The sequence below is a fragment of the Leptolyngbya sp. FACHB-8 genome (assembly GCF_014695575.1).
Lineage (GTDB): Bacteria > Cyanobacteriota > Cyanobacteriia > Elainellales > Elainellaceae > Vacuolonema.
This window is the reverse complement of sequence record NZ_JACJOO010000006.1, coordinates 230,686-274,031: the sequence shown is the minus strand read 5'-3', so window position 1 is coordinate 274,031 and position 43,346 is coordinate 230,686. Positions and strand designations below refer to the sequence as shown.

32 protein-coding genes and 3 pseudogenes are annotated in these 43,346 nt (G+C 47.1%); 22 read left to right on the top strand and 13 right to left on the bottom strand.

The genetic code is table 11. The features are described 5' to 3' along the window. From H6F91_RS01185 to H6F91_RS01175, 3 genes and pseudogenes are all read right to left on the bottom strand, one after another. A pseudogene (locus H6F91_RS01185) lies at positions 1-122 on the bottom strand (photosystem II q(b) protein); the annotation flags it as partial. 405 nt (positions 123-527) lie between these two features. Then, the gene (locus H6F91_RS01180) at positions 528-986 is read right to left on the bottom strand and encodes a hypothetical protein (protein WP_190775274.1); all 459 of its coding nucleotides are present in this window, start codon (positions 984-986) and stop codon (positions 528-530) included. A gap of 578 nt (positions 987-1,564) precedes the next feature. Then, positions 1,565-2,092, bottom strand: a complete 528-nt coding sequence (locus H6F91_RS01175) for a DoxX family protein (protein WP_242035575.1) — start codon at positions 2,090-2,092, stop codon at positions 1,565-1,567. A gap of 1,588 nt (positions 2,093-3,680) precedes the next feature. On the opposite strand from H6F91_RS01175, the gene H6F91_RS01165 reads away from it, so the two are divergent. The 5 genes and pseudogenes from H6F91_RS01165 to H6F91_RS01145 all read left to right on the top strand — a co-directional run bounded on the left by H6F91_RS01165 (position 3,681) and on the right by H6F91_RS01145 (position 6,630). After that, positions 3,681-4,217: a hypothetical protein gene (locus H6F91_RS01165; RefSeq protein WP_190775276.1), complete on the top strand. Its 537-nt coding sequence runs from the start codon at positions 3,681-3,683 to the stop codon at positions 4,215-4,217. A 203-nt stretch (positions 4,218-4,420) separates the two neighbouring features. Next, a pseudogene (locus H6F91_RS28475) lies at positions 4,421-4,522 on the top strand (DUF1634 domain-containing protein); the annotation flags it as partial. Positions 4,523-4,630: 108 nt separating this feature from the next. Further along, positions 4,631-5,011, top strand: coding sequence for a hypothetical protein (locus H6F91_RS01155; protein WP_190775277.1), 381 nt, complete (start codon positions 4,631-4,633; stop codon positions 5,009-5,011). A 176-nt stretch (positions 5,012-5,187) separates the two neighbouring features. Continuing rightward, entirely contained in the window at positions 5,188-5,550 is a 363-nt protein-coding gene (locus H6F91_RS01150) for a hypothetical protein (RefSeq protein ID WP_190775278.1), read from the top strand. A gap of 120 nt (positions 5,551-5,670) precedes the next feature. After that, complete coding sequence (locus tag H6F91_RS01145) at positions 5,671-6,630, top strand: hypothetical protein (RefSeq protein WP_190775279.1); 960 nt, start codon at positions 5,671-5,673, stop codon at positions 6,628-6,630. Positions 6,631-6,856: 226 nt separating this feature from the next. Here the strand turns inward: H6F91_RS01145 and H6F91_RS01140 are convergent, their stop codons facing one another. The 3 genes from H6F91_RS01140 to nudK all read right to left on the bottom strand — a co-directional run bounded on the left by H6F91_RS01140 (position 6,857) and on the right by nudK (position 10,776). Further along, positions 6,857-8,668, bottom strand: coding sequence for an ABC transporter ATP-binding protein (locus H6F91_RS01140; protein WP_242035574.1), 1,812 nt, complete (start codon positions 8,666-8,668; stop codon positions 6,857-6,859). A 484-nt stretch (positions 8,669-9,152) separates the two neighbouring features. Further along, positions 9,153-9,653, bottom strand: coding sequence for a crossover junction endodeoxyribonuclease RuvC (locus H6F91_RS01135; protein WP_190775281.1), 501 nt, complete (start codon positions 9,651-9,653; stop codon positions 9,153-9,155). Between the two features lie 541 nt (positions 9,654-10,194). Then, positions 10,195-10,776, bottom strand: coding sequence for a GDP-mannose pyrophosphatase NudK (gene nudK, locus H6F91_RS01130; RefSeq protein ID WP_190775282.1), 582 nt, complete (start codon positions 10,774-10,776; stop codon positions 10,195-10,197). 177 nt (positions 10,777-10,953) lie between these two features. Here nudK and H6F91_RS28470 point away from each other — a divergent pair, with 177 nt between their 5' ends. The 9 genes from H6F91_RS28470 (at position 10,954) to H6F91_RS01085 (ending at position 28,566) form a co-directional block, all read left to right on the top strand. Continuing rightward, positions 10,954-11,295 (top strand): flavin reductase, encoded by a 342-nt coding sequence (locus tag H6F91_RS28470; RefSeq protein ID WP_347279995.1) that lies wholly within the window; start codon positions 10,954-10,956, stop codon positions 11,293-11,295. Positions 11,296-11,777: 482 nt separating this feature from the next. Continuing rightward, positions 11,778-12,614, top strand: a complete 837-nt coding sequence (locus tag H6F91_RS01120) for an ABC transporter permease subunit (protein ID WP_190775284.1) — start codon at positions 11,778-11,780, stop codon at positions 12,612-12,614. A 171-nt stretch (positions 12,615-12,785) separates the two neighbouring features. Then, positions 12,786-13,841: an ABC transporter substrate-binding protein gene (locus H6F91_RS01115; protein ID WP_190775285.1), complete on the top strand. Its 1,056-nt coding sequence runs from the start codon at positions 12,786-12,788 to the stop codon at positions 13,839-13,841. Then, complete coding sequence (locus H6F91_RS01110) at positions 13,831-14,649, top strand: ABC transporter ATP-binding protein (protein ID WP_190789186.1); 819 nt, start codon at positions 13,831-13,833, stop codon at positions 14,647-14,649. Before H6F91_RS01115 ends, H6F91_RS01110 begins: the two co-directional genes overlap by 11 nt. 451 nt (positions 14,650-15,100) lie before the next feature. Next, entirely contained in the window at positions 15,101-16,411 is a 1,311-nt protein-coding gene (locus tag H6F91_RS01105; RefSeq protein WP_190775287.1) for a response regulator, read from the top strand. 467 nt (positions 16,412-16,878) lie between these two features. Then, positions 16,879-23,136, top strand: coding sequence for a non-ribosomal peptide synthetase (locus tag H6F91_RS01100; protein ID WP_199307569.1), 6,258 nt, complete (start codon positions 16,879-16,881; stop codon positions 23,134-23,136). Positions 23,137-23,494: 358 nt separating this feature from the next. Then, positions 23,495-26,287: a hybrid sensor histidine kinase/response regulator gene (locus H6F91_RS01095; protein ID WP_199307568.1), complete on the top strand. Its 2,793-nt coding sequence runs from the start codon at positions 23,495-23,497 to the stop codon at positions 26,285-26,287. 281 nt (positions 26,288-26,568) lie between these two features. Continuing rightward, complete coding sequence (locus H6F91_RS01090) at positions 26,569-26,871, top strand: hypothetical protein (protein ID WP_190775288.1); 303 nt, start codon at positions 26,569-26,571, stop codon at positions 26,869-26,871. Between the two features lie 291 nt (positions 26,872-27,162). Further along, on the top strand, positions 27,163-28,566 hold the full coding sequence (locus H6F91_RS01085) for a cytochrome P450 (protein WP_190775289.1): 1,404 nt from the start codon (positions 27,163-27,165) through the stop codon (positions 28,564-28,566). On the opposite strand, the gene H6F91_RS01080 is transcribed toward H6F91_RS01085, so the two are convergent. Then, positions 28,567-28,962 (bottom strand): barstar family protein, encoded by a 396-nt coding sequence (locus H6F91_RS01080; RefSeq protein ID WP_190775290.1) that lies wholly within the window; start codon positions 28,960-28,962, stop codon positions 28,567-28,569. It abuts the gene before it with no gap. 162 nt (positions 28,963-29,124) lie between these two features. On the opposite strand from H6F91_RS01080, the gene nudC reads away from it, so the two are divergent. Then, complete coding sequence (gene nudC / locus H6F91_RS01075; protein WP_190775291.1) at positions 29,125-29,940, top strand: NAD(+) diphosphatase; 816 nt, start codon at positions 29,125-29,127, stop codon at positions 29,938-29,940. 180 nt (positions 29,941-30,120) lie between these two features. Continuing rightward, positions 30,121-31,353, top strand: a complete 1,233-nt coding sequence (locus H6F91_RS01070; protein ID WP_190775292.1) for an aminotransferase class V-fold PLP-dependent enzyme — start codon at positions 30,121-30,123, stop codon at positions 31,351-31,353. Positions 31,354-31,981: 628 nt separating this feature from the next. Here the strand turns inward: H6F91_RS01070 and H6F91_RS27750 are convergent. After that, entirely contained in the window at positions 31,982-32,041 is a 60-nt protein-coding gene (locus tag H6F91_RS27750) for a hypothetical protein (RefSeq protein ID WP_347279994.1), read from the bottom strand. Between the two features lie 15 nt (positions 32,042-32,056). On the opposite strand from H6F91_RS27750, the pseudogene H6F91_RS01060 reads away from it, so the two are divergent. The 5 genes and pseudogenes from H6F91_RS01060 to H6F91_RS28465 form a co-directional block, all read left to right on the top strand. Then, a pseudogene (locus H6F91_RS01060) lies at positions 32,057-32,239 on the top strand (biotin/lipoyl-binding protein); the annotation flags it as partial. Between the two features lie 767 nt (positions 32,240-33,006). After that, complete coding sequence (locus H6F91_RS01055; protein ID WP_242035572.1) at positions 33,007-34,140, top strand: sulfate ABC transporter substrate-binding protein; 1,134 nt, start codon at positions 33,007-33,009, stop codon at positions 34,138-34,140. Positions 34,141-34,144: 4 nt separating this feature from the next. Continuing rightward, the gene (cysT, locus tag H6F91_RS01050; RefSeq protein WP_347279993.1) at positions 34,145-35,011 is read left to right on the top strand and encodes a sulfate ABC transporter permease subunit CysT; all 867 of its coding nucleotides are present in this window, start codon (positions 34,145-34,147) and stop codon (positions 35,009-35,011) included. Beyond that, complete coding sequence (gene cysW / locus H6F91_RS01045; RefSeq protein ID WP_190775293.1) at positions 35,001-35,867, top strand: sulfate ABC transporter permease subunit CysW; 867 nt, start codon at positions 35,001-35,003, stop codon at positions 35,865-35,867. Before cysT ends, cysW begins: the two co-directional genes overlap by 11 nt. 21 nt (positions 35,868-35,888) lie before the next feature. Continuing rightward, complete coding sequence (locus H6F91_RS28465) at positions 35,889-38,261, top strand: DUF3604 domain-containing protein (protein ID WP_190775294.1); 2,373 nt, start codon at positions 35,889-35,891, stop codon at positions 38,259-38,261. 126 nt (positions 38,262-38,387) lie between these two features. Here H6F91_RS28465 and H6F91_RS01035 read toward each other — a convergent pair whose 3' ends face one another. From H6F91_RS01035 to H6F91_RS01025, 3 genes are read right to left on the bottom strand one after another with little or no spacing between them, the layout of a single operon-like run. Next, positions 38,388-38,531 carry a hypothetical protein gene (locus H6F91_RS01035; protein ID WP_190775295.1) on the bottom strand — a complete coding sequence of 48 codons (144 nt, stop codon included), beginning with the start codon at positions 38,529-38,531 and terminating at the stop codon, positions 38,388-38,390. Positions 38,532-38,551: 20 nt separating this feature from the next. Beyond that, positions 38,552-38,773: a hypothetical protein gene (locus H6F91_RS01030; RefSeq protein WP_190775296.1), complete on the bottom strand. Its 222-nt coding sequence runs from the start codon at positions 38,771-38,773 to the stop codon at positions 38,552-38,554. 50 nt (positions 38,774-38,823) lie between these two features. Then, a complete protein-coding gene (locus H6F91_RS01025) occupies positions 38,824-40,149 on the bottom strand; it encodes an NAD(P)/FAD-dependent oxidoreductase (RefSeq protein ID WP_190775297.1) in 1,326 nt (441 codons plus the stop codon). Between the two features lie 465 nt (positions 40,150-40,614). On the opposite strand from H6F91_RS01025, the gene H6F91_RS27740 reads away from it, so the two are divergent. Further along, positions 40,615-40,899, top strand: a complete 285-nt coding sequence (locus H6F91_RS27740; protein WP_190775298.1) for an HNH endonuclease — start codon at positions 40,615-40,617, stop codon at positions 40,897-40,899. Positions 40,900-41,138: 239 nt separating this feature from the next. On the opposite strand, the gene H6F91_RS01015 is transcribed toward H6F91_RS27740, so the two are convergent. Both H6F91_RS01015 and H6F91_RS01010 read right to left on the bottom strand, forming a co-directional pair. Next, a complete protein-coding gene (locus H6F91_RS01015) occupies positions 41,139-42,119 on the bottom strand; it encodes an aldo/keto reductase (RefSeq protein WP_190775299.1) in 981 nt (326 codons plus the stop codon). Positions 42,120-42,436: 317 nt separating this feature from the next. Continuing rightward, positions 42,437-43,339 (bottom strand): protein-glutamate O-methyltransferase CheR, encoded by a 903-nt coding sequence (locus H6F91_RS01010; protein ID WP_190775300.1) that lies wholly within the window; start codon positions 43,337-43,339, stop codon positions 42,437-42,439. Between the last annotated feature and the right edge of the window lie 7 nt (positions 43,340-43,346).

Here is a 43,346-nt window from a genome sequence, read left to right as displayed (position 1 = left end):
AGGGTAGGGATCATCAGAACGCCGAACCAGCCTACATAGAGGCGGTTGTTGGTGCTGGTGACCCAGTTACAGAACTGCTCCCACACATTGGCGCTCTCGCGCCGTTGAAGGGTTGTTGTCATGATGAATTAGTGCAAGTAAAGGACGAATTGTCTTGGGTATGTATGCTTATACGGTAACCCGAACTTTAAGTTTTGTAAAGCATTTTTAACAAGTTCTTAGAAAATTTGCTTTTTGGCTCCATCTTGCGCCAGACAAGCCTATAAGTCATTGCTTCTATAAGACCACTCGCCTCAACAGGCCACATCACGAAAGTTTTTGGCGATCGAAGGATCCAGCTATCCCTGTCTCTGCCTCCGGTACAAGACAAAAAATTAAAATTCCTACAAAGAAGAGATGTCTCGATAGCAACGGCTCGGTTGCGGCACCCGAGATATCTCTTCCTTGTAGGGTCTGCTCTGTACCAGGATATGTAGAATACGGCTCGGATTGGTGGAAGTAGGAGAACTTTGCTGAAGAAACCCCGCTTAAGCGGCTGTTGGCAGCGCAAACGATACAGGGGTATTGAGCAGAAATACTTGATAGTGGCTAATCTCGGGGATTGATTTGAGAGCAGCCGGATTCTCGTATAGGCAGCACGTCTTACCCAGCGATCGCAAGTAAGCTTTTGCAGTTTCGGGCGATACAGATCCTTTAAACCACAGCAATACGTGAGTTACGCCTGGAAGATTCTGGAGTAGGCGATCGTAGGGATATTTATTGTTAGTCAGGGCAACTTCTTCCCCGGTTGGCAATGTTGTGCAAGATTGGTTTATTTCTGTATAAATATTTTGGATCGCTGCTTCTTTCGAGACTGTGTTGCGCTCACTCTCGTAAAGTTGCGTCAGTTCTACGCTACGTTTGTATTCAACAGAAAGCTCATTTAGAACACCAGCATCAACAATCTGTTTTAGTTCTTGCCAAGTCGTGGGAGATTGAAAATCCATAAAGCTCTCCTCTTGGGAATTTATAAGAACTTATCGTGAACTCCTCTTTTCTCCTACTAGTTAATCCTGGCTGGCTGTCCAATCACTCCGTGCCTCCACAGATTTTATGAACAACAGCATTTCTAGAACGGCACAACTACAGAGAAGGGAACACGTCAGGATACTTGTAAAGATCTACGAGTAATTCTCATAAATCTGTTAGTTGTGTCGCAAAAACAACGAATGGTCGTGTAAGCAACCTCAAGCTTTTCTCTCTGCTTTCCGATGTCTATTTCTAACTTTATCCACAAAGGAAATAGAGTCATGACTAACAGCCATCGTCTCCTTTGTTTAAAAGCAGAGTGATGTTTTTTGCGATCGCCTCTGTTTATATCCCTAAATCAAAGTAAGGGCATCCAGCATAGCCCTCAGTAAGCAGGTGATTACAATTAAACATATAGCGCTTTGCGCTTGAACCAACCATGGTTTTTGTGAGAGCCTCCGCACGACTCTCACAAAAACGAGAATTACAGCGCTTTTCAAGCGCTGTAATTCTCGTTTTTCATCCCATGCTACTCTTATCGTTTGTCAAAGCACGATTAATTGTCCTGCCTAAACGAAGCAGATGATTTTGACCTTGTTCTTCTGAGTGACGTGTCTGTGCTCCAGACACCTGAACCGTGAGCAGCAATATAAAGAAATAGAAAACAGTAGAGAACGGCTAATTCACCCCCGTTGACAATCGGGAGCAATCCTTTTGAAGCGTGCATCATAAAGTAGGCGACTGCCATTTCACCACTAGCAATAAAGGCGGCATAGCTCGTAAATAAACCAACCGCAATTAGCAAACCACAAATCAACTCAAGCAAACCACCAAATCCCAGAAATGAGGTGATGGGAAGTGGCGGTTTACCCCCAGGAATACCCAGTAGTTTCTGAGTACCATGCAAAGCAAAGGACAATCCTACAATAATTCGCAGAATGGCGTAGATATATGGGGAATAGTTGCCAAGAAGCGGGTTCATGATTTTTCCAGCCCATAGGTTGTTTAGTTCTATGATAGAAGCTGCCGACCGTGAACCATTGGGTTCTGAAATACGCACCAAAATTGGATAATCAGATTTCATCGAATTTGAAACTAACGATCCGTGGCAGGTAGAGAAAACGTACATCAAGATTACGGGTGTGATGTATTCTCTCAAATCATCGGTTCAATTCCAGAAAGCGCGATCACACTTTTAGTGGACCAATGGTGTTTAAGGAGATTTCCAGATAAGAACTTCCCCATTATTTGGAAAAAAGGCGCGGCTTCGCCGCGCCTTTTTTCCAAATAATGGGGATATTGTTTCCCAGAAATCTCCTAAGGTAGAAGGCGATCGCCAAATCAGATAACGAACAGTTGACACCAGTAGAACGTTAGTGGCTGTATTGCAGTAGAGATGGGGGAGAAGGGGCGATCGCTCCTTAACTCATAGGGATAAATGCTGGATTTTGCGGTCATAAGCTGAAAGATAAGCCATAAAAAGCGATCGGGATTCATCCAACCCATCTTTGGGGTGAAAACGTTGGTTTGGCACACTGCAAAACTGGAGAGTCCAAGAACCCCGGCATCTCGTCTTGTAATACAGGGTGTTCACCCAGATAAATGCGATCGCGTTGGGAAAAAGCTACTGGGCATTCCTAAACTTGCTAATACCGGTTCACTCCGATGAGATTGAAGGGTCTGAGGGCCCATAAAAAAACCGCTCTGAATGCCAGAGCGGGTTAACAGGAGAGAATCATGTTTCCATGAAATCGGTTGAGGTGAAGGTACCGCAGGGGCCATGCCACATCTGCAGAATGGGTACCAAGCCTCTAAATGCGTTTTACCAGGACAGTGCTGGTGGAATTGTGGCGGTCAAGAAGAACAAGGGGAGAATGAGGGCAAGACTGCGTCAGGGAAGACGAAAGAATACTCGGAGTAAGGCTCCATACATATTCGGCCAGGGGAAGAGACTTGCAGTTCATGGTCTTACTCGGTTGCCTTTCGCTCATAATACTCCCATCACATTCCTCTATCCTCTACAGCAGAATTACCAGAGAAAATAGCTGCGATCGCTAGATGAGATCAGGGAGGCTGCGGAGAAGCGATCGCAACAAGAACCTTTCCCTGACCTTGGGCCCAAGTCCCAACTCCTTCATGCAGAACATATTGTGTTACCTTCCCTTCTAGCTAGGCAGATACTGTTTCACCCGTCAAACTTTGGCCTGGTGGTCAACCTGTTGTCTACCCTGCAGCTTCAGTGAGTTGAGATAATCTCACTTTCTACCCGATCGTACCCAAGCAGTGATTATTGAAATTAAGCGTGGGTTTATGAGTTTGTGAGCTGTACTCAGGTTTGAGTTTGGGCTCAACTTGAGTTGCATCCAAACTTCAATGTTGAGATGGAATGAGCAACCGATCCTATTATGGTGCAAAAGTTCCAACTCTGAGTGGACGAAAAACAAGAGACAATTGCGTATATTGGGCTCATGCTAATAAGGGTAGCAAAGCGGCCCAATTGCAAGGCAATGTTTATTTAACGCAGTTTTTAGAGGAGTAGGCGTTGATTGCAAGCAGCGTACTTTTCCTCGGAGGCATCAGCGAGCAATGATCATGACGACGGCTCATGATCTCACCGGCAATGCCACCTGTTAAGCCAGGCGAAACCAATAAGAAAAACTGAGGTGAAAACAATGATTCAGACTCCACATGCTCAACTTGCTTCCATTACTTCAATGGATGTATATCGCCAACAGAACAGTGCAGAACAACCACAGTCCTATCTCTCATCCGCAAAGCGTAGCCGTAACCGAGGGGTAATTCTGTCGCATCAGGGATGGCAAAAGCTGATGCAAGCTGGAGCATTATGCAACGGATTTGGTGAGCGATACACCTATGAGCAGTTAGGTGAGCGATCGCATTTGGATGAGCGTACTGTCAGTCGGTTGTTAAGCTGTGAAGTCAAAGTTGATAAGAGTACGCTGAAAACGTTTTTCTATGCGTTCAACTTATCATTAGAAGCAAGTGACTATGTTTTATCCAACAGCAATAAAATGATCAAGGTAACGCCTGAAGCGTCAGGTCATCTAGACTCAACAAGAAAATCAATTCAAGTTGAACAACTCCTTGAAGAGTTAATCCAATTGAAGCAGTGCATGAGAGAGTACGAACGTCTATTTCACCGATTGGGACTGGACGAAAATCATTTTTCTCAGCATTTGAGAGCATAGAACGCTCAATAAAACCGTGAATAATCTAAAATTCGCTGCAATCACTTGCATAATACTATCGTGAATGACTGTTTCTATTTGGTAGTCATGGCCATGAGCACAGCTCTGGCACTATCAAAGATGAGGTTCAACATGTTTTTAGCGGGTTTGCTGTAATGCTGTCGCAGGGAAGCTCTCTAGCTTAATCGGCATCGGTTCTCCATGAAGTATTAGCGCTACGAGGGCGGAGCATTATTCAACTCGGTGTTCTGCTGCTAATTTTGACTCCGGTTGCACGAGTTGCATTTTTAGTATTTGCGTTTTAGTAACAGCACGATCGACTCAACATCGTCACATTAATTGTGTTGGCGATTTTAGTTTACGGTTTTCTAACAACAGAGTGATTTGAAAGGATTTCAGAAGCAGAGAAACCTATGAAACCATTACTGAAACAATCCACGGTGCTGCTGGGTTTAACGACTTGTGTTTTAGCTCATCTTGCCTTACCCGCTTCGGCAGACTCCACGGCTGGTTTATTGTTCACCTTGAGATGCCAAAGTGCCTACACTGTGAATGTTTGGAGACGTTATGGCTCAGGTGAACTGCTTTACCGAGGTACAGGGCCCTTAGGAGATTTGAGTTTGGACGGAGGAACCATGGAAAATACAGGAGCCGCTCAAGTATATGAATTTAGGAGTAGCGGCTATGTATATCAGGTACTTAGCGGGCAGGGAGACCACCAGCAGCAGGGAACATTAGAGGTGTTTAAAAACGGACGTTCGTTGCTGAGCCAAGCTTGTACACAGGACGGATAAAATCTATTGACTTTTTAGTTCACGCTCAAGCGGAAATTCCAATACATTGCCCGGTCTGAAAACTAGATTTTACTAAACGCAGGCCATAAGGCCAATTAACTTGTTGTTTAGCTCAACGATAGCACAGTATCTATCACAAATCTTCATCACTAAAGTTAATGAATTAGGAGAGTAGTATGAGTCAACCGAACAATAATGACAATTTAAATTCTGGATACGATCGTGGAATCACTCCTGCCGAAGTAGCTGCTCGGAAGCAACGGGAAGGTCAGAATTTCAAACGCTCCTCTCATCAATCTAAGCAGACTGATTCTGCAGCAATTCAGACATCGAATGGTTATACAGTAGACCGAGAAGGTTTATTAAATAACTATGCTATAGAGCTTGAGATGTATATCAACAAACCCGGAGATTTACAGCAACAAACCGAAGCAGAAGCGTTTCAACGGAGACATGAACTGGAAGAATTACAGGAAGACGGAACAGGAAAACTAACAGCAGAACACGACCTACGCTATAAAGGACCAGGACTGATTTAGCCGTTGAAGAGTGATTTGCTCCAGCATTAAATTGGAATGTGCGAGATTTTAAACAAGAAATCTCTCACGTTTGTCCAAAGACCCTAATTTCAAACTCCGGTTTAACCCGATCCTTCTGTCATGCCACCTCAGAAAGCACGATCATTTCAAACTCCTGAAACCCTGCCGAAACTTCAACGCCTAATTCAACTGAGCAATGTGCCTCTGGTGCGGATCGCTGCTGTGGCTTTAGTTCGCTATCAGCTATGGATTATGGGAAGTTTGTTTACAGGGACACTGATCTTTAACATCCTGCATCCTGCTCCGTGGCTGACAGTTAATCGAATAGCGGCGATCGAGTTCCTCTCTGCTGTCTCACAATCCTTAGCGGCATTATTAGGGGTTTTGATTGTTTTTTTAACCGTCAGCAGCCAGTTAATTTCCCAACGACGCCTGGATGAATATCGTGCTCTGCAAACGCAAATTGAACAACTGATCCATTTGACTCAAACACTTCCATCCGAATTAAATGCGTTTGACGAAATGTTGATGGAGGTGATTAATTATCTCGTTCCTCTGCAAATGCAGGATTTTCCTATTGAATCATCCCTTGCGAAGGATGAAAAAACTGTAATTTTGGAAAACCTATTAACAGAATTTAGACAGGTATGGGCTGAAAAACAGAAGCAGCTTCCCTTAGCTGCCCGTCTACACCTGCAACAAATTCTGCTGGTTCTTAACAATACGAACGAAATTCTTGAGGAATTTTTGATGCTCTATCACCGTATTTTGGAGGTGGGACGATTTATTCTGGCAATCGTTCGATTGTCTTTTCTTCTCGGAGTTTCGCTTCTCTTTTTGTTACTTTTTGGCATCATCGAATTACAAAACAGTTTCCCTGACCTTAGCCTGCCGATCATGGTCACGTTAACGGTTTGGGTATTGATTGCTCTGCTGGAATTGGTAGGCAATACCTGGTTTGTTTATAAGAACTTTCATGGGCCCTGGAGTCGTTCGATCTATCATCGGCATTATCAATCCCGCTTAGGTTCACCGAGGCGGAAGAAATCAATAGAAAAACTTGGAGAACAAACTGGCTGAACTATCAAGATCTCATTTATTACTGCCATCCATTTAGCATATTGCTGTAAATCTTCGAGTAGATGGATGGACCTTTTGTGTACAAGTCTTTTTAGCCAATATCTCAGGTTTAATTCTAGCTTTTGTAATGGTTGATCATTACTCAGATTCTTTTCTCATTTCAGCCAAACTTAGAATTTTATAGAAACCATACAAGAACGATGCATTTAACATCACTCAACCATTTTTAATGGTAACTGCTGGCTTGCCGGGTAAACATCTCATAGTAGCGATCGCCATTGGCCATCAGTTGTGCATGGGTTCCAGTTTCGAGAATTTTGCCCTGTTCTAACACAACAATACGATCGGCGAGTTTGGCGAGGGCGAGGCGATGACTAACAACAATTGTCATTCTGCCTTGGGCAATCGTGCGAAAGATTTGATAAATCTGGTGTTCATTTTTGGGATCTAGGGCTGCTGTTGGTTCGTCAAAGATGAGTAGTTCTGCCCGAGAGCGCAGCAGCGATCGGGCGATCGATACCCGTTGCCACTGCCCACCGGAGAGATCCACGCCATCCTCCAACTGTTTGCCCAGGGGCGTATCAAGACCATGAGGCAGCTTGTGGGGCAGGTAGGAAATTCCGGCTTCCTCCAGTACGGATTGAATGGCGCGATCGCAATCCATTTGGGAATTGCCCCAGCCCACATTTTCGCGTAGTGTTGCCGGGAAACGGGCATAATCCTGCATCACTACTGCAATTTTCGATCGCAATTCGTCCAGATTTAGATCGCGGTAGTTGCGATCGCCCCAGAAGATAGTGCCCTGCGTGGGATCGTAGAGACGGCAAAGTAGCTTGGCTAGAGTCGTTTTTCCGGCTCCGTTTTCACCTACCAGGGCAACCATTTCTCCGGGGGCGACTGTCAGGTTGATGTCCTGTAGCGTGGGCTTGTCACTGCCAGGATAGGTAAAACTCAGATTCTGGGTGTGAATTCCGCTGGAGGGAGATGACAGGCGATTGGATGTAGGGACAGGAGCAGTACCGCTGAGAATTTGGGGTCGCAGATCGAGCAATTCAAAAAAGGGGCGCGCCCCAATCGATGCATCATAAGTTCCCGAAAACGCATACACCAGAAGAAAGACACTCTGGCGCATTTCCAGGATTAATCCGGTAAATAGAGCCAGATCACCAAAGGTATAGCGCCGCTCCAGCACCTTCAGAATAATAAATACGTAGGGAATCGCTGCGGCAATACCGCTAACCAAAGACCAGACCATCGTTTGAATGGCTCCCGATCGCCGCACCCCTTGCATCTTGGCAAACGTTTCCTCAAATAAATTGCGCCACCGCTGAAGCAAAACGGATTGCAACGAAAACAATCTCAGTTCTTTAGCATAGATGTCTTCCGTCAAAACCTTGGCATGAATCTGCATCTGCCGAGAAAGGTTGGCCTGGGTTTCTTCAACACTCCAACTTTGTTGGTGATGTTTGATATCAAAGTACATCGTGGGGATGAACCCTACAATCAGCATCAGAGGAATCCACCAGGCGATCGCCGCAGACAGCAGCACCGACGGCACAAATCGCATGATTCCCGTGACAACTTCTACCAGCTTAAAAGTAATTTCCTGTAGTTTGAACAGGCTCTTTTCCTCAGTCAGCGTGATGAGATTCAGCCACTCTGAGTTCTCAAACAGCGCAATATCGTTGAACGTGGCTACCTTCTCAATCATTTGACTCTGAGCATAACCTTTAACGCGATCCCGGAGGGCGGTAAACACGCTGGTCTGAATCGGCTGAAGGGAGTCTATAAGGATGTTGAGAAGAATAGTGATAGCAATTGCCGTCAGCAGCAGCTGATTGTTCAGCAAAATATTGATGGAGTTCCCGGCACTGTTGGCCCCTAGTAAACGGATCACTTCATCAATGACGACTTTGCCAAAATAGAGGGCGATTGAAGGCCCTATACCTAACACCAGGTTGAGCAGCAGTAGGTTAATGATCTCTCGCGGGGCGGCCTGCAACACTAGACTGGCACTACGCCGCAGGACCTGGCTCATGCTGATTGCAGACGTTTTTTCTGCGGTGTTTACTTGCATAGCGGGAACTTTTACAGAAATCGGGGTAATTTGCTCTGCGATTCAGTTCTAGTGGACGGAAATTGGATTACAAAGCTTTTGGGACTGAGGAAATGCTAACGCAGATGTTATTTATCGAGATAACACAATTGAACAGCATCATGCTCTGTATCAACTGGAAATAAGGCACCTTCTAGATAGCTCGTTTAGCCACCCCCCAGCGAGACAAAGGCATATTATCAAGCTACTCCTGCGAGAGGTTCCTCTTAATTTCTCCTACACGCTTTATGTCCGCATCTATCTGGTTACCGATCACCCAGCCGCTTGGGTTCATCAGGCAGCAGATTGTTTTATCTATGGGTGAAGCTGCGGCATGTTGAGCAACCACTCGCAGGAGGCCCTAACGTAGAACTGCAGAATGGACAGACAGCGATGACGAAGGCAGCCAAAACTAAAAGATACATTTTTATTTGACATTCGCCCTTAAGCCACACTGAGCTGCATATGCGATCGCCAATCCGTCCGCACTATCATCAGGTGAGGGGGGAGCAGGGAGGTTAAAAATATGCATCACTGCTGACTTGATATCCGCCTTAGAAGCCCCATATTGGGCAACACTAGACTTTACCTGGGATTGGTGCAAAAAAATTAGGTCTATCAATCCGTAGTCGCCTAGAGCCAGTTCAATCACACCTAATGCTCGTAACACCTTGCTTGCATTAGTGTTCTCACGACCAAAGAAAGGCATCTCAATAGCAGCAACCTCCGGCTGAAAGATAGTGCATAGCTCCTGAACATCCGTTCGTATTTGGCACAACCGATCATACATAGAACTGCTAGCAGGAGTAGTAATAACTCCATAATCGATCGCCTGTTCTCCCCGAATAACCCCAAACCCAATGCTGGCAATTGCGGGGTCAATGCCAAGAATGACAGATGTAGACAGATCAGATGGAATAGTTTTCATGCTTTGCACAAGCTAAGCCAAGAATCCTAATTAAAGTACGCTTGATCTTGTATCATACTGCAACCATTCACTATACTGGCATCGCAGGTGCCCAGCAAACATGCGCCAAAACTTACGATTCACCATGTTTGAAGCCTTATTGAGTATGTACATGATTTTCTTCCCCGAATTCTTGATCTCAAACAGCTAATCTTAAAAACAGTTGAACTGAAACCAAGGGTTTCAGTTCAACTGTTTTTAAACGAATAATCTAGTGATCTGTCAATGTTCAAGTGCGGGGTAACCCCATACTTGAACATTGAGTTTAAAGAGTTTTTGAGGGATCATAAATCCCTCAAAAACTCCTTGACAGAGTACTAGACTAAACGCAATTACACATCGGTTAAGACTGAAAGTTCTTTTACATTCCTTACTTCAATTATTGACTTATACAAAACCATAAATACATGAAAGAATTCTTACGTAATTCTTTTTGCTTCGGCCGGCGTAGGAACCGTCGTCAGTTCCAGAACAGTGTGGATCCACAATTAAAATTATGGGTTTATCCCTGTTCTAGAAGATTGTGAATCTTAGCGTATTGGAGGAGCATGATCGTCTTTCCGTCTTTAATCTCACCCTGCTCAATCATGGCCAAGGCGTCTTCGAATTGAATCTCCATCACTTCGATATCTTCTTCCTCAATCCCACCACCCACATTTATTTTTTGGTCTGCAGAATACTCGGCTACAAAGAAATAAAGAAGTTCGGTAACAGAACCTGGAGACATGTAAGCTTCAAAGATTTTCCTAACGAAGTGAATTCGGTATCCTGTTTCTTCTTCGACTTCTCGCTTGATACAAGCCTCTGCGTGGTCTTGATCCAACAATCCTGCACAAGCTTCGATTAACATACCAGATGCGTTACCATTGACATAGGTGGGGAGCCGAAATTGTCTAGTCAGAATAACGCTCGCCTGATGCTTGTTATAAAGCAGTATTGTTGCACCATTACCCCGATCGTATACCTCACGGCTCTGGTTTAGCCAGGTTCCATCTTTCTTTTGAAAGTCGAAGGTGAGTTTACGAAGTGTGTACCAATTTGCCGAAAGAATTTCAGTCTTGATGTTTTTAATGTTGGTATTCATTAGACTTAGGACACTCAATTAGAGCCAACAGTATACCCTCACGATAGGCACGAAGTACGTTTTTAGCAAGAACTTACGTTACCTCTAATATTCGGCGGCTTAGATACGACTGTATTTGGAGATAGGGGAGTCTCTATCTCTAAACACAACTTGATTTACACTACTTAGTGTTAGTTTATCAACCCATACTTCTCCGAGGCACAACCGAAATTTCTATGGGTTAGTGAATTTGAGAAGGCTCAGTTAGAAACCCTACCATCCATGGATGTAAAACCTCTACGCCTCGCTCATGCACCTGTTGCAATGGAATGCAAAGTCACTCAAATTGTCCCCGTTGAGGGTACAACTAATGTAATGGTTTTAGGACGCGTCCTCAGATTTCATATTCGCGAAGATCTTTATCGATCAGAGTTAGGATTGGTAGATACTGTGGAAATGAAACCTGTCACGCGTTTAGGCGGGCCTGTAGAGTACACTAAGGTTGGTGAGCTCTTCTTCCCTGGTAGTGCATATTCTTAGAGGAAACCAATCTATGTTTGGTGGTGTGGAGTGCAAAGCATTTCACACCACCAAACATAGGCGAACTTAGGACACCGAATAGTAGAGCCTGTTTTAAGGATTGTTTTTCGTGCGCTTCTCACACGAAAAACAATCCTTCTAGTAGGGATAAGGTGTGAGCTTTTTGACCTTATTCCCTTCGTATTTAACCAATAGATTTTCTGCAGCAATCGTTTTTGGAGGGTACCAATCGTTGCATGGCTTCGCTATGCAACGATCGACGCAGAATATCTAATTCATACAGGGCTGTAAAGTTAAGAACTTTGAAGGAAGTAACTGAGTTAACAGGGGAGCTGAATTGGTGGTGCTAGCGTCTTCTAACGGTGTTTGTGGGCAAGAGGGTAGTCAGCAGAGAATTAGGCGGCGATCGCACCCTTTCAAGCAGCTTGTTACCTCTCTATTTCACTGACATTTGCTGGTTCTAATAAGCCTATTTCCCCATTATGACGATTCAAGCCAAGCCAAATTTTAAGCCGGGCGATCGCTCGGTTGTTACACCACAAAACCACCGAATAGCAACCGAAAAATTGATAGCATTAGCCTCGGTTGTTACTGGGTTACTGATCTGGTGGCTGGTCACGTCGTTGCGTTGGGTTGATCCCCTATTTCTCCCATCTCCTACTTCTGTTTGGGCAGCATTTTTAGAGATTCTGCGAGATGGGTACAAGGGTAGCTCTCTGCTGTTTCACATTTACGCCAGCATGTACCGCTTAGGCATAGCATTAGCGTTAGCACTCATTACAGCAATTCCTTTAGGCATGATCTGTGGTTTATCAGACTATGCTCGTGCCGCACTTGATCCCTGGATTGAGTTTTATCGTCCTCTGCCACCACTAGCCTATTACACACTGCTCGTCATCTGGCTTGGCATTGAGGATGGTTCTAAGATCGCATTACTGTATCTAGCCGCGTTTGCTCCTTTGTTTATTTCTATTGTCTCAGGAGTGCAACGAATTCCTCAAGATCGGATGAACGGAGCGCGATCTCTGGGTGCATCAGGATGGCAGATATTGTTTTACGTCGTTCTTCCATCCATTCTTCCAGAACTATTTACTGGGTTAAGAACAGCGATCGGTGTTGCCTATTCAACATTGGTAGCTGCTGAAATGGTAGCTGCTATTTCAGGGGTGGGTTGGATGGTGTTGGATGCTAGTAAGTTTTTACGAAGTGATGTCATCTTCGTCGGCATCATCATCATGGGAATCATCGCTGTTCTTATTGACGCATCAATTCGCTGGATCCAGAAAATACAAGTTCCCTGGATTGGGCACGAATCTTAGAACGTATTTGGAAGATTCAGTTTTGTTGGTGGAGTTCGCAAAGAATGAACTTTGGATTGCGGATGAATAGTTTGTGAATACATCGTCTCCCTTGTTCGACTGACTAAGAGACCTATCCCACAAAGATTGCTACCAGCTCTCAGTAACGTATGTTCAAAAAGGAAAAAAGAAATGCGATTAAAACGACGTGATGTAATGTTAGGGTTGGTCGGCATGAGCCTGCCGCTGATAGCCTCTAGCTGTTCCTCCAAACCATCTGAAACAGCTTCCGGTTCTTCAACCGCATCCACAGCATCGCCTGCAAGCAATGGGCAACAGCCTGAAAGAATCCGATTTGGATATCAAGTGTATGCCTGCTCCGATTTATTAGCCAAAGCGCTCAAGTTGACTGACCAGGCTTTCCCTGGTGTCAAAGTTGAGTATTTGCGGTGTGATTCAGGGCGAGATGTAAACACAGCTATGGCAGCAGGTGGTATTGACTTTGGTATCCTGGGTTCTGTGGCAGCAGCGGTAGGGTTATCCCGTAGCATTCCTTACAACATTTTTTATCTAACGGATTTGATTGGTACGGGCGAGGCTTTAGTTGTCAAAAATGACATCAAAACCATCGCTGATATACGGGGTAAGAAAATTGCTACTCCCTTTAGTTCGACTAGTCACTATTCGCTGCTGTCATTACTCAAACTAGAGGGCATCGATCAAAATGAATTAACTGTATTAGACATGCAAGCTCCCGATATGCTGGCAGCCTGGCAGCGGGGCGACATCGATGGCGGGTATGTCTGGGAACCTAGCCTCAGCAAAATTCAAAAAGATGGTGGAACAGTTCTGGCAACATCCGCCGATTTGGCAAAACGTGGAGCCGCAACCTTTGATGTCTCAATTGTGCGCCAGGAGTTTGTCCAGCAGTACCCAGATGTGGTGAAGCAATATACCGAGATCTTGGATGAGGCAGTTCAAGTTTATCGCCAGGATCCCGATGGGGCCGCTAAGGCGATCGCTCCCGAACTCGGCGTTACTCCTGAAGAAGCTAAGGTTCAAATGAGCCAGTTTATCTGGCTGAATTCCAAAGAAAAGGAGGATGCTCAATACTTTGGAACAACTGACAAACCCGGTGATTTGGCTAAGCTGCTGAAAGCTTCCGCAGACTTCATGGTGTCTCAAAAAGCCATTCCCTCTGCCCCAGACCAGGAAACCTATCAAAAGCAAATTCTCTATGTCAAATAGCCTTCATGTGCCGGATCAGGCGATCGCTCAACTGGTCAACATTGGTCTCACCTTTAATACTGGGGGTCAACCGACAGAGGTGCTGCACAAGGTCAACCTGGATTTGCAAACAGGGGATTTTGTCTGTGTCCTGGGTTCCTCCGGGTGTGGTAAGACTTCATTGCTGCGAATTTTAGCCGGGTATCAACGTCCTACCAGTGGGTCTGTGTTAATTGCAGGACACCCTCATACGCAGCCGGATGCAGATGTGGGTGTCGTGTTTCAACGGCCTAACTTATTCCCCTGGGCCACGATCGCCAAAAATGTAGAATTTGGCCCTAAGATGCGTGGCGTTTCTAGATTGGAACGCAAACAGCGAGTTTCCTACTTTCTGGACATGGTAGGGTTGACCCATGCAGGTCATCGCTTGCCTCATCAACTTTCGGGGGGAATGATGCAACGGGCAGCGATTGCCCGCACCCTGGCTGCTGACCCAACGTTAATTTTGATGGACGAACCGTTTGGAGCCTTGGATGCCCTGACCCGTGAGTCCATGCAACTACAGGTTAAAACCATTTGGGAACGCACGCAAAAGACAATCTTTTTCATCACTCACGATGTAGAAGAAGCGTTACTGCTGGCAACTCATATTGTTGTTATGCATGCAAACCCGGGGCGTATTGTAAAGGCGATCGCTAATCCCTTCGTAGGGCAATTTGACAAAGAGCTAACATCTAATCTGCGTTCCTCTAGAGAATTTGTTCGCATGCGTGAACATCTGGTTGCCAGCATTCGAGATTCTGACCTCGCAGCCCTTGAGGTTGCTTAAGCCGCTAAGAATCTGCTTGAGGCATTTTTTCGTGCACGAGGTGCACGAAAAAATGCCTTTTCCAATTTGATTGGGACATACAGCAATGCAATCCGAACATCTCTCCACAGGTGAAAGAAGTTGCTGTATTACAGGTGCCAAGCAGCTTTCACACAGCTTTTATTTTTCATGTAGTATCTTTTCAATTTTTATTCAAGGCTCACGCATTGATGTAGAACATAGCAGGTTCTACATCCACGCCTTACATTGACGCTCCGCATCTAGCAAACTTGTGTAAGTCCTGCTGTTACGAAGAAGCCGGTTCCGAAGATTTACCCTGAACCGCAAAAAACTAGACGTGAGATTTGAGATTTTCTGGGAATTATAAAATGTGTAAGGTAGTGCCCACAACGAGGAGATGTTCCAGGTTGTCCAAACTACCTCTTCCTGTTGAAGACTGATTAGGTTCGAAATGCCGCATTCCCAGCAAAACTCTATTCTAATCGTTGATGATATTCCTACCAATATTAAAGTGTTGGTAGATTATTTAGATAAAGCTGGTTTCAAAATTTCAGTTGCAAAAAGTGGTGAAAGTGCCTTGGAAAAGGTGCATAAGGTTTCCCCTGACTTAATTCTCCTGGATGTGATGATGCCAGGAATTGATGGATTTGAAACCTGTCAACGCCTTAAGGAGAATCCAGTAAGCCAAAAAATCCCAATTATCTTTATGACGGCGCTATCAGATGTAGCGGACAGGGTAAAAGGATTACAACTTGGCGCAGTGGACTATATAACAAAGCCTATTCAGCTTGAAGAGACATTAGCCCGGATCAATGTTCATCTTGCCTTAAGAAATACTGAAGTTCAATTGATGAATGAAATTTCTGAACGCAAACAAGCGGAGGAAACCCTACAAGAAACTTTACAAGAGCTACAAAGAACTCAAACTCAGCTTGTTCAGAATGAAAAGATGTCTAGCTTAGGGCAAATGGTCGCAGGAATTGCCCACGAAATTAATAACCCCATCAATTTTATTCATGGCAATATTGGTCCTGCCCATCAATATGCTAAAGATTTGCTGCGATTGGTGCAGCTTTATCAGGAATTCTGCCCGCATCCTTCAGTAGAGGTTGAGCAAGAAATTGATGCTATAGATTTAGAGTTTCTTAAAACTGACTTATTTAAAATCTTTCAATCAATGCACATGGGGACTGCCCGGATTTGCGAGATTGTTCAATCCCTCAGAATCTTTTCTAGATTTGATGAAGCCGAGATTAAAGCAGTTGATATTCATGAAGGAATTGATAGCACGCTGACGATCCTCCAACATCGCTTAAAAGCAAAAGCAGATTGTAAGGCAATTGAAGTAGTTCGAGACTACAGTGCACTTCCTCGAGTGGAATGCTATCCAGGGCAGCTCAATCAAGTGTTTATGAATATCCTTAGTAATGCAATTGATGCACTAGAAGAAGCAAGAGACATAAAAAATGAACAGGTTTCTCCCTGCATTAAGATTCAAACAGACATAACTCAGGATGGGAAGATTAACATCCACATCTCTGATAATGGGATGGGCATTGATGAAGCAGCTCACCCCAGGCTCTTTGATCCCTTCTTTACCACCAAACCTGTTGGCAAGGGAACAGGGCTAGGTTTGGCAATTAGTTATCAGGTCATTACCGAAAAACATTCTGGAAAACTGACTTGCTACTCCGAAAAAGGAAAGGGTGCAGAATTTATTATTTCTATCCCTAAAAATGTTTCATCCTTTTCAATCCAGTGAGGTATTAGAGAGGAGTGTAGGACGAAGTCTCATGCTCCTCTCTAATACCTCACTGGACTAGAAAATACCGTAATTTCATATAACCCAAACTCCTAAATTCGTATTTTTTAGGATTACACACCTCTTTCCATTTGACCACTTTTCTCGAAGTAGACTGACCCATATTCAGTACTACCCAGAAATCCGTGGTTCCACGGTTATTGTTGGCAGCAATTCTAAAGTTTAATCCATAGGAATTAGAAAAAAATCAGCTTAGGCTGTCGTTTTTACGTCGTATTGGCGGTCTAAGTTGAGATGAGTCCATTAATTAAATTTGCTTAGAAAAGTAGATAGTTGAGCCAAGTTCCAAGCTCTTTTGCAAGCTTTTTCATTTGAATATCTTGTTTCTGGGTTTTATTTAAGCTGCTAAAACCCTGAGGCTACTTTGCTTAAATTTGCGTTTGTGTTGAAGAAAGGAGAATTCTACCGTGAAAATACATCCGTTTAGTCTTGAAATTACCTCTGTTCATCAACGTTTTGAAGTACAGGCAATGCGATCGCCCCAAGCAATTGCCTTAGAGTTTTCAGGACAATCATTGACCTATCAAGCCTTAGATGAGCAGGCCAATCAGTTAGCCCACTATTTGCAGGGATTAGGCGTAGGGCCTGACGTTTTGGTGGGAGTTTGTTTTGAGCGATCGCTCGAAATGATCATTGCAATTCTCGGTGTTTTGAAGGCCGGGGGTGCCTACGTCCCTCTCGATCCAGCATATCCAACAGAGCGGTTGGCTTTTATGCTGGGCAACGCAGGTGTTTCTGTGCTGCTGACGCAAAGCCACTTGTTGGGTTGCTTCCCTGCTCCAAAAGCGGTAGTCGTTTGCTTAGAAGAAAATGCGGCAATCGCGCGTCAAAGCACTACAAAACCACATACTCCTGTCACGCCAGAACATCTGGCCTATGTGATTTATACTTCAGGCTCAACAGGCAAGCCCAAAGGGGTCGCAATGCCCCATCGGCCTCTGCTGAACTTAATTTCCTGGCAAGCTGAGCATTCTATTGTCACCACTGGAAAAACCTTACAGTTCTCACCGATTAGCTTTGATGTTTCCTTTCAAGAGATCTTTTCGACGCTGGCTGTAGGCGGCACCCTCGTTCTCGTTACAGAAGAGATGCGACGAGATCCGCTGAACCTGTTGCGATCGCTTGAACAGATGAAAATTGAACGACTATTTCTGCCTTTTGTTGCTCTTCAACAACTAGCCGAAGTGGCTCAAGGTGTGGGTATCGCACCTAGCTCTCTACGAGAAGTGATTACGGCAGGTGAACAATTGCGGATTACCCCTGCGATTGCCCACTGGTTCGGGCAACTTCCCCACTGTTCCCTTCATAACCACTACGGTCCCTCCGAAAGCCATGTCGTTACGGCTTTCCACCTCACGGGGTCACCTTCAGATTGGGCACTTTTACCCCCCATCGGCAAACCCATCTCAAATACTCAAATTCATTTACTGGATGCCCAACACCAACCTGTAGCTGTGGGTGAGCCAGGAGAAATTTATATCGGCGGGATGTGCTTGGCACACGGCTATTTACACCGCTCCGATGTCACAGCAGAACGTTTCATTACCTCAACGGTATTGAAGGAGCGTCTCTACAAAACAGGAGACTTGGCGCGATATCTGCCAGACGGCAACCTTGAGTATCTAGGGCGGTTGGATCAGCAGGTTAAAATTCGTGGCTATCGCATTGAGCCAGGTGAAATTGAAGCCGTTTTAGAACAACATCCAGCGGTACGGGCGGCTGTGGTGGGAGTTTATGTGGACGCTACAGGCGACCAGCAGTTGGTGGGTTATGTCGTGCCACAGGAGACGGTCGTACAATCCCAACTGGTCAGGGAGTTACGTCAATTCTTACAGGCCCAACTTCCTGCTTACATGGTGCCGGGGGCGATCGCCTGCCTCGACCACCTGCCCCTCACCCCTAGCGGAAAGGTTGATCGTCAACGTCTACCCATTCCTGACCTGACAGCAGACTTAACCGTTGCAGCGCCAGAAACCCCCATGCAAGCCCTACTGGCTGAGATTTGGGAAGAAGTTTTAGGGCTCAAACAGGTTGGTATTCACCATTCATTTTTGGATTTGGGAGGTCACTCCCTACGGGCAATTCAGGTCGTTTCACGGATTCGCGATCGCCTCCATATCGAGCTACCCCTGCGCTGTCTGTTCGAATCTCCAACCATTGCCCAGTTGGCTGAGCAACTTGAAACAGCTCAGGATCTAACAGGGAAAGCACTTATACCCATCCAACCCATTTCCAGAGACAGCCAGTTGCCACTCTCCTCTATGCAGGAGTCACTATGGTTTCTGGATCAGTTGATGCCGAACCACCCCTTCTATAACGTTCCTGAAGCATTTTGCTTGCAGGGATGCCTGAATGTAGCAGCAATGCAGGCTAGTTTTCAGGCGATCGTGGAACGACACGAATCTGTTCGCACGGTTTTCAGAAGTGTGGCCGGAAAACCTGTGCAGGTCATTCAGCCAGCCCCAGCGTTTCCCTTGCCCGTGGTGAATTTGACGTTGCTGAACTCATCGGATGTCGAACAGGAGTTGCAAGCCTTCCTGTTGAAGGAAGCCCAAATCCCCTTCAATCTGGCTGAGGATCTGCTGTTACGGGCAACGCTGTTTCAAATCGGTGAAACGGAGCATGTTCTACTGGTTAATCTGCACCACATTGTGACGGATGGTTGGTCGATCGCCGTTTTGCTGGAAGAATTGGCAACGTTCTACCAAGCTTTTACGTTGCAGCAGGAACCCGCCCTTTCAGCCTTACCCATTCAATATGCAGACTTCGCGGTCTGGCAGCGCCAGGGGTTACAGCGTGAAAGACAGGCGGATCAGCTCGCCTATTGGCAGCAACAGTTAAAGGATCTGCCATTATTGCAATTACCCGGCGATCGCCCCCGCCCCGCGACCCCAACTTATCAGGGTGCACGGCAATTTTTTACCCTATCGCAATCCCTGACCCAACAACTCAAAGACCTCAGCCGCCAATCCGGTGTCACGCTATTCGTCACCTTACTCTCAGCCTTTCAAACACTACTGTTGCATTACACGGGGCAAGAAGATTTACCGGTTGGATCACTCGTTGCAAATCGCTCTTACTCAGAATTAGAGAAGCTCATCGGTTTCTTTGTAAACACCCTGGTGTTACGTACGGATGTATCCGGTGCACCCAGCTTCCGCGAGCTCATGCAGCGGGTTCGAGCAGTCACTCTGGATGCTTACGCCCATCAAGAATTTCCCTTCGAGCAGTTGGTGCAAGCGCTGCATCCTGATCGTGATTTAAATCAAAACCCTCTGGTACAGGTTCTATTCAATTTACAGAACACACCTACCACCGTTTGGGACGTTCCCGCTCTCACGCTGTCGCATCTGCCACTCGATAACCAAACAGCCAAATTTGATCTACTGCTGGAGCTGACGGAAACTCCTACAGGGCTCACAGGCTTCTTTGAATACAGTACCGATCTATTTAACGGGGCCACGATCGCCCGTATCCTGGCAAACTTCCAAATGTTGCTGGAAACGATTGTGGCGAACCCGGACCAATCGATCGTTGAGATGGCATTGTTAACCGACGCGGAACAACGGCAGATTAATACCTGGAACGATACCCGCGCCAATTACCCAAACGTTTGCTTGCACCAGCTTATTGAAGCGCAGGCCGAACGGAACCCCGATGCGATCGCCATCCAAACATCTGCGAACACCGCTGAGCTTCATGATCAGGTGCTCACCTACCGCATGCTTAATCAGCGGGCAAATCAACTGGCCCATCATCTGCAAAGCCTGGGAGTGCAGCCCAATGTGCTGGTGGGTGTTTGTATGGAGCGATCGCTGGATCTCATCGTTGGGCTACTTGCGATTCTCAAAGCAGGCGGTGCTTATGTACCGCTTGATCCAGCTTATCCTCAGGAACGGATTGCGTTCATGCTGGAGGATGCTCAGGTCAAAGTGCTGTTGACGCAGCAATCTCTACTCGAGAAACTACCTGACCATTCTGCTAAGACGGTTTGTGTAGATAGTGATTGGGAAGCGATCGCCACAGCCAGCCCAGAGAATCCTCTCAGCTCCGTACAGCCCGACAATTTAGCTTACGTCCTCTACACCTCAGGCTCCACAGGCAAACCCAAAGGTGTTCAGATTGAGCATCACTCCATCGTGAATTTACTGACATTTATGCGCCAGGAGCCGGGATTGACCGAGCATGATGTGCTGCTGGCAGTCACAACCGTCTCGTTTGATATTGCGGCAGTAGAACTCTATCTGCCGCTAGTGGTGGGAGCACGCAGCGTCATGGTGAGCCGTTGTGTGGCCTCGGATGCGGCACAACTGGTCAAAGCTCTGGAGCGATCGCAGGCTACCTTTATGCAGGCCACTCCGGCTACTTGGCGGCTGTTATTAGCAGCAGGATGGCAAGGTAGCCCGAACCTGAGAATTGTCTGTTGTGGAGAAGCTCTTAGCCGTGACCTGGCAAAGTGCCTGTTAGATCGCTGCCATACGCTATGGAATATGTATGGGCCGACTGAAACCACAATTTATTCAACCTTGCATCGAGTTAAGGATGAAGGGACCTTGGTTCCAATTGGGCGGCCTGTTGCCAACACGCAAATTCATCTCCTGGCACAGCGGGGAGAAAAATGGATTCCAGTACCCGTGGGAGTTCCAGGAGAACTGTACATCGGTGGGGACGGCCTGGCCCGAGCCTACTGGAATCGTCCAGACCTGACAGCGGAACGGTTTGTGGAGATACAGGTGGGCGATGCCTGTTGGGATGCCAAAGCCAAACGCCCAATCCGTCTTTACAAAACGGGGGATCTAGCCCGTTATTTACCAGACGGCACGATCGAGTATCTGGGACGACTGGATCATCAAGTCAAGATTCGGGGTTTCCGGATTGAACTGGGTGAGATTGAAACGGCTCTGAGCCAGCACCCCAACGTGCGTGAAAATATTGTAATTGCACGGGAGGATCAGGAGAACCAACGCCTGGTCGCCTATGTTGTGTCGCGTCACCTGAAAGGCACAACACACCTCGTCCCAGAGTTGCGGGCCTTTCTCAAACGCAAACTCCCGGAATTCATGGTTCCCAGCGCCTTTGTGATGATGGATGCTCTGCCCATCACACCCAATGGCAAGGCCGATCGCCGCGCTCTACCGACCCCCACTTGCGATCGCCCAGATCTACATGAAGCCTTTGTGGCCCCCCGCACTGCTACAGAACACCAACTGGCCGCAATCTGGAGGCAAACTCTGGGCATCCAACAGGTCGGTGTTCATGACAGCTTCTTTGAATTGGGAGGCCATTCCCTACTGGCTGCTCAAATCCTCTTCCAGATCCATCAAACCTTTGGTGTGGAGTTAGCCCTCCGGACGATTTTCCTGGCTCCTACCATTGCTGAACTGGCTCTCGTGATAGCGGATTTACAAGCAGGTGTAGGGGAAGGGGAGAGAGCGATCGCCCTCCCACTCAATCTTCATGCCGAATCGGTGCTGGACTCCAGCATTGACCCAACGGGTCTACCAATCGCCCATCACCTGGAACCCCGAAACGTATTGTTAACAGGTGCGACAGGCTTTTTAGGGGCTTATTTGCTGCATGAGATTTTGGAGCAAACTCAGGCGACGGTTTACTGCTTAATGCGGGCCGATCAGGCAACGGATGCCGCGCAACGACTACAACGGAGTTTGGAATTCTATTCGCTCTGGAAGGGTGAACGGAGCACTCGCATCATTCCTGTTGTTGGGGACCTATCATTACCTCGCTTTGGGTTATCGGAGCAGCAGTTTTCAGATCTGGCTGCGTCCATTGATGTGATTTATCACAATGCAAGCTGGGTGAATTTTGTCTATCCCTATTCCGTTCTCAAAACAGCCAATGTTGAGGGCACCAAGGAAATGCTGCGCTTCGCCAGCCAGACTCAAGTGAAGGCCGTACACTTCCTGTCGTCTCTCGGCGTTTATGCCCCTGCTGCCTATGCAGACGGGTGGATTCAGGAACAGGATTTACCCGATCGCACTGCGGGTCTTTACGGTTACACTCAAACCAAGTGGGTTTCTGAAAACCTAATTCGGGCGGCCCAGGCACGTGGCATTCCTGCTGCTATTTATCGTCCCGCCTGGATTGAGGGCCACACTCAGACAGGGGTTTGCAACCATAGCGATTTTCTTCGCAGCATGATCAAAGGCTGCTTACAGTTGGGCATTGCGCCAGACTGGAACATGCCCGTTGACATTGTGCCCGTTGATTTTGTGAGTCAGACGATCGTCCATCTCTCGAAACAAGCATGTACCGTTGTTGGCAATGCCTTTAATCTGTCAAATCCTTCGACAATTTCGTGGCAGCACTTAATGAATTGGCTACGGGAACGGGGATACCCGCTGCGATTGCTACCTTATGCAGAATGGATTGTGGAGGCGATCGCTCGCATTCGCTCAACCCCAGATAATGCCCTGTATCCTTACCTCACATTCCTATCAGAGCAGGCCGATCAGGGGATGACGGTTCCCGAACTCTACTTCCAAACGAATAGCCTTCTGTTCAATTGCCAGAATGTGATGAATGGATTAGCGAATTCGGAAATTTTTTACCCCCAAATTGATGAGAAGCTGTTGACAACTTACTTCTCCTATTTCATCAACAGCGGTTTCCTCCCCTCCCCTCAAGACTTCAGCCCTCAGTCATAGTTGTTCTAAAGTTCGTTTTTTCGTGCATTCTACCCATGAAAAACGAACTTTAGGATCATGCATTGAATAACCTGCGGTTCTTTTTGTAGAAGTGACAGCTTTGCTGCGCCTTCCACAAAAAGAACCGCAGGTTGTTTATTTGTGAATCCTTAGTACTTGATAACTTCAGTTGAGCAGGGGGATGCAGCCCCTCTCCAGCTCGCGGAAGGGTAATTTTTCTGTTGCAGAGTGACGAAAAATTACCCTTCTGGGTTTTGGTTCTAGAAAGGTGAAAGATCCAAGTAGAGCTATACACCCCCTTTTCTTGCGGAATGCAAAGAGGTTGTGAATGGGCTCCTAAATCTGGGAAATCTAAACAATGACCCGATCTCCCTGTGTGTCCCTGCAAGTCAAAACTATGGCAACTCCTGCTGCAAAAGCTTCTAAGAAATTACCGCTCTACCTCGTTCTAGTTGTACCGTTTCTGCTCCAAATTTTTGCAGCAGTAGGCTTAACAGGGTGGCTCTCCTTTAGAAATGGCCAGAAGGCCGTCAATCAGCTTGCTGGGCAACTCATTGACAAGAACTCACGATTGGTTGAACAGCACCTCGACGAATTTCTAACCACTCCTCAACAGGTTCTCAAAACGGATCTGGATGCTATTGAGTTGGGCCAGATGAGTCTACAAGACCACGCTAGAGCAGGGCACTATTTCTGGAAGCAGGCCACGACATTTGATGATATTAGCTATATTGGCTACGCCCTCTCAACGGGTGAGTTTGCTGGGGCCGGTGCATTCCTGAAAGACCAGGGAATTACGATCGATGAGATTTCTGCTAAAACGGGTGGTAGAAATTTGACTTATGCCACCGACAATTTAGGAAATCGCTCCGAAGTCGTTAAAGTTTACGATAACTGGAATCCCCGAGAAGAAATATGGTACAAGCAACCTGTCGCAGCAGGGAAAGCAGTCTGGGGAGACGCTTATATCTGGGCCAATGACCCTGTAGTTGCCGTGGCTTTAAGCCAACCAATTTATGACACTTCCAAGAAACTCAAAGGTGTTTTTCTCATTGAGCTTTTCCTGGATAAAGTGAGCGACTTTTTGAGTACCTTGAAGGTTAGCCCATCGGGGAAAGTTTTTATTATCGAACGGGATGGGACATTAATTGCTCACTCTATTGAGCAAGACCCCTTCACGATGAAGGAGGGTAAAGCGCAACCGCTCAATGTTCTAGATAGTACAGATCCGTTAATTCAGGCAACCGCTCAACACTTGCAGGAGAAGTTTGGCAATTTCTCCAACATCCAGGACAGCCAGGAGATACAGTTTGACTTTGGCAAGAACAAGGAGTTTATTAAAGTAACGCCTTTGCAGAATGAACTGGGGTTGGATTGGCTGGTGATTGTCACCGTTCCAGAGGCTGACTTCATGGAACAAATTAATGCAAACAATCACACGACCATCTTCCTCTGCTTCGTAGCGCTAGGTGTCGCTAGCGCTATGGGGATGTTAACGGCACGTTGGATTACTCGCCCTATTGCACGGTTGAATAGAGCGAGCCGGGCGATCGCCTCTGGAAACATGCAACAGGTGACTGAAGCCAGCCAGATTCAAGAGCTCGACGAGCTGTCCCAATCCTTTAACCAGATGGCAGGGCAGTTACAACAGTCCTTCACCGCGTTGGAGAAGACGAACGAAGAACTGGAACATCGGGTTGAAGAGCGTACTGCTGAACTAAGAGAAGCCAAGGAAGCGGCTGATACGGCGAACCATGCTAAGAGTGAATTTTTAGCCAATATCAGTCATGAATTAAGAACGCCTTTGAACGGTATTTTGGGCTATGCCCAAATTCTTCAGTGTTCACAAAATGTTGTAGAGAAGGATCGCCATAATGTTCAAATCATTTATCAGTGTGGTTCCCACCTATTAACACTGATTAATGATGTGTTGGACATTTCAAAAATTGAAGCCAGAAAACTAGAGCTGATTCCGGTTTCTATTCATTTACCTGCCTTTTTACAGGGCGTTGTTGAAATCTGCCGAATTAAGGCAGAACAAAAGAAACTGAAGTTTATCTATCAACCTTCAGAGAACTTGCCCCTTGGCATTAAAACCGACGAGAAGCGATTGCGGCAAGTTTTGATTAATCTACTCGGTAACGCGATTAAGTTTACCTCAAGGGGGAGCGTTACGTTTGCGGTTGAAGCCGTCTCCAATTTTACCGATCCGACCACTGTAAAACTTCATTTCATAGTACAGGATACCGGCACTGGCATTGCCTCTGAACATTTGGAGCGGATTTTTCTACCCTTTGAGCAAACGGAAAAAGCAAAGCTACAAACTGAGGGAACTGGCTTAGGACTGGCTATCAGCCAAACCATTGTAGAACTGATGAATAGCCGCATTCAGGTACAGAGTAAACTGAATGCCGGAAGCGTATTTGAATTTGAGATCATTTGCCCATTGGCAGAGGATTGGATCGAATCCAATATCATAACGAGTATTGGTAAAATCAAAGGATATGTTGGCCAACAGCGTAAGATTTTGATTGTTGACGATCGCTGGGAAAATCGTTCTGTTGTTGTCAATCTACTAGAACCACTTGGTTTTAGTTTGATAGAGGCGAGCAATGGGCAAGAGGGACTGGATAAAACCAAAGAGTTTCAACCTGATCTCATCATCGCTGACCTGGCAATGCCGGTTATGAATGGGTTTGAGATGACCCGACTGTTACGCGAGTCTGAAGCATTCCGCCATATGCCGATCATTGCATCTTCAGCCAGCGTATCTAACATTGATCGGCAGCAGAGCCTGGCCGCGGGTTATGACGACTTCCTTCCCAAACCCGTCTCTGCCGCCGAACTACTCGACCAACTGGAACACCACTTACAACTGCAATGGACTTACCAGGCTAACGCAGATGAAGGGGTTACCCCGAGCGCTAGCGGGGCTTCTACGGAGATGACCATTCCATCCTCTGCAGAATTGACCAATCTGTATAGGGCCGCGCAGGCAGGCTATGTGATAGATATCCAATCCGAAGCGAACCTTCTTAAGGAGCGTGATGTCAGGTATAGAGCGTTTGCCGATAAGGTTTTGCAATTGGCTGAGGAGTTTGAGGATGAGGCGATCGCCAACCTAATTCAGCCCTATATTGCTGCAACCTGAGAGGCAGTTTGAAAAGGTCCACTAAGAGTTGATTTTCCATGCACTAGATGCACGAATCAACGGTTCAAACTGCCCCTAGAAGGAGACTTGAAGGCTTTTTTGGGCGTTGTTTTATGAGTTTTGGAGAGCCTGTTTTCAAGGTTGTTTTCTAAACGCAAAGCGAATGGAAAACAACCTTGAAAACAGGTTTTCGTAGATATTAGACCTTCTGCGTGAATTGTTGAGCGGCTCCGCCGCTCAACAATTCACGCCCCCAAAAACCGATTCATACAGGAGGTCTATTGATTCACCATTTGGATTTTTCGGAACTGTTGTGTACGATTGGAAAACCCTATACTCCCTCAGTTTTAATGATGGTTTCAGGTATTTTCTCAGAACAACCAAACCCACAAAAGTATAGATTTGCTCCGACCGATAAGATTACAGCCCACGAATTAGCTCAATTGCTCCCCCTACTGGCGGCTGCATGGCAGGACGTGGATGTAGATATGCTGATGAGCCGTGGTGAACTTCCTGAGTGGGCAAATCCCAAAATTGAGGCTTTACCTGACCATTTAAGAAGGCATTTCGTGCAGGGGCTCTGAGGCGATCGCATATTCCTTAGGAGATTTCTGGGAAACAATATCCCCATTATTTGGAAAAAAGGCGCGGCTTCGCCGCGCCTTTTTTCCAAATAATGGGGAAGTTCTTATCTGGAAATCTCCTTAGGAGATTTCCAGATAAGAACTTCCCCGCATTACGAAGGTAATTTCATGACTGGAAACCTCCTCAACTCAGACTCATCTTGCTTTCGATACCCGACTGCGATTAGCCCTGCTACACTCAGGAGGTGGCGATCGCCCTAAAGCACGTCCCAAATGTAGATTTGCTGGATTATGGTCAACACTTCTCCTCGATTGCTAAACGGCCCTGCAAAAACTCCTTCATGGCTGCGTCGTCTATGGGGCTTTCGCTTCCTGTTTCAACCGATTGAGACCCTAGAAGCGCGCCATCAGGCGTACGGGGACGATTACCGCGTATCCCAGCCCGACTTCCAACCTGCCCTGGTTTATTTCAGTAGCCCTGAAGCGCTGGAAGCAATTTTTACGGCGAAACCAGAGCAACTAAGTGCCGGGAGAGGGAACCAGATTTTAAGAGAATTGCTAGGGGATCACGGAATTGTACTGCTAGAAGGGGCAGCGCATCAACGGCAACGGCAACTGTTGATGCCGCCTTTCCATGGCGATCGCATGCGTTCCTATGCTGAGGTGATCCAGTCCATTACGACTCAAACAATGAGCCAATGGAATACGGGTAGTATCTTTGCAGTGCGGCCTGCCATGCAAGCCATTTCCTTACAGGTGATCTTGCAAGCTGTGTTTGGGCTCCAGGAGGGACTGCGATATGAGCAGTTGCGCCAGAAGCTCACGCAGATGCTGGATGGGTTTGGTTCTCCAGTGGGTGCAATGTTTCTGTTCTACCCAATTTTGCAGAAAGACTGGGGGGAATGGAGCCCCTGGGGACGTTTTCTACGACTGCGGCAGCAGGTGAATGAGCTGATCTATGCTGAGATCGCTGAGCGCCGTGCTTATCCTGATGCCAATCGAACCGATATCCTGGCGTTGTTGATGGCAGCCCGTGATTCCGAAGGCCAACCTCTGAGCGATGCCGAGTTACGAGACGAGCTGATTACGTTGCTGTTTGCAGGCCATGAAACAACGGCCTCTGCATTAGCGTGGGCCTTGTACTGGATCGCCTACCTGCCGGACGTGCGAGCTAAGCTGCTGGCAGAGCTGGATGGGGTAGATGGGGATGCAGATCCAGTTGCGATCGCTCGGCTCCCATACCTGAGCGCCATCTGTCAGGAAACCTTACGCTTATATCCGATTGCAATCGGTGCATTTCCACGGATAGTCAAGCAACCGATGAAAATTGCAGGCTACGAGTTAGAAGAGGGTACGGTGGTGATCCCGTCTATCTACCTGGCACATCACCGCGATGCCGTCTACCCGGAGCCGAAGCAGTTTAGACCTGAGCGTTTTTTGGAACGGCAATACTCGCCCTATGAATATCTGCCGTTTGGTGGGGGCGATCGCCGCTGCATTGGGTCGGCTTTTGCACTGTTTGAGATGAAGTTGGTACTGTTCCAACTGATATCCAACCTGGAAATGACGTTGGTCAACGCCAAACCTATCCGCCCAATGCGTCGGGGGCTAACAGTTGCCCCCTCAGATCGCTTCCAGATAAAAGTAGCTAGCATGCGTCGCACTGTTTCTCAGTCTAGCCATGCAGCGCTCTAATCACAGTTCATCCAATTCATTCAGTACCAATTCCACGTTCGGCTGGCTTTGAATAATTTCTACTAACCAGTCATATACCGTTGGCCCCTGCCCTCGCAGTGCTGCCCGGAGTGCCCAAGCCGTCTTAATTAAGACTGTTGGGGGGCAATCTCGTAGCCGTTGCAGGAGCTGGCGAACGGTTTCGTTATAGCCCAGTGCTGACTGAGCATAGCTGGCCTCTTGCCACACAAGCCGAAACGTTTCAGGCAATTGCCCGTAATCACCTCGCAGAACGAGAGGAAGGGCATCCAAATTCTCGTCCCAAGCCTTTCCTCCCAGCAGAACTTGTCCAATCTCTTGATAGAAAGCTTCTAGCGTTGTCGTGCGACGACCATCAATGACATACTCTGGCTTCACGAGTTCTCCAGAAAGGCGATGAGATCATTTTCCAGAGTACAGTTATTAATTGTCTGCTAACCATGCCTAAATTGATGATGGAAGTGACTTGGCGTCATCTGAGTGAAGGTTAGCTGGATACTTCATTGTTTGAATTTTAACCTACTGTGCACTATCGCCACTATGATTCGAATTTTCACTCCAGGTATTACTCCTCCCAGTGAGCAGACTGAACCCAGTTGGTGGTTTGCGTTTAGTGGTAGCAAGCTATTGGTTCAAAGCCAGCGGCAGGAGCCCATTCCTTCCCTGATGAGTCTGGCAGATATTGGACTAGAACCTGTTCGCATTCAGTTTCTCGGTACATTGGATAACCAACCCTGTTATTCAGCGGAGTTGCCCATGGAAGCCCAGATTCCTGAGGGTATGATCCTGAAAGGATTGCGGGAGTTGTCTGGGATACTCGATGATGACCTATTTGCGCTGAGTGGTCGTGCGGTACAGATTGTAGAGTGGGATCGAACACATCAGTTTTGCGGGCATTGTGCAGCTCGCATGACTCAACTGCCTGACGAACGTGCCAAGCGTTGTCCCAACTGTGGGTTAGTCAACTATCCGCGCCTGTCGCCAGCGGTGATCGTGCTCATTGCCAGGGGGGAAGAACTTTTATTAGCGCGCGCCCCTCACTTTCCAGCAGGCATGTATGGATTAGTGGCTGGGTTTGTTGAACCTGGAGAATCTTTGGAAGACACGATCAAGCGGGAAGTGCACGAAGAAGTTGGGATTACCATCAAGAACCTGTGCTATTTTGGTTCACAGCCCTGGCCCTTTCCCAATTCATTGATGGTTGGCTTTACCGCAGAGTATGAAAATGGGGAAATTGAGATTGACCCTCAGGAGCTAGAAGTGGCTGCGTGGTTTCATAAATACAACCTTCCCATCATTCCGCCTAGCATTAGTATTGCACGCAAGTTGATTGACTGGTTTGTTGGCCAACCCTAATTAGTTTGCTTTAAATGTTAATTCACCAAGGGCACTATTGTATTCCTGTATAATTTGTAGAATGTTTTTGAGAAGTAGCCTGTACCCATCTATTTTTCAAAAACATTTGGAATTGTTATCGTGGCTCATTCGCAAGAAAGCCATTATTCTTGAGAAATATTTTTACGAGACTTTCATACCATGAAAAAGATTGCTAGTAATCATCTTTTAAATGATGTTAGCCAGTATTCTAAACATTGGTTGCTAGATCCAGAAATCGTTTATTTAAATCATGGTTCATTTGGAGCTTGTCCAATTCCTGTTCTTAATTTACAAACTGAGATTCGTCAGCGTTTAGAAGCTGAGCCGGTCAAGTTTTTTGCCCATGATTTAGAGGGGCTACTAGATAATGCAGTCAGCGAGCTTGCTTCTTTTGTCGGTACTCTTCCTGATAATTTGACGTTTGTTCCCAATGCAACAGCAGGGGTCAATACTGTTTTGCGTTCTATCAAATTTCAGGCCGGTGATGAGCTATTGCTGACAAACCATGAATATAATGCTTGCCGCAATGTTGCTGATTTTATTGCTAGTCAATCGGGAGTAAACCTAATCGTTGCCGATATTCCATTTCCCTTAGAGTCAAGTGATCAGATCATCCAACCCATCTTGGAAAAAATTTCTAAGAAGACTCGCTTGGTATTGATGGATCATGTAACAAGTCAGACCGGATTAATTTTTCCAGTTCAGCAACTTGTGGCCGAGTTATCACAACGGGGTATAGACAGCTTGATCGATGGCGCTCACGCTCCAGGTCTTCTACCGTTAAAACTTGATGAAATTAAGCCTACTTACTACACAGGAAATTGTCACAAATGGATGTGTGCACCTAAGGGTGCAGCATTCCTTTATATCGCACCTGATAGACAAACAATCATGCGTCCTCTATCTATTAGCCATGGTGCTAATTCACCCAGAACAGATCGATCTCGTTTTCGTCTAGAGTTTGATTGGCTTGGCACTCATGATCCAACTGCATATTTATGTGTGCCAGAAGCTATTAAGTTTATGGGCTCCTTACTGCCCGGAGGATGGGCAGAATTAATGCAAAAAAACCATTCTTTGGCTTTAAAGGTCAGAGAAATGCTATGTCGTTTTTTAGAAATACCCGTACCAACTCCAGACACGTTAATTGGGTCAATGGCCTCAATACCCCTACCTTCAAAACTAGCAGATACTTATGCTTTTAATGAAAAGACTATTTCTTTGCAAGAGATATTATTTAGAGAATTCCACATCGAAGTTCCTATAATGGACTGGCCAGAACCATCCCAAAAGCTCTTAAGAATTTCTGCTCAAATCTATAATTCTTTTGAGCATTATGAGAGATTGGCAGATGCCTTGAAGGTCTTAATATCGAGATCCAGATTGCTTTAGCTTCTATCAAATCTCTGAAAACTACAGCGTTTTCCATCAGATTAAGTACAGCAATTCTCATTTTGAAATCAGGCCCGAAAACCGCGCGCCTTTGGCGCGCGGTTTTCGGGCATCAAAGCCAAGAGTTCACGCCCTACGGGCGTGAACTCTTGGCTTTGATGCCCATGCTGAGAATTGCTGCTGTACCTAATCTTAGTAAGTAGGTCGTCATAGAAAGATATAAAATAGTTAGAGCATTAATCACCCCTGCCATAAAATGCCTGCTCCGTTGCAAGTCGAGTTAACCCTTGCAGAAGACACCGCCTTACGAGAACTGAGTTGAGCCGCAGAAGTACCTGGTTAACTCGCCCACGAGAATGACTGTGCTCCTCAACAGTAGCGGTTGGAGGGTGGAACAAATTGTCATTGAGCACGATGTCAAAGGCAAAAGTGCAAAACCCCGCTCTACACCTCAAACAACCGGAAAGTAGACGAAGAGCATAGCGATCGCGCCCCCTCTTACCCTCCCGCTGCTAATTCACTGGACCCACAAAGGATTGGGATTGAGTTCTCTAACTGTTACCCAGTAGCGGCAGAAAGGTGCTGGCAAACATGGCGGCTTGGGGGCGATCGCGCACATTCAACGGGCTCAAGATATGCGTGATATGGTTTTTAAGGTTCGTTCTGAGATGAAAAGGGATTCAGCAATCTCGCGGTTACTGGCCCCCCGAAACGATTATCCGGAAGCCCGAAGACATTGGGGTATTTGAAACAGTTGTTGGTGAAGGAGGGCGATCGCGTGCAGCAATGCCAAATTGTTGCTTACATGGATGACTCTAACCTTCAGGGTCAGTTAACGCAGACTCGCGCTCAGCTAGCCCAGCAAGAAGCGAACTTAGCCAAGCTATTCGAATTGAGGCAACGTCGCAAAAACAGCAGGTTCAACGTCCGCTGGTATTGTCGTTAAACCTTCTACCAAGATTTGGAAGAGACGATATAGGAGCAGGCACCACACCCTATCCACAGATTAAAACACCAACACGGACCGCAGTTGAGGACACGTTCACAACGGCAAAATGCCTGCCTCAAAAAGTTGGCAGGCATTAGACCGAACACAGGCCGGCTTATAGTCAGGGCTTTTATAGAACTCGCCCCGTTTGATATAAGTAAAAGTTTAAACCGAGCGAACTCATTAATCGTACCGCTTAAGGTTCTTTTTAGATTTATCTCGATCCAAGCATCGTGAATTGGCGCGATCGCCTTCCACGCTTTATATTAACCAGTTTTACTCTTTTATCTGACGACAAATTAAGTCTAAGTCAGCATTACCTCATAAAACCCGCCATTTTTTGCCAAAACACTTGAAATCGAATTCCATCCGTGCCATACTCCATGCGAGCTACAGATGTAATTTGGCTAACAATTGAAGAAGTCGAAAGCCTAGCTTTCTGAAAAAAGCCCTTCGTGAAGAGCTTTTCAGCAACTCTTTGTCACAAACAATTTGAAACTTCTCCCCAAATTTCTACTTAAAAAAGGGGAGAGTTTTCGAGTGCCACCTTCTCCTGGCCCTCGTGATTTTTCATCTTTCGGGAAGTTTCAGATACAGCAGCCACACGCCCAATAACCTTAAAATATTTCAAAACACACGTTTGTCGGTAGGGTTTTCGGTGTATCTTGTTTCAAGCAGGTTTAAATGTGATACACATGAGAACCTCTAAAACTTTCTTCATCGACAGGATCATTATGAAAAGGCGCTCTGTGCTGTATGCTTCACTGTTTACAGCAGGTCTTTTAGTGACTGCTTGTACACAATCTCAGCAGTCTGAACAGGCCGAACAAAATACATCATCTGAGCCCCAGACTACGGGTGCGCCGGCCGCTGTTGAGTTAACACTGGTGTCCTATGGAGTAGCAAAACCGCTCTACTCGAAGATCATTCCAGCATTTCAGACGGAGTGGCAAGAGAAAACGGGTCAAAAGGTAACATTCAAGGAATCTTACGGAGCTTCGGGAGCTCAAACCCGTGCTGTTTTAGGGGGGTTAGAAGCTGACATTCTCGCCCAGAACATTCAGAGTAACGTTGACCCACTGGTTGAAAAAGGGTTTGTTTCAGCCGATTGGAGCAAGCGCTTACCCAATCAGGCTTCTCCTGCCAGCACGGTCATGGTCCTGGTTACACGCCCTGGTAATCCAAAGCAGATCAACAGCTGGAAAGACCTGGCTAAAGATGGCGTATCGATTGTAGCGATTAATCCTCAAACATCCGGAAATGCCCGGTGGGGAATTTTAGCGGGCTACGGTGCCGTAGAAAAGGCAGAAGGTGAAGCCGCTGCAAACGAATATTTAGCTGGCTTCGCAAAGAATATCAAAACACTCGTAAGCAGTGGGCGGGAAGCCACTGACGCATTTGTGAAGAACCAGATTGGTGATGTTCTAGTCACTTTTGAAAACGAAATCATTTTCACAAATGATGCTATTCCAGATGATTATCCCTATGTTGTTCCAACCCAGAATATTCAGGTTGATTTCCCCGTAACTATTATCGACAAAGTGGTTGATAAGAACGGCACTCGGGAAGTTGCGGAGGCCTTTACCCAGTTCTTATTCAGCCCAAAAGGGCAAGAAATCTTTGCCCAGGCTGGCTACCGCCCCATCGATTCGCAGGCTGCTGCGACAAAGTCTAGTCAATATAAGCCAGTAGATAAGCTCTACACTGTTGCAGACTTTGGTGGATGGTCAGCCGTCAACGCAAAATTGTTTGCTGATGGGGGATTGTTTGACGCCGCTCAAGCCGCCAACAAACCGTAACATGATGATGCGCACAACATCTGCACCCAAAATTGCAGGTCGAGCATTATTTTCGGGGCTGGTACTCACTTACCTCAGCTTTATTCTGCTATTACCGTTAGGCGTTATTTTTCTACAAGCGTCTAAGCGTCCCTGGCAGGAGTTGTGGCAAGTCATTACGGCCCCCGTTGCTATCGATGCCTACACGTTATCTTTCTCAGCAGCTATTCTCGCTGCCCTGATCAACAGCGTGTTTGGGGTCATTCTTGCCTGGATTCTGGTGCGCTATGAGTTTCCGGGTAAACGGTTTGCGGATGGGTTGATTGATTTGCCCTTTGCCATGCCTGCGGTAGTGGCGGGAATTGCGCTGCTCTCTCTGTATGGGCCAGATGGCATATTGGGGCAATACCTGAATCCGGGAACAGCTCTGGGGGATGGGCTGCAACAATTAGGGGTTCAACCCATTAATTTGACCTCATCTGTCATAGGGGTGGTGTTTGCTAAGGTTTTCGTGACGCTACCTTTTGTGGTACGGACTGTACAGCCCGTTCTGATGGACATTGAGCCCGAAGTGGAGGAGGCCGCCCATACGTTAGGAGCCAGCGATCGCCAAGTTTTCTGCCGGGTCATCTTCCCCCAATTGCTTCCGGCAATTCTCACAGGCTTTACGCTGGCCTTTGCGCGGGGAGTTGGTGAGTATGGAGTCGTTGTATTAATTTCGGGCAATATTCCTTACGAAACGATGATCAGTTCAGTTTATATCTATCGTCGTTTAGAGGAGTATGACTACAGTGGAGCAACGGGCATTGCCATTGTGCTGCTGCTTGTTTCACTCGTCATTCTGGTCTGTACAAATCTGCTGCAATGGTGGACTCGACGATATGACCATTAAGTTGTCGCAAACCAGGCAGATCACTCTGCGCTTACCCCAGATTCCCTGGGGGCGTTACCTGCTGATTAGCTTGGGATTGTCTTTTTTAGCCATCGTCGTTCTCTTTCCCCTGCTAACGGTGTTTTATCAGGCCTTTGCCAGTGGTGTGACAGCTTATTGGCAAGGTATTACAACGCCTGAGGCACAACATGCGATCGCCCTCACACTAACTATTGCGCTTGCCTCAGTTCCCATCAACACCTTTTTTGGGATTGCGATCGCCTGGATTCTGGCACGCTACCCATTCCCAGGAAAGGTGTTGTTGATTGGATTGCTGGATCTACCCCTTGCCATTTCACCAGTGGTCGTGGGGTTAATGTTTATCCTGCTTTACAGCCCTACAGTTGGTCTTTTTGGAAGCTGGGTTGAAGCTATCAACCTAAAAGTAATTTTTGCGTTACCTGGGATGATACTCACAACGTTATTTGTGACGTTACCTTTTGTGGCGCGGGAAGTGTTACCTGTTTTTCAAGCCATGGGTATAGAAGCGGAAGAAGCCGCGCAAACCCTGGGAGCCAATGCCTGGCAGACCTTTTGGCGTGTTACCTTTCCTTCGATCCGTTGGGCTGTGTTTTATGGAGTCATTCTCTGTACGTCTCGGGCGATCGGGGAATTTGGAGCGGTTTCTGTTATCTCCGGGAAGTTAATTGGGGAAACCAATACGCTCACACTACACATTGAACAGGTTTATACCGAGTATCAAACGGTTGCGGCCTTTGCCTGTGCTTCGCTGCTTGCACTTCTGGCATTGCTGACCCTTTTTGTTCAAGAACTCTTACGGATGACTGACAAAGTAAAAACGTCATCCAAACACTAATCTCACCTGAGGATCAATACTGTGGACGAAACCCTAAACTGCCTGGGAGACTATGCTCACCCCCAGGGATATTTGGAGTACGTCAGCACACTCCCTTTTCTGGGGCAGTTGCGCTGTTCTGCTCACACCCTTGAAGCGGGGAGCTGGCAAGAAATTCTCCTTGACTATGAAGTTGGCGCTTCTGGTATTGCCGATGGTGCCTGGATTAAAGTGACCTTCAAGTTCTATTCCGACTGGGGGTTGTTTCAAACAGAAGACCCAGCGGCGGCCAACTATTTATCGGCAGAGTATCAGGCACGGCCCACTCTGCCCGGGGAAAGCCCAGCAACGGTACAGTCCCTCAAGGTTCGTTTTGACCAGAAGGGGCATGAACGTCCTTTCCAGAAGGCGATCATTGTCGATATTGTCGATGGTTATCTAAAACCGGGCGATCGCATTCTCATTCGTCTAGGCGATCGCCGTGCTGGAGGCCCAGGAACTCGCATCCAAACCTTTGTGGAAGAGGGGTTCCGATTTCGGGCTTACATTGACCCCGTTGGCACGTCTCGCTTTGCCGCCATTCCCGGAGATGTAGTGCTGGATATTGTTCCGGGTGCGCCTGAGAAACTGACGATTGTTAGCCCTCGCTTGGTGAAGGCGGGAACATCTTTCCCCTTGAGAATTCGAGCCGAAGACCGTTGGGGCAATACCTGCTGGAACCTGGGCCAAACTCTGAAGTTAGCCCAAAAGAGCGCTTCTGGAGCGGTTGTTGAGCGATCGCTTACCCTACCCGAACAGGGATGGGCCGTGACCAAAACAGACCTAACTCTGGACACGATCGCAGAAACATTATTCCAGGCAACCCTGGTGGGAAGTGATTTGCAAAGCCATCTCACACCCGTCACTGTCGAACCTGATCTGGATTACCCACGGGCGTTTTTTGCGGATCTGCATGTGCATTCCAACAACACGGTTGGAACCAATAGTACAGAATACAACTTTGCCTACGGCCGAGATGTTGCGGGATTAGACATTCTGGGTTACACCGCGAATGACTTTAACATCACAAAGGAACGCTGGCAGGATGATGTTAAACAATGCCGGGAGATTACCGAGGAAGGCCAATTTCTCTGCTATCCCGGCACAGAGTGGTGCGGAAATTCAGCGGCGGGGGGCGATCGCAACGTCATCTTCCTGGGCAATGATGTGAAATTCCCTCACGATGAGCAGGGGAGGCAGGTGCGATCGTTTGAGTGGAATGAGGATATGAAAGGGCAGGAGTTAGTCCCCGGTGCCTGGCCTGTGGATCGGTTATTTGCAGCTTATATTCATGATCCCGACCAACATTTGCTCATTCCCCACGTGGGCGGACGTCGCGCCATTCTGGACTGGCATCATCCCCGTTTAGAAAGGTTGATTGAGATTGGTTCTGCATGGGGGCATTTCCCCTGGTTTTATCAAGATGCGATTCGTCGGGGTTATAAGGTTGGGGTGTCTGCCAACGGGGATGAACATCGAGGACGATGTGGGGGCGGTGTGCCTGGTACGGCTGTGTTTGGTGTGAACGGAGGACTAACGGGGGTGATTGCTCCATCTCTGACAAAATCTGCCGTCAATCAGGCCCTACGTTCCCGACATACCTGGGCGACGACGGGCGATCGCCTGGTTGGGTTGCTCTGGTCTGGTTCCCATATTCAAGGGGATGAGTTTACAGCATCCGGTTCTGTCGACATTCAGTATCGATTTCTAGGCAGTAGCGGTTGGGATGAAATCGCCGCGTATACCGATACAGGCTTGCTGTGGAGCCGAAATCTTCAAGCAGAGTCAGGCTACTCGCCCAACCGCATTCGGCTTCGCTGGGGCGGTGCGCGGATTAAAGACCGCTATCGTTGGGCAGAATGGCACGGTGTCTTAGAGTACTCCAATACTCTTGTGCAAAGCTACCAAGCCTACGGGCTGGAGCATCCAGAGGAATATGTGAGACGAGCCAGCCCGTTAAAACTGGAGTTCCGTTCAGATACTTACGGAGATAGCGATGCGATTGAATTAGAACTATCAGATTTGCTCCACGCGCGTTTTCACCTGCATCTCCAAATTGGCAGCTATACGAAGGTGGGTAGCCCGCTGAAGCCAAATCCCTATATCCACTGTCCGGAATTCACCTGGGAATTTACGGGACAGGAATTGCTGACACAAGGGAGCCTGCGCCAGGAATTGGGTGGTGCAGAACTCTTTGTGGCAGCAGAGCGTGTGAGTAACGAGCCAATGCCCCGCGATGTCAGCGGCCAGTTTACTCTGGAGCCACAATCTCGGCCCCATGGCTTTGTCCCTATCTATCTATCAGGTCGCCAGGTTGATGATTCAAAAGTTTGGACAAGCCCATTATTCATCACATTTGAAGGCTTTTCGTCCTAGCACTGCACAGCAGAAATCAATCTACATTAAATGGTGTGGGATGCGAAGCACCCCACGCCATTCAACATGCACCCTAGCCGCTTGCGAAGGCAATTACCCGGATAGTTCACTTGCTTCCAATGGAGGTTAAAGAAGTTGCGTCGCACTCAATGCGACGACATCTAGCATGGCGATCGCTCCCCACTTGACTGCCGGATGGGTATTTAACCAGGCAGAAATACTGGGGCGTGCTTTATTATCAAAATCACCTTTCACCCAATCGTCAGTCATTTGGGAGCTGCGGCAACCCATTACTGTTCTGCCCCATCAGACGGCACAATCACTTCCGCATCGCCTCGCCGGAGAGCAGCGATCGTAGCACGGGCAACCCATTCTGCACTGGCCGAAATCAGCGGTAACGAATCACTCACACTAAACCAGGCAGACTCCTTGCGGTGCTGCCCCTTCAATATGGCGTGATCGATTACATATACGTCCAGATCTGCGATCGCGCATGTCAGGCAAAACAGCATAGGAAGCTCAGAAGCGTAATTTTCCTGCTGTCAAGCGGCAGAAAAACCCATCACTCCGAATGAACCAATGTGACTTCCTCCTGCGTAATTAGGCGGGAGCCCCCTTTACGGCTGAAGTAATTCCAGAACCACTGGATCATGACAATTAACTTATTGTCAAACTCAATTAAGTAGTAAATGTGGGCAAATACCCAAATTAGCCAAGCTATAAACCCAGAGAGTTTTAACCAGCCCAGGTTAACCACAGCAGCATTCTGCCCAATCACCGCTAAGCTACCGACATTAGAATAGTGGAAGGGAAGGGGTTCTTGCCCTCGCAAACGACGCCGAATCAACTTAGCAACATAAGCACCCTCCTGCATAGCGACAGGGGCTATCCCCGGTAAAGGTTGGTCACCCTGATGAGCGTAATTGGCCAAATCACCGACCACAAAAATATCAGGTTGTCCTGGCACGCTTAAATCAGGATTGACGATCACTCGTCCTACGCGATCGAGCGTTGCACCTGCCCGCTCGGCTAACACTTTACCCATACCTGAAGCGCGAACACCTGCGGCCCAGAGCACTGTTTTTGTTGGGATTGTTTCCGTTTGTTCGCCCTGGCGAACCGTAACCGCATCCTCTGTAATTCCTGTGACCAAAGACTGAGTTTGAACCGTAACTCCCAAATCTTCTAAAGATTTTGCAGCAACGGCTGAAAGATCAGGTGGGTAAGGCGGTAAAACCCGATCAACACCTTCCAGCAGGAAGATTCGAGTTTCCCTTGTATCAATGCTGCGAAAGTCATGTTTTAACGCGTGGTGCGCTAAATCTCCCAAGGCTCCAGCTAGCTCTACACCGGTAGGACCCGCCCCCACGACGACAAATGTTAACCAGGCCTGACGCTTTTCTGGGTCAGTTTCTTTTTCAGCAAACTCAAATGCTCGAAAAATCCGTCGCCGCATTTCGATCGCATCTTCAACGGTCTTGAGCCCAGGTGCTACCTCTGCCCATTGATCCTGACCAAAATAATGGTGACTGACACCTGTTGCGACAATTAAGGTGTCATAAGGCAAGGTTCTGGTTGGTAAAACGACCTGATGCTGCTCAGGTTTAATGTCTATTACTTCGTCCATCAGCACTTTGACATTCCGATAATGGCTGAGGATCGCCCGTAGGGGAGATGAAATGTCTCCAGGTGCAAGTTTTCCTGTGGCAACCTGGTAAAGTAACGGTTGAAAAAGATGGAAGTTGCGTTTGTCGATCAACGTAATCTCAATCTGCTTAGAACGCCCCAGTGCCTTAGCAGCATATAAGCCACCAAATCCACCTCCAACAATCACAACGCGGTGAGGAGCGGAATTACGGTCTGCATTTGAGGTCACCAACTGTTCCATTTCAGGCATCCATCTATCAATAGGATTATTGAGAGCAAATTTAGTTTTTACAGACAATTCATCTCTTACTTTGTAACAGCTTTTACAAAACTCTTAAATCGATTTGGAAACTGTTATCCCACATGATGTTAACAATAGAAATATGATTTTTCTGTGCCAGAATTAACCTCTGGGTCAGTTGCTGTTACTTTTAGTGTATGCGAGCCTCCGCCCAATATTTACACACAATATCCGTAATCTATTCGCTTTAGAAAAGATTCATCCCAAAGGAATAACTTAGTGCGTGCTTAAAAAATTTGGTGTAGGAAATGAAAAAACGAATGGAGTGTCTCATTTTCTAGAATTGATAAATTCAACGGTTTAGACTTTTAGGGACAAATAACCACTATTCAATAAAGAATGAGCGTTTATTCTAAACTGCCTCATCTATTTAAACTTATTCCCTTACTTACCTATTTCTAAGCGATGCCGCAAGCCTGCGAACTCTGCCACCGAGAGATGCCCACTCTCACAGAGCACCACCTGATTCCCCGTCAAAAGACCAAACGTAAGGGTCTCGACCCTAGCCCTACCATTCAAATCTGCGCTGCCTGCCACCGTCAAATCCATACTTTTTACGACAATTCCCACTTGGCGTTGCACTTAAACACGCTGAAAAAGCTACAACAAGACCCGCAGCTGCAAAAATTCTTAGCCTGGGTTCACAAGCAAGACCCTAATAAACGAGTCAAAATCGACCGAAAGCGGTAAAACTCGTCGAAAGCAGTTGAAACCAGTTCCAGATTGGCAATCTGTCGCGGTGAACTGAAGTTGTGAGTTTCGCGGCTTCAACTCACCCAATTGCTTTAGAAAGGCTGCTTTGAGTGCGTGGGTAGAGCGATCGCCACAATACTGTAATCTCTCATTAAAGAACCATACTATGCAGTAATGCGGTACGTTACACCGCATCACTACATTAATGTCTTTCTTTAGCAGAAATAAGCCAGAAATCAGCGATGCCCCAACACCGGATGGGGTTGGTATGGCTCCTCTAGCCGTTGACATTCTGCTTCAGTTAACTCAATTTTCAAGGCTGACAAGGCATCTTCTAAGTGATTCATCTTGCTCGCTCCGATAATAGGAGCCGTGACTGTAGGTTGATGGAGCAGCCATGCTAGAGCAATTTGAGCGGGAGCCACGCCACGCTGTTGGGCTAGCTCAACCACGCGATCGACAACCTGAAAATCAGAATCTTGATAGTAAAGCTGATGGGCAAAATCATCGGTCTTTGCTCGAACGGTGTCTCCCTTGGTTTCCTTCTGCCGATTGCCTGCCAAAAATCCTCGTGCCAGTGGGCTCCAGGGAATTACTCCAATCCCTTCTTCCCGGCACAGTGGCAGCATCTCTCGTTCTTCCTCCCGGTAGACCAGGTTGTAGTGATTTTGCATTGAAACAAAGCGAGTCCAGCCGTGCAAATCTGCCAGATACAACGCTTTCGCAAATTGCCAGGCATACATGCTGGATGCTCCGATATATCGGACTTTGCCTGCTTTCACCAGATCGTGTAGAGCTTCCAGCGTTTCCGCAATAGGCGTTTCATTATCCCAACGATGAATCTGGTAGAGGTCTACATAATCGGTTTGTAACCGTTGCAAAGAAGCATCGATACTATCAAAGATATGTTTGCGCGATAGGCCGCGATCATTTGGGTCATTACTCATGCGGTTAAAGACCTTCGTTGCGATCACCACTTGCTCGCGTTTGGCAAAATCCTTTAGCGCGCGTCCTAGAACGGCTTCACTCTCACCTTTAGAATAGATGTCTGCCGTGTCAAAGAAATTGATGCCAGCTTCTAGCGATCGCACAATAAAAGGTCGGCTTTCATCTTCTGACAAAACCCATTCGCGCCATTTGGGGTTGCCATAGGTCATCGTCCCTAAGCAAATGCGGGAAACCTTCAGTCCAGTGCTGCCCAGCCGGATGTATTTCATAAAGGATGCTGCCCGAAGAGAATATCAACACTGTAGCCGCCCGACAGAACTTCGTGTCTTTGGATTGCCGACTGCAGGTCTGCCATTCTCTAAATCACCTTTGCAGTCAGTATTCAACCTCAGTTTGGGATAAGCTGAGGTGCTCATTTTGGCGTGCGCGAAGCGCACGCCAAAATGAGCACCTCAAGTGCCGCGCGTTGCGCGGCACTTGAAAACGTCCTTAACCCGAACTCAGGCTATTCAATCTGGGTCTATGGATATATGGAAAAGGCGCACTTCGTGCGCCTTTTCCATATATCCGCAGGTTTGAAATATGACTACAGACTTAAAGGAGTAAAAGCCAAGGGGAGTAAACGTCTATCCCGATGAGCATCTAGCACTTTTGTAAATACGTTGACTTGCTTATCAATTGAGGTAAATAACGCAGCGTGAGAACACGTTACCAGGTTCTCCGACTGTCCCAACAGAAGATAACCGCTCTGCTCCAAACCGAAATGAAAGCGAATCAGTGTCCGGAGTTGGGTTTCCGGCGTGAAATACATAAGTGTATTGCGGCAGACGAGCAAATCAATGTTGGGTAGGGGAGGTTCTTGAATTAAGTTGTGGAGCTGAAAGGTAATAGAGCGACGGAAATCTGACCGCCAGTAGTGGCGATCGCCCCTACGCTCAAAATACTTCTCTCTTAGAACTTCCGGAACTGCTTCTATCCCGTGATCCAGATAGTAACCCTGACGGGCTTGCAGAATAGCATCTGGATCCGCATCAGTTCCCCAAATTCGTACCCGTTGCTGAAATTGTTCTACCCCCAGTATTTCTATTAGCATCATTGCCAGCGAATACGTCTCCTCGCCGGACGCACACCCTGCACTCCAAACCCGGATTAGCTGATCTGGTGCTTTATTCGCAACAATCTGCGGAATGAGGTGATTGGCTAAGTAATTCCAAACAAAGGGGTCCCGAAAGAAATACGTGTAGTTAATCAGAATAGTATCTAAAAGATGCTGAACTTCATCCGGTTGCTGCTGCAAGTGATCAAGATAGTTCTGATAATTCTTCACGCCAATGCGCTGCATCCGCATTTGAGTTCGCCGCAGGAGGCTAGAACGCTTATAGCCCGTCAGGTCAATTTGCGAGGCTTGCTTGAGATGACCTAGCAAATGCTCTAATTCAGTGGCTTCTAGCAATGGTGTAGAAGTATTAGCAGAAGGGAAATCAAGCATGAAACAG

What these genes read in the sequence shown, in the direction of transcription:
- H6F91_RS01180 (WP_190775274.1), bottom strand. Translation starts at nt 986, where the DNA reads ATGGATTTTCAATCTCCCACGACTTGGCAAGAACTAAAACAGATTGTT.
- H6F91_RS01175 (WP_242035575.1), bottom strand. Translation starts at nt 2,092, where the DNA reads ATGAAATCTGATTATCCAATTTTGGTGCGTATTTCAGAACCCAATGGT.
- H6F91_RS01165 (WP_190775276.1), top strand. Translation starts at nt 3,681, where the DNA reads ATGATTCAGACTCCACATGCTCAACTTGCTTCCATTACTTCAATGGAT.
- H6F91_RS01155 (WP_190775277.1), top strand. Translation starts at nt 4,631, where the DNA reads ATGAAACCATTACTGAAACAATCCACGGTGCTGCTGGGTTTAACGACT.
- H6F91_RS01150 (WP_190775278.1), top strand. Translation starts at nt 5,188, where the DNA reads ATGAGTCAACCGAACAATAATGACAATTTAAATTCTGGATACGATCGT.
- H6F91_RS01145 (WP_190775279.1), top strand. Translation starts at nt 5,671, where the DNA reads ATGCCACCTCAGAAAGCACGATCATTTCAAACTCCTGAAACCCTGCCG.
- H6F91_RS01140 (WP_242035574.1), bottom strand. Translation starts at nt 8,668, where the DNA reads ATGAGCCAGGTCCTGCGGCGTAGTGCCAGTCTAGTGTTGCAGGCCGCC.
- H6F91_RS01135 (WP_190775281.1), bottom strand. Translation starts at nt 9,653, where the DNA reads ATGAAAACTATTCCATCTGATCTGTCTACATCTGTCATTCTTGGCATT.
- nudK (WP_190775282.1), bottom strand. Translation starts at nt 10,776, where the DNA reads ATGAATACCAACATTAAAAACATCAAGACTGAAATTCTTTCGGCAAAT.
- H6F91_RS01120 (WP_190775284.1), top strand. Translation starts at nt 11,778, where the DNA reads ATGACGATTCAAGCCAAGCCAAATTTTAAGCCGGGCGATCGCTCGGTT.
- H6F91_RS01115 (WP_190775285.1), top strand. Translation starts at nt 12,786, where the DNA reads ATGCGATTAAAACGACGTGATGTAATGTTAGGGTTGGTCGGCATGAGC.
- H6F91_RS01110 (WP_190789186.1), top strand. Translation starts at nt 13,831, where the DNA reads ATGTCAAATAGCCTTCATGTGCCGGATCAGGCGATCGCTCAACTGGTC.
- H6F91_RS01105 (WP_190775287.1), top strand. Translation starts at nt 15,101, where the DNA reads ATGCCGCATTCCCAGCAAAACTCTATTCTAATCGTTGATGATATTCCT.
- H6F91_RS01095 (WP_199307568.1), top strand. Translation starts at nt 23,495, where the DNA reads ATGACCCGATCTCCCTGTGTGTCCCTGCAAGTCAAAACTATGGCAACT.
- H6F91_RS01085 (WP_190775289.1), top strand. Translation starts at nt 27,163, where the DNA reads ATGGTCAACACTTCTCCTCGATTGCTAAACGGCCCTGCAAAAACTCCT.
- nudC (WP_190775291.1), top strand. Translation starts at nt 29,125, where the DNA reads ATGATTCGAATTTTCACTCCAGGTATTACTCCTCCCAGTGAGCAGACT.
- H6F91_RS01070 (WP_190775292.1), top strand. Translation starts at nt 30,121, where the DNA reads ATGAAAAAGATTGCTAGTAATCATCTTTTAAATGATGTTAGCCAGTAT.
- cysT (WP_347279993.1), top strand. Translation starts at nt 34,145, where the DNA reads ATGATGCGCACAACATCTGCACCCAAAATTGCAGGTCGAGCATTATTT.
- cysW (WP_190775293.1), top strand. Translation starts at nt 35,001, where the DNA reads ATGACCATTAAGTTGTCGCAAACCAGGCAGATCACTCTGCGCTTACCC.
- H6F91_RS01035 (WP_190775295.1), bottom strand. Translation starts at nt 38,531, where the DNA reads ATGACTGACGATTGGGTGAAAGGTGATTTTGATAATAAAGCACGCCCC.
- H6F91_RS01030 (WP_190775296.1), bottom strand. Translation starts at nt 38,773, where the DNA reads ATGCTGTTTTGCCTGACATGCGCGATCGCAGATCTGGACGTATATGTA.
- H6F91_RS01025 (WP_190775297.1), bottom strand. Translation starts at nt 40,149, where the DNA reads ATGGAACAGTTGGTGACCTCAAATGCAGACCGTAATTCCGCTCCTCAC.
- H6F91_RS27740 (WP_190775298.1), top strand. Translation starts at nt 40,615, where the DNA reads ATGCCGCAAGCCTGCGAACTCTGCCACCGAGAGATGCCCACTCTCACA.
- H6F91_RS01015 (WP_190775299.1), bottom strand. Translation starts at nt 42,119, where the DNA reads ATGAAATACATCCGGCTGGGCAGCACTGGACTGAAGGTTTCCCGCATT.
- H6F91_RS01010 (WP_190775300.1), bottom strand. Translation starts at nt 43,339, where the DNA reads ATGCTTGATTTCCCTTCTGCTAATACTTCTACACCATTGCTAGAAGCC.